The sequence below is a fragment of the Streptomyces sp. NPDC036815 genome, from assembly GCF_055609205.1.
In genome coordinates this window covers 286,825-343,938 of record NZ_JBVJPW010000006.1, presented here as the reverse complement: position 1 = coordinate 343,938, position 57,114 = coordinate 286,825, and the positions used below count along the sequence as shown (strand labels likewise).

Genomic DNA, 57,114 nt, shown 5'->3' with positions numbered 1-57,114 from the left:
TGGGACCTCCGGGGGGCGGCGGGGAAAGGGGGGGCGAACGGGTACGGGGAGGGCGTGGGCCTCAGCCCGGGCCGCGGGAGGCGCTGAAGCAGCGGTTGCGGGCCTGGACGAAGACCTCGGCGGCGGCGTCCGCGTCGCCGGGGGAGTGGGTGCGGTAGGTCCACGGGACCGTGGTGAAGAACGGGTCCAGGGCCTGGAACACCCGGGACGCGTCGTGGAACTGGTGCGCGCCCCACAGCGCGTGCGCGAGGTGGTTGAGGTCGAGCAGCGAGGTCGCGGCGGGCGTCGTGTGGTCGAACCACAGCTGCAGGGCGAGCAGCGCGGCGCGCGTGGCGTCCTCGGAGATCCAGTGCAGGTCGAGGGCCTGTTCCTGGCCGGACTCCCTGCGGTACCGCTCGACCCGCACGTACAGCGGCAGCAGGTGCAGCGCGGAGCCGGCGGGCGCCGACGCGGCGGCCCACTGCACGAAGTTGTACGCCTCGGTGAGCGGGCCCCGAGCGCGCCGCGCGTACACGAACTGCAGCATCCGGTGGTACGCCTCGCGGTTGCCCGGATCCCGCTTGTCGGCCTCGGCGAGCAACTGCCAGGGGCCCGGGAAGAGCATCGGCTCGGGAGGCGCCAGGCGGTGCTCGTCCCACCGCTGGCCCACGTCGAGCTGGGCCAGCGAGAGCAGGCAGATCCACGGCACGGGGTCCTCGGGCGACAGGGCGGACGCGTCGCCGCACGCGGAGACGGCCTCGCGCCACAGGTCGTTGGTCCGCCGGTGCCCCGAGCGGTGCGCACGCAGGGCGCGCTCCACCAGGACCCGGGTGTGCAGGACGGCGGCCGAGGCGCTGCGCGGCTCCTCGGCGCGCCAGGCGCGCACCACGTCGGAGCCGGCGACGGCGGCTCCCAGGATCTGCGTGCGCTGCGTCCACAGTCCCCAGTCGGGTGTCTCGGTCAGCAGGTTGCGCGTGGAGACCCAGCGACCGGTCCTGAGGTCCTGGAGCACCCCGCGCAGCGCTTCGTCGTGGCCTGCCGGGTGGTACACCGGGCGGCCTAACGCCATGGGCATGAGTCCTCAGTTGGGGGAAGAGGGCGGAGGGGGGTTGGTTGACCGACCGGTTTGTTAAGGGAGTTGACGGTGTGACACGGCGGACAGTGTAGGTCTGGTCCTTCCGGTTCCAAGCCCATTCGTAAGACTTTTGTGACCTTGATGTGTCAACGCGGCGCGCCGAATGGTCTTTTGCCGCGCACTCCCTGTCATTTCGGTCCCTCGACGCACTGCGGCCCGTCCCTCGCCTCCCTCGCGGCCCTTCCCTTGACGCCCTCCGGGCCGCTGTAGCACTCTTCCGCAGTGATCACCTATGGGCGGGCTCAGGGCGCGCGGACTTCCGCGCAGCGGCCCGTGCTCGCCGTGGACCAGGGCACGTCCGGTACGAAGGCCCTCGTCGTCTGCCCGGAACGCGGCGTGATCGGCTCGGGCGCGGCGCCGGTACGCCCCCGCTTCCTTCCCGGCGGCCTGGTGGAGGCCGACCCCGCCGAACTGCTCGCCTCCGTCGTCGAAGCGGGCCGCGCCGCCCTCGCCGACGCGGGCGAACCCGTGGCCGCCGTCGGCCTCGCCAACCAGGGCGAGACGGTCCTCGCCTGGGACCCGGACACCGGCGAGCCCCTCACCGACGCCCTGGTCTGGCAGGACCGCCGGGCGGAGTCGGTCTGCGCCGAACTGGCCGGCCACGCCGACGAGTTGCGTCAGCTCACCGGCCTGCCGCTCGACCCGTACTTCGCCGCCCCCAAGATGGCGTGGATACGCCGCCACCGCACCCGGCAGGGCGTGGTCACGACCAGCGACGCCTGGCTCGTCCACCGGCTCACCGGCGCGTACGTCACCGACGCCGCGACCGCCGGCCGCACCCAGCTGCTCGACCTCGACGCCGTCCAGTGGTCGCCGCGCGCCCTGGAGCTCTACGGGCTCGACGAGGAGCGCCTGCCCCGCGTCGTCGACGCGGCGGGACCGGTCGGCACGACCACCGCCTTCGGCCCCGAACTCCCCGTCACCGGCCTCCTCGTCGACCAGCAGGCGGCGCTGCTCGCCCAGGACGTCACCGCGCCGGGCAGCGCCAAGTGCACGTACGGAACAGGGGCGTTCCTCCTCGCGCAGACCGGCGACCGCCCGCGGCGCGGCCCTTCGGGGCTCGTCAGCTGCGTCGCCTGGCGGCTCGCCGGGCGGAGCAGCTACTGCCTCGACGGGCAGGTCTACACGGTCGCGTCCGCCGTCCGCTGGCTCACCGACCTCGGCGTGATCGCGGGCGCCGAGGAGATCGACCCGGTGGGCTCGGCCGTGGCGGACGCGGGCGGTGTCACCTTCGTGCCCGCGCTCGCCGGTCTCGCGGCGCCCTGGTGGCGCGGCGACGTGCGTGGCTCGCTGACCGGGCTCGGCCTCGACACCACGGCCGGGCACCTGGTGCGCGCCCTGTGCGAGGGCGTCTGCGCGCAGGTCGTCGCGCTCGCCGACGCGGTGGCCGCGGACCTGGGGGAGCCCTTGACGAGCCTGCGCGTCGACGGCGGCCTCACCCGCTCGGCCCTGCTCATGCAGACCCAGGCCGACCTGCTGCAACTTCCCGTCGAGGTATCGGCGTTGCCGGACGTCACCGCGCTCGGCGCGGCCGCCGTCGCCCGCATCGGCCTCGACCCCTCCCTCACGGTCGCCGACGCGGTACCGGAGTGGCGGCCCACCGCCGTCTACGAACCCCGGATCGACGCGGACGCGGCGGCCGAACGCCTCGACGGCTTCCGCTCGGCGGTCACGGCCCTGATGGAACGTACGCCCTGATGACGGTCACCAGGCGCGGCGCACCGCCGGACGTGACGTACGACGTGGCCGTCGTCGGCGCGGGAGTCGTCGGCTCGGCCATCGCCCGTGAACTGGCCCGCCACCCGGGTCTGCGGATCGCCCTGGTCGAGGCGGCGGACGACGTCGGCGAGGGTACGTCGAAGGCGAACACGGCGATCCTGCACACCGGATTCGACGCCGTACCCGGCTCGCTGGAGTCCCGCCTCGTCCGCGGGGGGCAGCGGCTGCTCGCCGCGTACGCCGCCGAGTGCGGCATCCCCGTCGAGCCGGTCGGCGCGCTGCTCGTCGCCTGGGACGTGCACCAACTGGAAGCGCTGCCACAGCTGTTGGAGAAGGCGGAGCGCAACGGTTACGACGCGGCGCGCATCGTCGGCCCCGCGGAGGTCCGCGCCCGCGAGCCGCACCTCGGCCCCGGCGTCCTCGGTGCGCTCGACGTCCCCGGCGAGAGCATCATCTGCCCGTGGACCACCACCCTCGCCTACGCCACCCAGGCCGTCCGGGCAGGGGTGGACCTGCTCCTCAACTGCCGTGTGGACAAGGTGGGGTCAGCGGCCGGGACGCACCTGCTGGGCACGTCCCGCGGCACCGTCCGCACCCGCCACCTCGTCAACGCCGCGGGCCTGCACGCCGACACCGTCGACCGGCTCCTCGGCCACGCCGACTTCACCGTCGCCCCTCGCCGTGGCCAGCTCCTCGTCTTCGACAAGCTCGCCCGCGACCTGGTGCGCCACATCCTGCTGCCCGTGCCCACGGCGCTCGGCAAGGGCGTCCTGGTGGCACCGACCGTGTACGGCAACGTCCTCCTGGGCCCCACCGCCGAGGAGTTGGACGACAGGACCGCCACCGGATCGACGGCCGAGGGCATCGCCGCGCTGCGCGAGAAGGGCGGCCGCATCCTCCCCGGACTGCTCGACGAAGAGGTCACCGCGGTCTACGCGGGGCTGCGCGCCGCCACCGAGCACGACGACTACCGCATCAGCGCCCACAAGGAGCAGCGCTACGTCACCGTCGGCGGCATCCGCTCCACCGGCCTCACCGCGTCCCTGGCCATCGCGGAGCACGTCACCGAACTGCTCGCCACCACGGGCCTGAACCTCCCCGCACCCCGTGACCTGCCGCCCGTCCGCATGCCCAACCTCGGCGAGGCCTTCCCGCGCCCCTACCGGCGGGCCGACCTCATCGCGGCCGACCCCGCGTACGGCGACGTGGTCTGCCACTGCGAGCGGGTGACGCGCGGCGAGATCCGCGACGCCCTCGCCGCGACGGTGCCGCCCGGCTCGCCGGACGGTCTGCGGCGCCGCACGCGGGCACGGGGCGGTCGCTGCCAGGGGTTCTACTGCGGGGCCCGCGTGTGGGAACTCTTCGATCGGGGCGCGGAGTTGGGGTCGTGATGAGGCGGGAGCGCATCGTCGACGTCCTGGTGGTCGGCGCGGGGCCCGCGGGCCTCGCCACCGCCACCGGGCTCGCCGCGGCGGGCGTCGGCGAGGTCGAGGTGGTGGACCGGGAGCGGCAGGCGGGCGGGGTCCCGCGGCACTGCGCGCACGGCGGCTTCGGGCTCCCCGGGACGACGGGGCCGCGGTTCGCGGAGCGCTGCGTGGCGGCGGCCGTGGGCACCGGAGCGGTCCTGCGCACCGGGGTCACGGTGACGGCGTGGGCGGCGCCGCTGACCCTGGACACCACGAGCCCGCGCGGTCTGGAGCGGATCACCGCCCGTGCGGTCGTCCTCGCCACCGGCGCCCGCGAGCGGCCGCGCGCCGCACGCCTCGTGCCGGGCACCCGCCCCGCGGGGGTGTTCACCACGGGCGAGCTCCAGCAGGCCGTCCACCTGCACCATCAGCACATCGGCACGCGGGCCCTCGTGGTCGGTGCGGAGCCGGTGAGCTTCACGGCCCTCGACATCCTGCGGCGGGCCGGGGTCACCGTCGCCGCGCTGGTCACCGAGCACCCGCGCCACCAGGCACCGCGGCTCCGCGGCCTGGAGGCCCGGCTGCGGCGCGGCGTGCCCGTGCTCACGGACGCCACGGTCGCCGAGCTCCTCGGCCGCGGGCGCCTGTCGGGGGTGCGGCTGCGGCACCGGGACGGCCGGACGGCGTACGTCGCCTGCGACACGGTCGTCTTCACCGGCGACTTCGTTCCCGATCACGAACTGGCCCGGCGCGGCGGCCTGTCGGTGGACCCGGGCACGCGGGGCCCGGCGGTCGACGGAGCCTTCCGCACCGACGCGCGCGGCGTCTTCGCCGTGGGCAACGTGCTGCACGCCGCCGAACCGGCCCGCTCGGTCGTGCGCGAGGGGGTCCTCGCGGCGGCGGCCGTGCGGGACTACCTCTCCGACGGTGACTGGCCCTCGGCCTCGGTGCCGGTCCGCGTCACGGCGCCGCTCGCCTGGATCGCCCCGAACCGGCTGACCCGGGACGTCCCGGAGCGCGGGTTCACGCTGCGGACGAGCGAGTTCGTGCCGCGCCCGACCCTGGTGATCACGCAGGACGGCAGGACGCTCCACCACGCACGCCTGCGCGGCCCAGCCGTGCCCAACCGCCCGTTCCGTGTCGCGGGGGGCTGGGTGGCGGGGATCGACGTCGGGGGCGGCGCGGTGCGCGTCTCCCTCGGGTAGGCCGGACCAAGAGCGGTCGTCCGCCCCGGACGGCCGCTCCCACCGGTGCCTCTTCCCATGGCCCCCGCCTCCCGCATAGACTCCAAAACTAGCAGCGCTAATTTACGTGCCGGGACCCCCGTCACACCCGGCACGACCCGCACCAACCGAAGCAGCGAGACCCCGCAGAACGATCCGGAGCCGTATCGTGCGCACCGTCCACTTCGCCGCCGCCCGCCGCACCCCCATCGGCAAACTCCGCGGCACCCTCTCCTCAGTCCGCCCCGACGACCTCGCGGCGGGCCTGGTGAGGGGACTCCTCGCCGACATCCCCCAGCTCGACCCCGCCCGCATCGACGACATCTACTGGGGCGCCGCCAACCAGGCGGGCGAGGACAACCGCAACGTGGCCCGCATGGCCGCGCTCCTCGCGGGGCTCCCCGAGTCCGTCCCCGGCGCGACCGTGAACCGGCTGTGCGCCTCCGGCCTCGAAGCCGTCACCACCGCCGCGCGCACCATCGCCGCGGGTGACGCCGACATCGTCCTCGCGGGCGGCTCCGAGTCGATGAGCCGCGCCCCCTTCGTGCTGCCCCGTCCCGACGAGGCGCTGCCGCACCGCATGGAGACCGCCGACACCCGCCTCGGCTGGCGCCTGACGAACCCGCGGATGAAGGAGCTGCACGGCGTCCTCGCGATGGGCGAGACCGCGGAGGAGGTGGCCGGGCGGTACGGCGTCTCGCGCGAGCGCCAGGACGCCTTCGCGCTCCGCAGCCACCAGCGCGCGGCCGCCGCCCGCAAGGACGGTCACTTCGACGACGAACTGCTCCCCGTCACCCGCCCCGACGGCATCGTCGTCGACACGGACGAGTGCGTGCGCGAGGACACCTCGTACGAGAAGCTCAGCGGCCTGCGCCCCGTCTTCCGCAAGGACGGCACCGTCACCGCGGGCAACGCCTCGCCGATGAACGACGGAGCGGCCGGGCTGCTTCTCGTCAGCGAGGAGGCGCTGAACGACCTCGGCCTGGAATCCCTCGGGCGGTACGCGGCCGGAGCCTCCGCTGGTGTCCACCCGGACGTCATGGGCATCGGGCCCGTCCCCGCCACGCGCAAGGTGCTCGACCGCGTCGGCTGGACCATCGACGACCTCCAGGAAGCGGAGTTCAACGAGGCGTTCGCCGCCCAGGCGCTCGCCTGCGTCGACGCCCTCGGCATCGACCCCGAGCTGGTCAACCCCACCGGCGGGGCCATCGCGCTCGGCCACCCCCTGGGCTGCTCGGGTGCCCGCATCCTCACCACCCTGCTGCACCGGATGCGCCGCACGGGCGCCACCCGCGGTCTCGCCACCATGTGCGTGGGTGTGGGACAGGGCAGCGCGCTCCTGGTCGAGCGCGACTGACGACGGGCGCGGACCGCGGTTCTCCGGGACCGGGGCGGCGGGTGCGTGCCGCCGCCCCGGAGCCGGAGAACCTCCTGCGCGTACCGTCCCTCCAGGAGTGGGGCGGGTGCCGCGCCGCCGTCGAGCATCAGTTTGAACCACCGCAAGCCCCACGGAAACGGAGCACTCTCCCTCATGGCCACGCTCTCCCTCGCCGCGATCCTCGCCGAGCCCGCCCGCCGCCACCCGGACCGCATCGCGCTCGTCGAAGGCGACGTGCGGCTCTCCTTCCGGGAGATGTGGCACCAGGCCCGCGCCCAGGGCGCCGCCCTCGCCGGACTCGGCGTACGGCCGGGGGACCGGGTGGCCCTGCTTGCCCCCAACACCACCGAGTTCCCGAAGGCCTACTACGCCGTCCTGGCCGCCGGCGGAGTCGTCGTCCCCGTCCACCTGCTGCTCTCCGCGGCCGAGGTCGAGCACGTCCTGCGGGACAGCGGCGCCACCCTGCTCCTCTGTCACCCCGCGCAGGCGCCGACGGGCGCGCAGGCCGCCGAGGCGACCGGCACCCGCATGCTCACCCTGGGCGCCGAGGGCGAGTTGGAGGCCCTCGCCCGCACCGCCGAGCCCCTCATCTCGTACGCCACACGCGACGCCGACGACCCGGCCGTCATCTTCTACACCAGCGGCACCACCGGCGTCCCCAAGGGCGCCGTGCTCAGCCACTTCAACCTGGTCATGAACGCGACGGTCAACGCCTTCGACGCCAACGACGTCCGCCCCGACGACGTCGTCCTCGGCGCGCTGCCGCTCTTCCACGCCTTCGGCCAGACCGTCTCCATGAACTCGACCTGGCGGGCCGGCGCCACACTCGTCCTGCTGCCGCGCTTCGACGCCGCGCGCGCCGTCGAGCTGATGAACGCGGAGGGCGTCAACACCTTCCACGGCGTCCCCACCATGTACGTGGGCCTCGTGGCCGCCGCCGAGGCCGCCGGGACGCTGCCCCGGCTGCGGATTTGCATCTCGGGCGGCGCCTCCCTGCCGGTCGCCGTGCTCGAACGGTTCGAGAAGGCCTTCGGCACCCCCGTCTACGAGGGGTACGGGCTCTCCGAGACCTCGCCCACCGCCTCCGTCAACCAGCCCGACTTCGGCACCCGGCCAGGCAGCATCGGTCACCCGGTGTGGGGCGTCGACGTGGAGATCGCCCGCGCCGACCTCGACGACCGCATCGAACTGCTGCCGACCGGCGAGCTCGGCGAGGTGGTCGTCCGCGGCCACAACGTCTTCTCCGGCTACCTGGGGCTCCCCGAGGCGACCGCCGAAGCCGTCGTCGACGGCTGGTTCCGCAGCGGCGACCTGGGCACCAAGGACGCCGACGGCTTCCTGACCATCGTCGACCGCAAGAAGGACGTCATCATCCGCGGCGGCTTCAACGTCTACCCGCGCGAAGTCGAAGAGGTCCTGATGCGCCACCCCGGCGTCGCCCAGGCAGCCGTGATCGGCCTGCCCGACCCCGTGCACGGCGAGGAGATCTGCGCGGTCGTCGTGGCGGCGGCCGACGCGACGCCCGAGGCGGCCGGGGAGATCATCGAGTGGTCCAAGGAGCACCTGGGCCGCCACAAGTACCCGCGCCTCGTCGAGTTCACCGCCGAGCTCCCGCTCGGCCCCAGCATGAAGGTCCTCAAGCGGGAACTGCGCGCCCACTACAGCGCGTAGGAATTCCCGCATGGGATGGGACCTCTCACCGGCGCAGTTCGCGGCGCTGGCCGCGGCGGCGATGGTGGTCGGCTTCTCCAAGACCGCCGTCAGCGGCGCGAACACCATCAGCCTCGCGGTGTTCGCCGCCGTGCTGCCCGCCCGCGCCTCGACCGGCGTCCTGCTGCCCGTCCTCATCGCGGGCGACGTCCTGGCCGTGCTCACCTACCGCAGAAACGCCCACTGGCCCACCCTGTGGCGGCTGTTCCCCGCCGTCGCCGGGGGAGTGGTCCTCGGCACGGTCTTCCTGATGGGGGCCGACGACGCCGTCGTGCGCACCTCCATCGGGGCGATCCTGCTGCTCATGGCGGGCGTCACGATCGCCCGCCGCAGATCGGCGGCGCCCACAGGGCCCGAGGACGACGGCCCGCCGGGGAGCCGACTCAAGGCCCCCTCCTACGGGGTCCTCGGCGGCTTCACCACCATGGTCGCCAACGCGGGCGGCCCGGTCCTGTCGATGTACCTGCTCTCCGCGGGTTTCCGGAAACTCGGCTTCCTCGGCACGTCCGCGTGGTTCTTCCTGATCGTCAACACGTCCAAGGTGCCGTTCAGCGTGGGACTCGGCCTGATCGACGCCCGCTCACTGCTCCTGGACGCGGCCCTCGCGCTCTTCGTGGTACCGGGCGCGGTCCTCGGCAAGTACACCGTGCACCGCATCGACCAACGGCTCTTCGAGCAGCTGGTGATCGGCGCGACCGTCCTGGGCGGCCTCCAACTGCTGCTGCGCTGACCGCGGTGCGACGCGCGCCGCCGACCGCGACCGGGTCAGCGGACGCCGGTCGACGTGCGTCGGTCACCGTACGTCGGTCAGCGTCGCGCCGACCGGGGCGCCCGCCGTCTCGGTCGCGAGCCCGTGCTCCAGGTCCTCCGCGAGCAGCCGCTTGGCGATCGCGTCGACGGCCCCGGTGAGCTCCTTGTCCGCGGGCCGGCCGAGGTCCTTCTCGATCTCCTCGCCCAGCCAGGCGGCCCACGCCCGGGAGATGACCTCCGCCTCGCGCTCCCCGGCGGCCGTGTGCGAGAAGTACGTGCCCGTACGGGTCAGATAGCCCTCGTCGACCATGCGGTCGAAGACGGGCACAAGGACCTCGGGCGGAATCCTGCGCCGGGCGGCGATCAGACCGAGGCTCGCGTGTCCGACCATCCGGGTGAGGAGCGAGACCTGCATGACCGCCCAGGCGCCCGCGATGTCGAGCCGGGTGTCGGAGTCCCGGATGATGCCGCGCGCGGTCGTCATGCCGACGTTGCCGATGATGTGGGCGACGCTGCGCTCCAGGAGGTGCCCGGAGTCGCCGCTCGTCGGCTGCGCGAAGCCCTCGCCCATGTCCGGGGCGCCCATGCGCGCGCTGTCGCGCAGCTCGACCTGCTTGAGGAAGAGCGCCACCAGGAACCCGATGAGCGCGACGGGGACGGTCCACAGGAAGACCGTGTGCAGCGTGTCCGCGTACGCCTCGATGATGGGCGCGGCGGCCGCCCCGGGCAGCTCGTGCAGGCCGCCGGGGCTCTGCGCCGCCTTCCCGACCACGGCCGGGTCCCCGCCTGCCCGCGCGGCGGCGGCGACCCCGTCCTTGAGGTTCGGGGCGAGGGTGTTGGCGTAGATGGTGCCGAACACGGCCGTGCCGAACGAGCTGCCCAGCGTACGGAAGAACGTCACGCCCGACGTCGCGGTGCCGAGGTCGGAGTACGGGACGGTGTTCTGCACGGCGATCGTCAGGACCTGCATGCACAGGCCGATGCCGGTGCCGAGCACGAACATGTACAGCGACTCCAGCCAGGTACTGGTGTCGCTGCCCATCAGCGATAGCAGATAGAGCCCGAGCGCCATCACCAGCGCGCCGACGATGGGGAAGATGCGGTACGTGCCGGTCTTGCTGACCACGTTGCCGCTGAAGACGGACGCGATGAGCAGCCCGATGACCATGGGCAGCGTCCGGACGCCCGAGATGGTCGCCGAGTCCCCGTCGACGTACTGCAGATACGTCGGCAGGAACGTCATCGCCCCGAGCATCGCGAAGCCCACGATGAAGCTGAGGATCGAGCAGACCGTGAAGACCGGGTTGCCGAAGAGCCGCATCGGCAGCATCGGCTCGGCGGCCCGCGTCTCGACGACGCAGAACAGCGCCAGCGCGACCAGACCGCCGACGAAGAGACCGATGATGGTCGGCGACCCCCACGCGTACTGGTTGCCGCCCCAACTCGTCGCCAGGATCAGCGCACTCGCGCCGATGGCGACGAGCGCGATGCCCAGGTAGTCGATGACGGGCCGCACGGCGGACTTCACGACGGGGATGGTGCGGGCGGCGGCGAGGACCACGACGATCGCGATGGGCACGTTGACGTAGAACGCCCAGCGCCAGCTCAGATGGTCCGTGAAGAGCCCGCCGAGCAGCGGCCCGATCACCGTGGACACCCCGAAGACGGCGCCGATCGCACCCTGGTACTTGCCCCGCTCGCGCAGCGGGATGACGTCGGCGATCAATGCCATGGACGTGACCATCAGGCCGCCCGCGCCGATGCCCTGCATCGCCCGCCAGGCGATGAGCAGCGTCATGTTCGTCGACAGGCCGCACAGGAAGGAGCCCGTGATGAAGATGACCGCCGAGAGCTGGAAGACGACCTTGCGCCCGAACAGGTCACCGAACTTCCCGACGAGGACCGTGGCCACGGTCTCCGCGAGCAGGTAGGACGTGACGACCCACGACATGTGCTCCGCCCCGCCCAGGTCCGACACGATCGTCGGCAGCGCGGTGCCGACGATCGTCTGGTCGAGGGCGGCGAGGAGCATGCCCAGCATGATCGTCACGAAGACGACGTTGCGCCGCCGCCGGTCGAGGACGGGCGGGGCCTGTGCCTCGGCGGAAGCGGACGCGGTCGGCTGATCGGTCGTGGTCACACGGCCACCCTCACACCGGCACCGGACGTGTGCATGCGGGGCGAGGCCGGTTCGGTGACGAGGGTGGGGGTGGGTTGGGGGTCCGGGGGCGGGTGCCCGGGCAGGTCGGCAGCTGAGGCGGTCACCGGAGAGAGCCGCCGCGCCCCCCGCCGTGCTGTTACCCCGCTGTGCCGCTACCCCGCCGACCCCCCACGCAGCCGCGGCGCGTGAGCCGCCGCGTCCACCGCGGTCCCCTCACGCTCCAGGAGCCCCGCCAACGTCTCCGCCCAGTCACCCAGTTCGGCGACGTCCATCCCGTACGGCCGCTCCTGCCCGGACTCCGCACTCCACGCGGCCACCGCCCCGGCCCCGCGGAGCAGCAGCCGCGCCCCGCCCGTGGTGTTGCCGCGGGCGGAGTGCGTGAGGCCGACGGCGAGCTGCGCCAGCCCCTTCCACAGGCCGCGCTCCGTCTCGGGCCCGGACTTCCAGGCGTCCTCGAAGACCTCGTGCGCGTGGAAGGGCCGCCCCGCGTCCAGCAGCGCCTGCGCCTCGGCGACGGACTCCTCGGGCGCGCGGACGACGCCCTCCGGCTGCCGGGGCACGCCGTCGGCGCCATAGGGCAGCGGCCTGCCGAGCCCGTCGCGGGGCCGCTGGTTACGGGCCCGCCCCTCCTCGTCCCGGTCGCGCTCACGGCCACGGTCGTACGGTCCAGGTGCAGTGCTCATACGCCGATTGTCGCGCGTGGCTGACGACGGTCACCGGAGAACGGAGCACCCTTCGCCGTGGGGTAGAGTTCTACCTGTGATCACGCGGGACACCGCGCCGGACACATCGGGACGTGGCGCAGCTTGGTAGCGCACTTGACTGGGGGTCAAGGGGTCGCAGGTTCAAATCCTGTCGTCCCGACTCGTAAGAGTCGCAGGTCAGGGCCGGTTTTGGAGGAATCCGAAACCGGCCCTTGATCATTTTTGGGGACCAGATGGGGACCGGCGTGCTTGACCGGGTTCAGCGGGTCATGACGATCGGGCTTGGCAGCGAGCGTGGTGCGCGCAGCGCGCTGAGGTGCCCGGCGATCTTGCGTAGGACGTGTACCTGGACTCCGGCGTCGGCGAACCAGGTCAGTCCGGTGTGCCGGAGGTCGTGGCGGCATAGGTGTTCGTAGCCGAGCTTGGTGACCACGGCGTCCCAGTGTGTGGCGTCGCGCAGGACGGCGGTGGAGATGCGTCCGCCGCGCGGGCCGGTGAACCGGCGGGCGTCGGGGTTGGGGCCGGCGGACAGGATGCGCTGGGCGATGAGGGGGCGGATCTCCTCGATTATGGGAACTTTGCGGGCCCGCTTGCCCTTGGTGCCCTTGTCGGTCAGCCCGCCGGGCGCGGGTGTGGTCTGACGCCGCACGGTCCAGATCCACTGGGTGGTGTTGATGTCCCCGACCCGGCAGCCTGAGACCTCGCCGATCCGTGCGGCAGTGCATGCGGCGAAGAGGACCACATCTCCCCAACCGCGGTACTGGTCGTGGGAGGCGGCAACGAGCGCGTCGGCCAGCGCAACGAGGGTCTCCCAGTCGGGCAGGGCCAGCGCCCGTGGGTCGAGGAGTTCGTCCTCCGCCTACTTGTAGAGCTTGTGCCAGCCGGTCACCCGGGCGGGGTTGACCTTGATGATGCCGTCCCGGACCGCCTGTTCCATGACACGGACCAGGACGGCGATCGTGTTCTTCACCGTGGAGCGGCTGTGCTCGTCGGCGATCCAGTTCTGCACGATGCGATCGACGATACCGTTGGTGATCATCCGCACCGGGACGTGACCCAGGGCGGGGACAACACGCATCCGCCACCCCGACGGTAGGGGTCGAGCGTTTTCAACTCCAGTCCGCGCATGGCGAGGTCCATGTTCGCTTCGCCGTATTCGGCGAGCTTCATGGTGGCCAGCGACGGGGTCAGGCCAGCCTGTGCGGCTTCGACGATGGCCCGGAGCCACTATTGCCTCGTCTTCGCTGTCCTTGCCCTCGGACAGCGACTGGCGGCGTTTGCTTGATCTCGGGCCCTGCGAAGTTGTCCAGGCTCCGCAGGGTGGCTTTGCTGACGGGTCCAACATTGGCCGGGGGAGCCGGGCAGGACGCCCTTCTGGCCGGGCCGACCTCAACGGCACACGGTTCAGATGCGATGTCAGAGGACACCGATCGACAACCGGTGGCAGGACTCGCTGATAAAGCCACGAGGTCGTTTAGCACGCATTGACCGCCGGGGCTTGTCACTTGTTCGACGTGATACTCAAGGACGGGTCACCGCTCCTCGAGGAGGGACTGGTCGACCCCGACGGCCTTCGCGAAAGACTGCGGCAGCTCGACTCGGGTCCGTACCGGGAAGATGGCGACGTCGAGCTCATCGAAGTCGTCGACCTCCACCTGGCCGCCGCCGCGTTCCTGTGGACCAGTTCTCACCCAACCCCTTTACAGGTCATCTCATTTGGCGAGTCTGCGGTGGCAGATCAGGGTGCAGGCACGCTGGTGAAAGTGAGGAAGTGGTCGGCTTGCGTTCGTAGCGTCGGCGGAGGCGGCGGCAGTCGACGAGCCAGGCCATGGTGCGTTCGATGGTCCAGCGGTGGCGGCCCAGCCGTTACGAGGACTCGACCCCCTTGCGGGCGATGCGGTGGGTGATGCAGCGCTCGCGTAAGCATCGCCGCAGGTGGGCGTAGTCGTGGCCCTTGTCGGCGTGGAGTCTGCCGGGCTGGCGCCTGGGTGTAGGCGAAGAGGAGGCCGGGCGGCTGCCCGCCCGAAACGTCACCCACCCTTCAGCACCTTGGTGGCAGCCGCATCCTCTCGCTGGCGCAGGGAGCGCCAGTCGACCGCCGACTGTGGGTGGGCGTCGAGCCAGCGCTGTTCCAGCGCGGCGAGCCTGGCGTAGGCGCGCTCCAGGTAGCCGGTGGCGTGCTTGCAGGCCACGTCGGCACGGGCTGCGGGTTGCTCGGTGAGGGGAGCGTCCGGGTGTAGCGCCTGTGCGAGCCGCTGGGGGTCTTTCGCGGTGGTAAATCCTGCCTGCCGCATGCAAGAACGCCAGCGTGCCGTCGCTCCGCGAAACGCGGAATCCCTTTTGAGCGCGCGTAGTGCGTCCCGCTCTCCCTGGTCGAGCCGCAGCTGCACAATGAGAGCGCGTCGCGGCCCACCCGCGCCCAGGAGTCGTCGCTCGGCGTCAGCCACGCAGCCTATGGCGGGCCGACTCACGCTGATCTCCTTGTTGCGGGCGGAGATCCTTTGTTGCGGATCCCCGTAGAGTGCTCGACCGAATGCCTTCCCACGGGGTCGTTCTGCGGGCAGCCTGCCAGGCCGGTCGGCGGAGTTTGGCGGACTGAGGGTCTCGATGCCGAACTGCGCCGGGCCTGAGCCGACGTCCACCGAGGCTGAGGGATCGACGGGAGGCGTCTCGTAGTGGAAGCCGTGCTTGGTCATGCAGCGGCTAACCAGGCGTTGTTGGGCCTCGTGCACACGGCGTGAGGTAGCGGTCGGCGCGTGCAGCAGAGAGTAGAGAGGGAGCCGGGAATGAAGTACCACAGGCGCAGGGCCGGACTGCTGTGCGGAATGTCGGACAGGCGGCGGCCTGCTGTCGTGCAGCGCCCAGACAATGGTACCGGTGAGGGCGAGGAGGGCGAGCGCCAGAGCGGTGACACCCACCCCGCGGCCCACTTTCAGCGGGGACATGGCAGATCATCTCTCGTGGTCCGAGGTCGGGGGGCGATGGTGCCGGGGGGCAGCGATGTGTAACACGCCGCCGCCCCCCGGCATCTGCGGGGCGTTCGCTCAGTAGCAGTCGTAGCTGGTTGTGCTTCGCACCCGGAGCGAGCTGGCCCTGTCCTGCAGACGCTCGTTGACGGTGTTGACCTCGTGGCCGGGGTTGACGCAGAGCAGGTACCCGCCCCAGTCGCTGCCGACCCCGTCGTAGTAATGACTCTCGTACCCGCTGTTGCTCGAGTTGCTGAAGGACCATGAGTTGTTGTGCACGGTCGCGCCACCACCCGGAAGGTTGGTGAGCTGGTTGAAGGTGTCGTTACTGAAGTCAGTGTCGCTGTTGAAGTACGAGTGGCGGGCCGAGGTGGTAAGGCCCTTGTAGAACACGCAGTGGTAGCCGGACGCGCAGTTGGTGTCGGCCGAGGCCGGGGATGTTCCGACCAGCAGTCCGGCTGAGGCTGCCATCGTGGTCAGAGCGGCGATTGCCGCCCATCGTTTGCCTGTACGCATGCGTCTCCTCGTTTCCAATCAGGGATCCCGTAAGGCTTAGGGGCTCTGTCGGGTGACAGACGCCGGTGCCGTTGCGCGACGCCGTCTCCGGTCTCTTCCTTGAGGCCCGCGAGTACTCACCTGCTTTCGACGGCGCCGTGCTTGCCGTGCCCTCGGTCTGGCCGGTGTGCCTGGCCGGGCACTTCCCGAGCAGTCGTGCGTCCCGGGAGTGGAGCGCCTGGGGCGGTCCGGCATTGATTTCACTCACCGCGGCGTTTTTCATCACCCAGGTCAGCGCAGGTAAACAATCCAGTCCCGGAGAGATGAGGGCCGCCGGGCATGGCCGACCGGCAACTTGTCCGCCCTCCTACCGAGCCCGTAGCGTGACGTTGCAGTGATCATCCGGAGCTCGGGGGAATTCAGGGTGGGGCGCAGGGAGAAGCCGGTCGATCCGGCGGCGGGGCCCGTGGCGCGGTTCGCGGTCGAGTTGCGCAAACTGCGCGACGAGGCCGGCGGCGTTGCCTATCGGTCGCTGGCCGAGCGCACCGGTTACTCGATCACCGCACTGTCTCAGGCTGCTGCGGGGGACAAGCTCCCCTCTCTGGCACTGACGCTCGCCTACGTCAGAGCCTGCGGAGGTGACGAACAGGGCTGGGAGCGGCGCTGGCATGAGGCTGCTCGTGAGGAGAGCGAGACGGCGGCCGCCGGCGAGGACCCCACTGAGGCGCCCTACCGGGGCCTGGCCCGCTTCGAGCCCGGCGACGCGCATCTGTTCTTCGGCCGGGACCACTTGACCGACCATCTGACGCAGTTGGCCCAACAGCACGCCGTCACCGTGGTCTTCGGCCCGTCCGGCAGCGGCAAGTCCTCCCTCCTGCGGGCCGGGCTCATCCCCCGTATGCGCCACATCAAGGACACCGGGTTACGCCCGGCGGCGATCCGCATCCTCACCCCCGGCGCCCACCCCCTGCGCACCCACGCCAACGCCCTGACTCCTGCAGCGGCAAAGGGGGACACGTGGCTGGTCGTTGACCAGTTCGAGGAGGCATTCACCCTCTGCCACGACCCCACCGAACGAGACGAGTTCATTACCCGTCTGCTGGCCGCCCGCCGCCCTGGGAGCCGGGTGCGTGTGCTGCTGGGCGTACGCGCCGACTTCTACACCCGCTGCCTCGAACACCCCGAACTCGCCGTGACCATCGGAGAGTCGAGCCTGCCCGTCGGTCCGATGACCCGGGGCGAGCTGCGCGAGGCCATCGTCAAACCCGCCGCCGCGGCTGGACTGACCGTGGAACGCACACTGGCCGCACACCTCATCGACCAGGCCGCCACCGAACCCGGCAGCCTCCCGCTGCTCTCCCACGCTCTGCTGGAAACCTGGCGCCACCGACGCGGCCGCACCCTCACCCACGAGGCCTACGAGACCGCCGGAGGCCTGCACGGAGCCATCGTCCGCACAGCCGAGGACGTCCACACCCGACTCTCCGAGGCTCAAGCCGGCACAGCCCGAAGCATCCTGCTGCGCCTTATCACTCCGGGCGAGGGCACACCGGACACCCGCCGCCCCATCAACGTGAGGGAACTGGAGGACAGCCCGTGCGCCGATACGAACACCGTGCTCGACCTGCTGGCCCGCGCCCGCTTGATCGTCCTTCAGGACGCCACCGTCGATCTCGCCCACGAGGCGCTGATCACCGCCTGGCCCCGGCTGGGCGCCTGGATCGAAGAGGACCGCGAACGCCTGCGCACCCACCGGCGCCTGACGGAGGCCGCCACAGCGTGGGCCGAACTCGACCGGGATCCAGGAGCACTGTTTCGGGGCACCCGCCTGGCGAGCACCGAAGAACACTTCCCGCACGCCCATGACCATCCCGAGCTCACCGAACTGGAACGCGCCTTTCTCGGCGCCAGCGCCACCGCACGCGACCAAGAGCAGCAAGCAGCTGTCCGCACCACCCGCCGCCTGCGCCGGTTCTCCATCGCCGTGTCCGTGCTGCTCGCCCTGGCCCTGACCGGCGGCCTGCTTGCCTGGCAGCAAAGCCACGCCAGCGGCCAGCAGCGTGCACGAGCGGTGGCCGCGCAGCAAACCGCCATCTCCCGCCAACTCGCCGCACAATCCTCCGCGCTGCTGGCCAACGACCCTGACCTGGCCGCGCTGCTGGCCGTTCGCGCCTACCGCACCGCCCCGACTGACGAGGCAACCACCAGCCTGTACGCCGCCGCAGACCTTGCCCGCCAGTACCAGTTGCCCGCCCGCGCTACACCCGCGAGCATGGCGGCGTTCAGTCCGGACGGGCGTACTTTGGCCACTGTTGACAAGAAGGCGGTGCGGCTGTGGGACGCGGTAACGGGCAAACCCCGCCGCACACTTGCCAATTCCGCCTCCACCCATGCACTCGTGTTCAGTCCGGACGGGCGAACCATGGCCACCGCTGACGAAAGAGCAGTGGTGCGGCTGTGGGACACCGCGACGGGCGAGGTGCGCCGCACTCTTCCCCGACACGGTGGCTCCGTGTACGCGATGGTCTTCAGCCCGAGTGAGCACACCCTCGCCGTTGGCGGCCGGGGAGGACAGGTGCGGCTGTGGGACACGACTGCAGGCACCCTTCGCCGCACTTTCAGCGACCGCACAAAGACTCTGCTCGCGGTGGCGTTCAGCCCCAATGGGCGCACTCTGACCACTGTCGGCTCCAACGATGACGACGGTGTATACATCGGCGATGAAGCGGTGGTCCGGCGGTGGAACATGGCTGGCGAGAAGACGGACAGCGTCACCTTGGCCCGTTTTGAGGGCTATACCGCTGTGGAGTTCAGTAAGGACGGGCGCACGCTGGTCCTTGTCGGTGGCGACGAGGTGAAGCTTTGGGACAGCGCGACTGGCACAACTCGTAGCGTCTTCACCGGCCGCGACGAGAATGCGGTAGAGGTGGTCCTCAGCTCCGACGGGAACACATTGGCCACCGTCGACCAGAAGGAAGTGCGGCTGTGGGATGTAGCCAGCGGGGCCCCTCTGCGCACCTTGGGCATCCCCGACACGCTTACGGCAGCGTTCAGCCCGGGCGGGACTACCCTGACGGCTGTCGCGGACACAGGGGCCGTGCGGACGTGGGACATCGCGGCGGGTGAACCTCGCCGTATTCTTGCAGGCCACACAGGGGAAGTGTCTGCGGTGGCCTTCAGCCCCGACGGAAACACTCTGGCTACCGTGGACGACGATGCGGTACGGCTGTGGGACGCAGTCCGCGGCCAACTCCGGCGCACCCTGCGCACTCCCGGCGATCACACGCTTGGAGATGCGGTGGCGTTCAGCCCGGACGGAGACACACTGGCCGTCAGCGAGGGCGACACTGTGCGTTTGTGGGATGCCACGAGCGGCATGGCCCGGCGCGCCCTTACCGGCCACACTGGAGTTGTGGACGCGGTGGTGTTCAGCCCCAAGGGGAACATTCTGGCTACCGTGGACAGGAACGTGGCGCGGTTGTGGGACGTGACCAACGGGACGCTCCGGCGCACGTTGCGCTTTCCCAACGATGGCATGGTCACGATGATGTTCAACCCAGGCGCGGATACTCTGACGGCCGCCGCCGACACAGGGACCCTGCGGGCGTGGGACACCACCACAGGTAAAGCCCGTCGCACCAGCTACATCGGACCCGTGGCCGGAATGGCGCTCAGCCCGGACAGCCACACCCTGGCTACCAGAGGCAGCGCCAACAACGACACCAAGACAGTTCGGCTCTGGGAAGCCCCCAGTGGAAAGCTCCGACGCACCCTGACTGACCTCATGAACCCTGTTCAAGCAATGGCACTCAGCAGCGACGGACGCACCCTGGCCACCGGTGATGACGCAGGAATACTGCGACTGTGGGACACCGCGACGGGCAAGACCCGGCGTACCCTGACCAACCGCACCGGACCCCTGAACGCGGTGGCACTCAGCCCGGACGGCCATACCCAGGCCACCGGCGGTCGCGGGGCGGCACAACTGTGGGAAGGCGAACTGCCTACCCCTGCCCAGGCCATCCGCAAAATCTGCCGGACCGTACACAGGAGCTTCACCCCGCAGGAACGCTCGCTGCATCCAGACCTACCGGCCCGCCCTCTGTGTCTGCCATGACCTCCGAACTCACCGCGCTGTCGTCAGCTCTACCTGGCCCCGGCCGAACCTGACGTGCCGCAAGAACGCGTCCGCCTCCGGTACGACGGCCAGGTCCTCGTCCAGCACGGTCCAGTAGCGGATGCCGGATGGGAGTTGAACAGGGAAGGCCCGCAAGGGTCTCCTCCATCTCTATGTGCAACGTATCGCAACGATCACGACAGCCCCAGAGATGTTAGAGAAAACCCCAGGTCACACGGCTAATGCAGCGTCATGCCACAGACTTGGAAGCCCGGGAGAACGACGACCGGAGCACGGCCTCGCGCGGGTCGGCGGTGACGCGGTCGTGGACGATGTCGGCGTACGACTGCGGGCCGAAGCCGCGGACCACCAACATGACCTGGCGCAACGGCACGGCACTCTCATAGCTGTGCACGATCTGACGGGCCCGGCCCACCACGGCCGGCCGCCGGATCCGCTCCCGGGCCATACCGGTACTTGTACCCTTCTACGCCTCCCGGATGGGAGTGTGTGCCGCCACGTGCGTGCGGTCATCGCAGGCCGTCCTGGCCGGGCAGCGGGAGCAGCATGGCGTGGAACAGCGGTGCGTCGGGGATGTGGGGGCGGAGGTCTCCGAGGGTCTGCCATCCCCAGCTCTCGTATAGCGCGTGGACCTCGGGGTGGGTCTGGTCGACCAGGAGCGTGGCCCGTTCCTCGGTGCGCGTGTCGAGCAGTGTGTCGTGCAGGCGGCGGGCGGTGCCGGTCTTGCGCCAGGGTTCGCGGACCATCAGCTCGGAGAGCGCGTAGGTACGGGTGCCGGTCTCGGCGACGACGTCGTCGGGCACCTCGGTGAGCAGTCCGCGCCACCATCGGGCGTCCTTGGGCAGGGGTGCTCCGTAGGCGTAGCCGACTGCCTGGCCGTCGCTGGTGTAGCCGATGACGCAGCTCCAGCCGGGCCGCTGCGACCAGCCGTCGAGGCCTTGGGCGAAGCGGTCGACGGAGGCGAACGGATCGTCCTCGGCGGCCTTCGCGTAGACCTCGGCGTACACCTGCAAGAGCAGCGGGCGCAGTTCGGCGGCGTCACGGTGGTCGTAGTGCCGTATGTCGATCTCGGTCACGGGTGTCCTAGATGATCGATTCCAAGGGGTCGGTGCCGATGTGCTGTCCCGCCCGTCAGCAGTCGAAGACGGACCAGCAGATCTCGTTTCGCAACCGTTGATCGTCCAGGACGAGCTCGCGGATTGCTTCCGGGAGCTGTTCGTGCTGCCACTGGCGCTCGAGTCTGCCGGCGCTCTGCGTCTCCAGTCCGGGGGCCGCCGCGCGCACGGCCTTGATCGCATAGGCCGCAGCACCAAGCTCGTGTGCGGCGACATGCGCCACTACCGCCGCCTGTCCGGCGGCGAATGCGGCGTGCCGCGCGGCCCCGGTCAGCTCTCGTGCCGCAGCCATGGCATGGCCACCGGCCGCTCGGGACTGAGACATCCTGATCTCACCGCGCGCCCATGCCCTAATCTGCTCGAGCGCCTCGCGGGGCCGCCGGTCCGAGGGCTGCACCGACTCAAAGAGGTGCAGAACGTGCTCTGCGCACGCGGCAGCCCACAAGGCCAGGAGTTGATGATCGGAGTCCGTGAGCGTCCCCCCGCGGCGGATGGTGATGAATCGGGGGTCTCGATCTTTGGGGAGGATCATGATGTTCCCGGGATTGGCTGCGCGTGCAGGGCGGGCGCCCAACGTCGGTGTGTGAAGACAGAGTTGGACACCCTCGCAACCGCACTCTATGTGCAGACCGACGATCTGCTGAAGGCATCCCCCCATCTCGCGCCCTGGCGTCCGGCCATCGGAATCCCCCCCAGCTGACCGATGCCGAGCTGGTTACGCTGGCGAGGATGCAGGCCCTGCTCGGCTTCACCTCCGAGGCGAAGTGGCTCCGCCGCGCCCGCGTCCAGTCGCGTATCTCCTCGACGCGGGCTCGCAGTTCAGCGAGCGGGTGGGAGGTGTCCAGGACGTCCATGCGGCCGCCGTCGCCGAGTGCGAACACCGTGCCCGGTTCGATCGTGAGCGGCTTGGGCCTGCCAGACACCCGGTCGACCTCGGGACGCGCGCTGGCGAGCCCGATGATCGGTGCGTCGGTCGTCGAAGAGGCGCGGGCAGAGTCGGTGTCGGTCTCGGCAAGCTCATCGAGGGCCTGCATGACCTTGGCCAGGGTGGATTGGCCGAAGTGCTCGCCGTTCGCGATGGTGTTGCTGATGTGGACGAGCGGGATGAAGTCCAGCCGCAGATCGAGTCGGTCAAGGCCCACCCCGTCCGCGCGGGTGCGGAACTGTGCCTTGTCCAGGGGCAGGGCATCGAGTTTCTGGCCGTGACGAAGATCAGAGATCACCCACTCCGCGTCGGTCAGATAGCAGGTCGTCGCGGACGGCCGGTCAGGCGCCCACGGATAGGCGCGCTGGAGGCGGCCGAGGGCGTCGTAGCTGTCTCCGATGTGAGGGACGGGGGCGGCAGCCCGGACCTCCGACGAGCTGATGCCGCCTGACCCTTCGGCCGCGGGTCGGATGGGGCCGAGTTCGTAGGTGATCCGCCTGAGCCGGGCTGTGCAGGTAGTTCCTGTGGTCCTCACTCCTGGGATCAAGGGGTCGCAGGTTCAAATCCTGTCGTCCCGACTGGAGACAGTCGCAGATCGAAGGGCCCGTATCAGAGAGATCTGATACGGCCCTTCGGCCGTCTTCGGGGCCGGCCGGGGCGTCCTCGGCACGGTCCGCGCCCGCGAGCGGTCCGCCTCCTGCCGGTGCCCGGTGCCCGGTGTCAGGCGGCGGTCGGCGCCATGAGCCGAGCGGGCACGATCAGCTCGGCCGCCGTCGCTGCCGCTACGTCCTGGACCGTCACACCGGGGGCGAGCTCCGCCAGCTCGAAGCCCTGGGGCGTGACGTCGAGGACGGCGATGTCGGTGATGACGCGCTGGACCACACCGCGGCCGGTGAGCGGCAGGGTGCACTCCTCGACCAGCTTGGGGCTGCCGTCCTTGGCCGTGTGCTCCATGAGGACCACGACCCGCCGTGCTCCGTGCACCAGGTCCATCGCGCCGCCCATGCCCTTGACCATCTTGCCCGGGATCATCCAGTTGGCGAGGTCGCCGGTGGCGGAGACCTGCATGGCGCCGAGGACGGCGGCGTCGATGTGACCGCCGCGGATCATGCCGAAGGACAGCGCGGAGTCGAAGAACGAGGCGCCCGGCAGCGTGGTCACTGTTTCCTTGCCCGCGTTGATCAGGTCGCCGTCGATCTCGTCCTCGGTCGGGTACGGCCCGACGCCGAGGATGCCGTTCTCCGACTGGAGGACCACTTCCACCCCGGGTGGCAGGTGGCTGGGAATGAGGGTGGGCAGGCCGATGCCGAGATTGACGTACGAGCCATCGGTCAGTTCACGGGCGGCGCGGGCGGCCATCTGCTCACGGGTGAGCGCCATGTCAGGCACCGGCTTCCTGCTGGGTACGGGCGGTACGGACGGTACGGCGTTCGATGCGCCGATGGCCTGCGGGATCATCGGGGTGGACGCGCACCACCCGCTGGACGAACACGCCGGGCAGGTGGACCTCGTCCGGGTCCAGTTCGCCGGGCTCGACCAAGTGCTCGACCTCGGCGATCGTGACCTTGCCGGCCATCGCCACCAGCGGGTTGAAGTTGCGGGCGGAGGAGCGGAAGACCAGGTTGCCGTGGCGGTCACCGAGGGTGGCGCGCACCAGTGCGTAGTCGGTGGTGATGCTCTCTTCCAACAGGTACTCGACGCCGCCGAAGACACGGCTCTCCTTCGGAGGGGACGCCACGGTGACGGCGCCGTCCGGCCCGTGGCGCCAGGGCAGCCCGCCCTGGGCGATCTGGGTACCGGCGCCGGCCGGGGTGTAGAAGGCGGGGATGCCCGCGCCACCGGCCCGCAACCGCTCGGCGAGGGTCCCCTGGGGCAGCAGCTCCACCTCCAGCTCCCCGTTGAGGTACTGCCGGGCGAATTCCTTGTTCTCTCCCACGTACGAGCTGGTCATCCGGTCGATGCGGCCCGCCCGCAGGAGCAGACCGAGACCCCAGTCGTCCACGCCGCAGTTGTTGGAGACGATCCGCAGTCCGGAGGCGCCCTCGCGCAGCACCGCGTCGATCAACGCGCTCGGTATGCCGCACAGACCGAATCCCCCGACGGCGAGTGATGCCCCATCAGGGATGCCCCTCACCGCTCGGGCGACGTCCGCGACCGTCTTGTCCAGCCCCATGCGACCTCTCTCCGTCATTGCTGCTGCTCGACCGATTCGGCGCTGAGCCTAGGAGCCGCGAACCGCCTCCCACCATGGTTCTGGCTCACCCATCGAGAGGCCCTCATATGGCGGTCGTACGCAGCCACCCCGGGAGCCGCTCAAGCGTGACGGCCGCACGGTCGCCGGTGCTGCCTGTACGTGGAGCACATGAACAGTGCGTGTGCATGTGTGAGAAGACCATGCCGGGTCGAGGTGCGGGCGCCGGTCCAGCGAGCGGCCCCGGCGGGTGGCGGCCCCCGTCGCGGCATGGCGGTGAGCACCTTCCCGCGGGCCGTCATCGTGGCGGCCCTTGCCATACCCGTCCCATGACCCGGCCGCCTAGCCTCCGTCCGTCGCTCGTACGCAATCGGAGGTACTCCATGGCCCCGCCCCGCACCACGAGCGCGCGACCACGTCCGCGCGCCGCGCTCGCTGCCGTGTTCCTGGCCTCGCTGTCCTTCACGCCGACGTCGACGGCGACGGCCACCGGCGCAGGCCCGGCACGGGACCAGCACTGCGTCGGCATGGCGCGGCTCACCGTCCCCGGTGCCACCCGTCAGCAGACGGACTGCCTGGGGGAGTTGACCACCGCGGGAACGGTGGGATCGGGGCACACCGACCCGGCCGACTGGTCGGGACTGACGCCGAAGGGCCTCGCGACCCCGAGCGGCGTGCCGGGCATCCAGCTCGACGGCTACTTCCCCGACACCTCCACCACCAACACCAACCACGGCTGGCACCACGACGCGCAGTTCGTCATCCGCCTTCCCGACCACTGGAACGGTGCTCTGGTCGTGGCGGGCACCCCCGGCAACCGTGAGCAGTACGCCAACGACCGGGCCATCGCCGACTGGGTCCTGTCCCGCGGCTACGCCTACGCCGCCACTGACAAGGGCAATACCGGCACCGCCTTCCACCGCGACGGCGACCGACCGGGCGAGGCCATCGCCGAGTGGAACACGCGCCTGACCCAGCTCACCCGCGCGGCCCGCTCCGTGGTCGCCCAGCGCTACCACCGCCCGCCGGACCGGACCCTGGCCACCGGCATGTCCAACGCGGGCTACCTGGTGCGCTGGCAGCTGGAGAACCATCCCGAGCTGTACGACGGCGGGGTGGACTGGGAGGGCACGCTCTGGCGCGCCGACGGTCCGAACCTGTTCACGTTCCTGCCGCCCGCACTGCGCCACTACCCCGCGTACGAGGCCGGCGGCCCGGGTGCCGAGGCGGCCCGGCGGGCGATGCACGCCGCCGGGTACCCGGCCGGGTCGGAGTTCCTGTGGCCGTACCACCACGAGGTGTACTGGGACCTCACCCAGCGGATCCACCGCGAGGAGATCGACCCGGGCTTCGACGGCCCGACGGAAGCGGGCACCCCGTACTGTGCTCCCGGAAGCCCGGCCTGCGACGCGGACTACGACTACGCCGCACGTCCGGCCGAAGTGCGCCGCGCCGTTCAGCGGATCGCCCTGACCGGCCGCATCGGCAAACCCCTGATCACCGTCCACGGCACCCTGGACGTACTGCTTCCCATCAGCCAGGACTCCGACGTCTACGCCCGCATGGTGCGCCGGGCCGGCCGCGGCGGGCTGCACCGCTACTACCGCATCGAGGACGGCACCCATACCGACTCCCTGGTGGACACCTTCCCCGGTCGGTTGCGGCCGCTCGTCCCCTGTCACCGCTCGGCGTTCACCGCCCTTGAGGGGTGGCTGGACCACTCCCACCTGCCGCCGGCCGGACGCACGGTACCCCGCCCGTCCGCGGCCGACCCGGCCGCACTGCTGACCAGCTGTCCCCTCGGCCGCACCGACCGGTAGGGAAAGCCCTCGCTTCAGGTGGGGCATAGAAGAATCCGCCACCCCTGGGTGGGTCATTGTGGTGTTCGTTGCCATAGGAGAGCCGCCGAGGTGTCTCTACTGTTTCCCGCCATGACCAGGGAATTTGCATCCTCGCACCCGTCGGGGCCGACCGCCTCGACCAGGTCGGCCGCGGTCGGCGTGGACCTGTCCGGCCGTGCCGCACTGGTGACCGGCGGCGGCAGCGGTATCGGCATGGCCTGCGCCGCCGCCCTCGCCGTCGCCGGCGCGGAGGTCCATGTGGTCGACGTCGACGCCGAGAAGGCCAAGACGGTCGCCGAGGCCATCGGGGGAGTGGCCCACACCGCTGATCTGGCCGACCCGCACGTGATCGACACGCTTCCCGCGCGCATCGACGTCCTCATCAACAACGCCGGGCTGCAGCACGTCGCCCCGCTCCACGAGTTCCCGCCGGAGCGCTTCGCGCTCATCCAGCAGGTGATGGTCACCGCCCCGTTCTTGCTGATCCGTCGCGGGCTGCCGCACATGTACGCCGCCGGATGGGGCCGCGTGATCAACATTTCCAGTGTCCACGGACTGCGCGCCAGCGCGTTCAAAAGCGCCTACGTCACGGCCAAGCACGCCCTGGAGGGCCTGAGCAAGGTCACCGCGGTCGAGGGCGCCCCGCACGGGGTGACCAGCAACTGTGTGAACCCCGGCTATGTCCGCACCCCGTTGGTCGAGGGCCAGATCCAGGACCAGGCGGCGGCCCACGGCATCAGCGCCGGCGACGTCCTCTCCGATGTCCTGCTCTCCCGCGCCCCGGTCAAACGGCTCCTGGAGGCCGAAGAGGTGGCCGCCGCCGCCCTGTGGCTGTGCGGGCCGCACACGAGCTACATCACCGGAGCCTCGCTGCCCCTCGACGGCGGCTGGGGAGCGAGCTGATTCCGCTCGCTCTCCGCTTCCCCGTCCCCGCCCCTCCTCCCGCCCCTTTCCCGTACACGAGGTGACACATGTCCGACGCCCCGGCCACCGGCCCCACCGCGCCAGGCCGCTCTCCCGGCATCGCCCGGATCGTCAGCGCGAGCCTGATCGGCACCACCATCGAGTGGTACGACTTCTTCCTCTACGGCTCCGCCGCCGCGCTGGTGTTCAACACCCTCTTCTTCCCCACCGCCGACCCGCTCGTCGGCACCATGATCGCCTTCATCACGTACGCGATCGGGTTCGCCGCCAGGCCGCTCGGCGGCGTGGTCTTCGGGCACTTCGGCGACAAGATCGGCCGCAAGAAGCTGCTCGTGATCAGCCTGCTCATGATGGGCGGAGCCACCTTCGCCATGGGCCTGCTGCCCACGTACGACACCATCGGCGTCGGCGCCCCGATCCTGCTCACCGTGCTGCGCCTGATCCAGGGCTTCGCCCTGGGCGGTGAGTGGGGCGGCGCGGTCCTCCTCGTCTCCGAGCACGGCGGCGACAAGAGCCGCGGTTTCTGGGCCTCGTGGCCGCAGGCCGGGGCCCCGGGCGGCAACCTCCTGGCAACCGGCGTCCTCGCCCTGCTCGCCGCCGTCCAGTCGGAGGAGGCCTTCAACGCGTGGGGCTGGCGCCTTCCCTTCCTGCTCTCCGGTGTCCTGGTCCTGATCGGCCTGTGGATCCGCACATCCGTCTCGGAGTCCCCCGTCTTCCTCGCCGCCCAGGCGAAGGCCCAGGCCGACGCCGCCCGCGGCATCAAGGAGAAGCCCCCGGTGGTGGAGGTGTTCCGCCGCAGCCGGCGCGAGGTCCTGACCGCGATCGGGACCCGGTTCGGCGAGAACATCTCGTACTACGTCCTCACCGCCTTCCTGCTCGTCTACGTCACCAACCACCTGGACCTGCCCAAGGGCACCGCGCTCAACGCCGTCCTGATCGGCTCGGCCGTCCACTTCGTCACCATCCCCCTGTGGGGCGCGCTCTCCGACCGGATCGGCCGCAGGCCGGTCACCCTCATCGGCTCGGTCGGCATGGCCCTGTGGGCCTTCGCCTTCTTCGCGCTGCTCGACTCCAAGTCGTTCACCGTGATCACTTTCGCGGTGACCGTCGGCCTGCTGCTGCACGGCGCCATGTACGGCCCCCAAGCCGCCTTCATCTCCGAGATGTTCGACACCAAGGTCCGCTACTCCGGCGCCTCCATGGGCTCCCAGCTCGCCTCCATCGTGGCCGGCGCACTGGCCCCGATCATCGCGGTCGAACTCCTCAAGGAGTACGACTCCGCCACGCCCGTCGCCCTCTACCTCTGCCTGGCCGCGGTCGTCACCACCATCACCGTCGCCCTCGCCAGGGAAACACGCGGCCGGGACCTCACCGTCGTCACGACATCCGACGCCACGGACGCGACACCACGGCCGGCGCCCGAACCCGCAGGCGCGGACAGGGTCTGACACGTATCCGGCGCCGCCCGGACAGGAGGAGTGCCCTCATGACCACCGTGCACGACCGCACGTACCGCGCAGCGGCTCACAGTGCGATGGCGGCCCTCAGACAACTGCTGACCCTGCTGGCCTCCGGAGCTCCCGCCGACCGGTTCACCCGTCCCTCGGGCGACGCCATCCCGCAGCTCCCGCCCGAGGAGCGCTCCCTCCTGGACGACGCCACCAAGATCGCGCTGGACATCCGCCGTGCCCTCGACCAGCACCGCAGACGCGAGGCCGAGCTGTCCGCACTCTTCGACACCGCCGGCGACCTCGCGGCCCTGCGCGACCTGGACGCGGTCCTGCGCGCCATCGTCCACCGGGCCAGAACCCTCCTCGGCACCGACGCCGCGTACCTCTCCCTCAACGACCCCGTCGCCAAAGACACCTACATGCGTGTCACCGACGGCTCGGTATCGGCCCGCTTCCAGCAACTGCGCCTGGGCATGGGCGAGGGGCTCGGCGGACTGGTCGCCCAGACCGCCCGCCCCTACACCAGCGCCGACTACCGGACCGACCCCCGCTTCAAGCACACCCGGGTCATCGACGAAGCGGTCCTGGAAGAAGGGCTGCGCGGCATCCTCGGGGTGCCGTTGCGCGTCGGAAAGCGCGTCATCGGCGTGCTCTTCGCCGCCGACCGCATCCCCCGTGACTTCCCGCCGGAGGCCATCGCGCTGCTCGCCTCGCTCGCCGACCACGCCGCCGTCGCCATCGACAGCGCACGCATGCTGGAGGAAACCCGCTCCGCCCTGGTCGACCTGAACACGGCGAACGAGACAGCCCGAGCCCACAGCACCGCGTTGCGCCGTGCCGCCGACGCCCACGACCGGCTCACCGACCTGGTCCTGCGCGGCGCGACCGTCGACGACCTGGTCCGCGAGATCGCCGCGCTGCTCGGAGGCGGCCTCGCCCTCCACGACCCCGACGGCACCGAGATGGCCCGCGCCGGCACCGAACCCCTCACCCCTTCGTCCCAGGGCATCACGGCCTCCCGCACCGGCGGCCGCGCCGTCCCGGTGGACGGCACCTGGGTATGCGCCGTCCTGGCCGGATCGGAACTCCTCGGCAGCGTCGTCCTGACCGGACGCGCGGACCTGGCCGACCCCGACCGGCGGCTGTTCGAACGCGCCGCCCTGGTCGCCGCCCTCCTCCTGCTGCTGCGACGCACCGTCGCGGAGGCCGAGGACCGTGTCCGCGGAGAGCTCCTCGACGACCTGCTCACCCGCCACCGGCCCGGCGGACGCCACGACAGCGGAAGCCTGACCCTGCGCGCCCGCAGACTCGGCGTCAACCTCTCCCAGCCCCACGCCGTCCTCACTCTGGACACCGACAACGAACCGCGCTCGCACCTGTTCGCGGAAGCCGTACGCGGTGCCCGCTCGCTGGGTGGGCTCGCGGGAATCCACCACGGCCACATCGTCCTGCTCGTACCGTCATCCGACGCCGGGACACTCGCCGCCGAACTGGCCGGAGACCTGGGGAAGGCGGCCGGTGCCCCCGTCACCGTGGGTTCCGCGGGGCCTGCCACCGGTCCCGAACAGCTGCCGGGCACGTACGCGGAAGCCGCCCGCTGTCTGACCGCTCTGCACGCCCTGGGCCGCACCGGAGACGGCAGCGACATCGCGGGGCTGGGTTTCCTGGGCGTCCTGCTCGGCGATCGATCGGACCTCGACGGCTTCGTCCAGCGCTACCTCGGCCCCGTCCTCGCGTACGACCGACAGCGGGGTACCGAGCTGGCCAGGACGCTCGACGCCTACTACACACATGGCGCGATCCTGTCCAAGGCGAAGGACGCCCTGCACGTGCACGTCAACACCGTCGTGCAGCGACTGGACCGGGTCGCCCAACTCCTCGGGCCCGACTGGAACACCCCCACCAGAGCCCTGGAACTCCAACTGGCCCTGAGACTGCACCGCCTGGGCGGCCACGAGGCCCGGCCCGCAAGCCCGGCGCCGCCCACCGACACCGCGCCCTGAGTACGCCGGCGCCACAAGGCAGGGCCAGTGAGACGTCGTCCCGGGGCGAAGTCCACCCATGGGGCCGGGCACCACCGGCGTGATCGACATTGTGGTGGCCCCAGCCAAGGCGCAGACGGCGGGCAGGCCCCTAGCCTCCACACAACCCGTGAGGGCCGTCATCACAGAGCCGAACGTGGAGAGGTCTCCCCCCATGCCACAACGCCCCCGTCCCCTGCCCGCGGCAGGCCGCCCACCAGCCGAAACGCTTGCCGCCGCACTGGCCGTCCTGCTGCTCGCCGTACTGTCCGTCGTGTGGCTCCCGAGCCCGGCCCGCGCGGCGGCCACCCCGCAGGAAGTGACGGGCTTCGGATCCAACCCGGGCAACCTGCGCATGTTCCGTTACGTGCCCCCGGGGCTGCCCGAAGGGCGTCCCGTCGTGGTCGCCCTGCACGGCTGCACGCAGAACGCCTCGACCTACGGGGCCTACACCGGCTGGCTGGAGCTGGCCGACACGTACCGGTTCTCCGTGGTCCTGCCACAGCAGCAAGCGTCGAACAACGCGAACTCCTGCTTCAACTGGTTCGAACCCGGTGACGTCCGGCGCGGCTCCGGAGAAGCACTGTCGATCAAACAGATGGTCGACCGCACGAAGCAGGACATCGGCTCGACGAGCGCCTATGTGAGCGGCCTCTCCGGGGGCGGGGCGATGGCCTCCGTCATGCTGGCGGCCTACCCCGACGTGTTCTCCGGCGGGGGAGTGATCGCCGGGCTGCCCTACGACTGCGCCAACTCGGTTGCCTCGGCCTACAGTTGCATGAGTCCTGGCGTCAGCAAGTCCCCCAAGGAGTGGGGGGACAAGGTCAGGGCCGCCTTCCCGTCGTACTCCGGGCCGCGTCCGAAGGTCTCGATCTGGCAGGGCACCTCGGACACGACCGTGAAGCCGATGAACGCCACCGAAATCATGGAGCAGTTCACCAACGCGAACGGCACCGATCAGACACCGGACACCACCGACACGGTCGGCAGCTACCCCCACCGGGTCTACGGCGGCACCGTGGAGACCTACGACATCACCGGCATGGGGCACGGGCAGCCCGTCGACCCGGGGACCGGTACGGCTCGGTGCGGCACCACCGGTGCCTACATCCTGGACGTGAACATCTGCTCCGCGTACCACCTCGTTCGCTTCTGGGACATCGACGACCGCACCTCGCCCACACCGGCCCCGAGTGACACGAGTACGCCGACGCCGGTGCCGACCAGCACCCACCCGCCGTACTCCGACACCGCCGACGGCACAGCGACCGACCACTACGTGGCGCGGCGCATCACCGTGAACGAATACAACAAGCTCGGCGCGGCCCGCGGCTACAACGCCTCCTTCACCCTCTACGCGTGCGAGGCGGGGTGGACCGACAAGCCCGACTGCTCCCCCATCTGACCTGCGGTGACAGGCGCGGTCGGCTGAGCCGACGAGGGCACCCAAGTCGCCTAGCTCTTACGGGACTCCACAAGTCCGGTAACCGGATTCGCTACGACGCCGAGCAAGGTCGCGGCTCCCGCGGGGAGCCACGGATCAGTGGCGTGCAGCCCGGGAGTGAATTCGAGGACGAAGAGGGCGGCGAGGAAGGTCGTCAGGCACGAGGTGATCGCCTCCACCACCTGCCCGGTCCGTTGCGAGGGCTGGTTGAGCCGCAGCAGAAGACGCACCGGGGTGGTGAACAGGCCGGCGAGCAGCCCGCAAGGGAGGCAGAGCAAGGCCGCCCAGAACAGTGCGCTCAGGCTGTCGAACTCGATCATGTCGCTGAACGCGGCCGTGATGATCAGGACCACGAGCAGGAGGACGAGCATGACGACAGCTGCGACACCGAGCCCGAGGCTGGTGATTCCGGCTGCGGCCAGGATCTTTCCCTTGGCGCCGAGGGAACTCCACGTCGGCTCTTCGGCATTTCGCTGGTGCTGCTTGCTCATCGCTCACTTCCTTGCTGCCACGTCCGCGACTCGACGCGGCCAACCAGATATTGCGAGCAGCTACGGCTTGTCCTGTACGCCGTCCTTGAGGCGACAGTCACGCAGTTCCTCTCCCTGGCCCGCAGCCTTATAGCGTGATCGTGAGCCGGGCTTGAACAGTCCGCTGACCAGGTGCGACGCGGGCGCCGTCCGTGAGGGATCACTGCCGAGCACGTCACAGGAGCATACGAAAGGACTGCCTCGATGTCGCAAGAGACTCCGAAGGCGAGCGAACTGCTGGAGAAGCATGAGGTCGATCTGCTGCGTCGCGCACTGTTGGAATGGGGCGGGCCAGCACACTGCAGCGATCAGCTCGCCGTCGGCATGGGGTTCACCGACGCGCAGGATCTGCTCGACCAGGCCCTCGGACTGCGGAACGCACTCGGCGAGGACGCCCCGCTCACACCGGCGGACTGGGCCCGGACACTCCTGGCCACAGAGATCGTCTTCGTGAGTGACCTCGCGGGGACGGGCGTCGAATGGCCGACGACCACCGGGCGTGATGACGAGGCGACGATTACCTTGCTGCGGGTGATCCAGAGGAAGCTGGCCAGGACCGTCAGCCCGTACTACGGAAAGCGTCCGAGCGTGTAGCTCGGGAGGCGGCGGGACCGCCACCACTCAACCGTCGAGCGCACCCACGCATGCATCCGGCTTCGCTCCTCGCTCAGTGGGCCGGGTTCGTGCGGAGGTGGGCGGTGCCCGAGCGTACCGCCCAGCCGAAGACCGCGAAGGCGACGGCGCCCACCACGATCGAGTCGTACGGCGCGGGCAGACGTCCGGAACCGCCGAACGTGCCGAGCCACGACAGCACGGCAAGAGCCGCCAGATGGAACACGATCCAGGCGCCCCGGCGCAGTTCCTCGGACGGGGGGCCGCCTGCCGTCCTGCGGCGTTGCAGCAGGAAGAGCGGGACACCGGCGAGGACCAGGGGGAGGGCGAGCCGCAGGTCGTCCCAGCCCGACCAGTAGATGAACTCGGTCGCCACGGCGAAGCTCAGCGGTGCGATCCAGCGCACCCCCGGCATGTGGCCGTCCGCCAACGGCACGCCACGTTCGCGGTCGTGCGCCCGGAAGGATGCCACGGCCACCGCCGAGGCGGCGTAGATGATCAGGTACATGTCTCCCATCACGCTCACGATGTCCTGCCAGCCGCCGAACGGGAGCATGAACACGATGATGACCGCGAGGTTGAGGACCAGAGCGCGGCGTGCGATGCCGGAGCGGGGGTCGATGCGCATGAAGAAGCGGGGCAGCAGGCCGTTCTTCGAGAGGGCGTAGGTGTGGCGGGCGTCGATCGCGACGCCCACGTAGGCGGAGCCGCCCGGGGAGACCACCGCGTCGGCGTAGAGCAGCGTGGCGAGCCAGTGCAGGTTGAGGACGAGAGCGAGCTGGCCGAACGGGGACTCGAAGTTGACCCCCTGCCAGCCGTGCGCGAGCAGGGAGTCGGGCACCGTGTAGAGGAAGGCGAGTTGGAGCCCGAGGTAGACGAGCACCGCGAGGCCGATTCCGGCGAGGACGGCGGCGGGTACGGTACGGCGCGGATTGCGGGCTTCTCCGGAGAAGTCCAGCGGGGCCTGGAACCCGTTCACGGAGTAGACGATGCCGCCGCCGGCGAGTGCGGTGAGGCAGGCCGCGTACCCGTACGGGGCGAACCCTCCGTGGTCCGTGAGGCGGCCCGAGTGGGTGCCGGAGAGGAACAGGGCCACCACCGTGAGCACCGGGACGACGACCTTGAACACCGACACCAGGTTGTTGACGCGGGCGAACATCCGCACCGCGAACCAGTTCAGCGCGGTGAGCAGCACGCTCAGTGCGGCGGCGACGCCCAGCCCCGAGGCGGTGAGGCTGTCGCCGTGGTAGAGCCCGGGCACGTAGTGGGCGGCGTACTGCATGATCGCGCTGATCTCGGCCGCGGTGCCGCCCACGGAGAGCATAACGGACCAGCCGACGACCGTGCCGACGAGCCGGCCGTTCGCGTACAGGGGCCAGCGGACGGTGCCGCCGCCTTCCGGCCTGGTGGCGCCGAGTTCGACCATGACCAGGGCCACAAGGGCGCAGAGCAGGCCGGCCGCGACCCAGGACAGCAGCGCGGCGGGCCCCGCGGTCTGGGCGGCGTACATGGCGGCGAACAGCCAGCCCGAGCCGAGGATGTTGGAGAAGCCGATCGCGGTCAGACCCCAGAACCCGAGGTCCTTGCGCAGTCGGCTCTCCTCGGCGCGGACGTCCGGGGCACCGGCAGTCTCCGCCGGCTGTTGCTGCGCCACGTGGCAAACCTCCTCGACGATCACGGACCCACGGGGGCCAGCGTGCCATGCGGCACGTCGCGTGTGTCGAAGCGCGGCCCGCCCCGCGCCGTCGGGGCGGGCCGCGTACGTGAGTTGCCGTCGCGCGGGACCGGCGTCAGCCGCGCCGGGGCGGGACGGTCAGTCGAAGTGGCGCACGAAGACGTCCGACTTGCCGTTGGTGTCGCCGGGGACGATGTCGTCGGCGGCGGAGTGGAAGACGACGGAGCGTCCATCGGAGCTGACCGCGTCGGTGCCGGCCGAGGCGGGCTGGGTCGAGACCGTCTCGTCGGTGCCCGTCTGCAGGTCGCGCAGGGTGAGTGACGGGCCGGTCGTGTCGTGTGGGGTGTGGAGCAGGTAGCGGCCGGTGGGGTCGATGGCAACGCCCCGTACGTTCGGGACCAGTTGGGACGTGCCCGAGCTGACGTCGTGGACGTAGGTGTCGGTGCCCGAGAGGTAGACGACCTTGCTGCCGTCGTCACTGAGCTGGACGAGTGTCGCAGCCGTGGACGGGCCCTCGACCGGGCCGGAGGTGGTCGCGCCGCTCCGGTTCCACACGAAGACGTCGCCCGCCTGGCTGTCCTGGTAGGCGACACGGCTGCCGTCGCCGCTGATGGACGGCCGGGACGACTGAAGGTGACCGAGGGTGGCGACGGTCTGCGTGGCGCCCGTGTTCCAGTCCTGGAATTCGACGCGCTGGCCGGACGCGGGCTGCCGCATGTTGCGGATGGCGTAGGCGATGTAGCGGCCGTCCGCGTTGAGGGACGGCTGGTTGCAGCTGTAGGCCGAGCAGTTCAGGGAGACCGTGTATCCCGTGCTCACCTGGTACTGGCGAATCCGCGAGTCGTTGAACCACTGCACCCGGTAGGCGACGTACTTTCCGTCGCCGCTGATCACCGGGGCCTGGAGTGGAGTCAGGGGTCCCATTCGCTTGGTCTGGCTCGTCTGCTGGTCGCGCACGTACACCTTGTCGCCTGTTTCAGGGGCGTCGGCCGTGAGGTTCTTCGCCGATGACGAGAAGACGAGGTGGAGGCCGTCGGGTGTGATCGAGGCGCCGGCGGAGTTGCCGTCGGCCTGGGCGCCGTCGGGCGCGACACTGATCCGCTCGACACTGGTCTCGCGGGCGTCCGTGAGGCTCCCCGCCGCGCTCGGGGCGGTGGTCTCGGCCGAGGCGGTCGCCGGCAGCACCGCCGTGACCGCGCAGACCACGACCGCCGCACTCAGGGCGGCCCGCACACGTCTGGTGGTGCTCCGGTTCACGTTTTCCATCATTTCCCCCCAGGGCAGAACGCGGTCTCGCCTCCGGTTCCCCGCCGGAGGGCCACAAGCATGCAACCGTGATCGAGAGGTGGGGTCAATGCGTCACATGGCGTATTGAGGGGCGCAATTTCGGTCATGTGCGTATGTCGAGAGGGGTGCAGGGCGGCAGGGCGCGGGAGTCGGGAGTCGACGCGTGCGAGTAATTGTCGCAGCGCTGTTATATTAGCGCTGTGACATCACATCCGGGCTCCAATGACCCCACCGTGCTCGCCGATCCCACAGATCCCACCGCGCTTCCCGACCCCTGGCACTCCCTGCACGAGCTCCTGGCGGCCATGGACGCCGAGATCGAGCAGGTCTACGTCGAGCGGGGCATCGAGGGGGTGCGGCCTCGGTTCGCCTATCCGCTGATCCGGCTCGCGCACACCGGGCCCCTGACCATCCGCGAGCTCGCGCAGTCCCTGGACCGCTCGCACTCCGCGATCAGCCAGACCGTCGCGGCCATGCGCAAAGAGGGCCTGGTCACCTCCGAACCGGGGCCCGATGCCCGTACCCGGCGGATCGACCTGACGGAGCGCGGCCGGGCGCTCGTGCCGTTTTTGGAGGCGGAGTGGCGCGCCACCCACCAGACCGTGGCCGAGCTGGACGGCGAGATCCCGTACGCGATGACCGCCGTCGTCGAGGAGGTGCGGCGGGCGCTGGAAAGGCGGTCGATGCGGCAGCGGATCCTGCGGAACATCGTCGAGCCGCCGCGATGACGGGGCGGGGACGGGGACGCGCCCGGTTCCTCGATACCCGCCCGCTGCGCGGCAGCCGGTCGTTCCGCGATCTGTGGATCGGCACATCGGTCGCCCAACTCGGCGGGCAGGTGGCCAACGTGGCGGTGCTCGCCCAGGTCTGGGAGCTGACCGGCAGCCCGGTCGGCACCGGCGCCATCGGGCTCGCCACCGGCCTGCCGATGGTGCTGTTCGGGCTGCTCGGCGGCGCGTTGGCCGATGCCGTGGACCGCCGTGCGGTGGTGCGGGCCACCACCGCGGGCCACCTCCTCGCCGCGGCGGGGCTGTGCGCCCAGGCCGTGGTGGGCAACCGGAGCGTGCCGCTGCTGCTCGTCCTCGTCGCCGCCGGGGTGAGCTGCGGCGCCCTCGGCGCTCCCGCCCGGCGCACCTTCCCGGTCCGGCTCCTGCCGGGCGACCAGGTCGCGGCCGGTCTCGCGCTGACCAATGCCTCCTTCCAGGCGGCGATGCTGGCCGGTCCCGCGCTGGCCGGGCTGATCATCGCCCAGTGGGGATTCCCCGCCGCGTACGCGCCCCAGGCCGTGGCCATGGCGGTCTCGACGCTCGCGGTGATCCGCCTGCCCGCCATGCGGCCCGAAGCGGCGGCGGGCGGCAGGCGTCGGCCCGAGCGTGGCGGCTGGCGGGTCGTCCTGCGGCGGCCGACGCTGTGGGGCTCGATGGCCACCGACCTGTCCGCCACGCTGCTCGCCATGCCCGTCGCGCTCTTCCCGCTGGTCAACGAGGTCCGCTTCGGGGGCGACCCCCAGACGCTCGGCCTGTTCCTCTCGGCCGTCGCGATCGGAGGGATCACGGCCGGTCTGCTCTCCGGAACGGTGACGCGGTGGCGCCGCAGCGGTCTGGTGCAGCTGTACGCGGCCGGTGCCTGGGGGGTGTCACTGGCCTGTTTCGGTCTGGCGGGGCCGTTGTGGCTGGCGCTCGGCTGCCTGGCCGTGGCGGGCGCGGCCGACACCGTGTCCGTGGTCACCCGCAGCGCCCTCGTCCAACTGGAGACCCCGGACGCGTACCGGGGGAGGGTCTCCTCGGTGGAACACGTCATAGGAGTCGCGGGTCCCGAGCTCGGCAATTTCCGGGGTGGCCTGGTGGCCACGGCCACCTCCGCCTCCTTCTCCCTCGTCCTCGGCGGGGTCTCCGCCGTCGTCGCGATCGCCGCCGTGTCCGTGGCCAACGCGCCGCTCCGTGCCTACCGCACGCCCTCCGCCGCCACGAAGCCGACCGTCCCCGGAGTCGCCGACGCGGCCGCGACCGCCGGTTAGGTCCGCACTGGTCGGATCTCCTGAAGTGGTCACGCCACCGTGTCCGGCAGCGCCGCGCGGCTCACCTTGCCCATCGAGCTCTTCGGCAGCGCGGCGACGAAGTCGACTGCGGTGGGAACCTGGTGGGGCAGGAGCCGGGCGCGGCAGTGGGACGTCAGCTCCGTCGCGGGCAGCGGGGGACGGGCGACGACCGTGGCCCGCACGCGCTCGCCGGTGCCGCCGGTCGCCTCGTCGGCCCAGACCGCCGCCTCGACGACGGACGGGTGGGCCAGCAGGACCTGCTCCACCTCCAGGGGGTTCACCTTCTTGCCGCCCACGTTGATGAAGGAGTCCTTGCGCCCGACGAGGTGCAGCCGCCCCTGGGCGTCGAGGCGGGCCACGTCGCCGGTGCCGTACCAGCCGTCGCGGAGGGCCCGCCGGGTGGCCTCCGGGTGCCCGAGGTAGTGCGTGAACATCGCGGGCGTCCGTACGAGCAGCGTCCCCTCGTCGCCCTGGGGCACCTCGTACCCCCGCTCGTCGACGACGCGGATTGCTACGCCGGGCAGGGGCCGCCCCACGCCGAGGTCCGGGCCGGCGCCGTCCTCGGGGCGGCGCGCGGCGATGACTCCGGCCTCCGTGCAGCCGTACACCTGCTGGATGTCGAGGCCGAGCCGTTCCTTGGCGCGCCGCGCCACGGCGGGTGGCAGGGCGGCTCCGGAGGAGAGGCACAGCCGCAGGGCGCGCGGCGGTGACGATCCGGCGCCCGCCGCCCGCGTCGTCAGGTCGTAGGCCATGGGGGCGGCGACCAGCACCGTGCAGTCGTGCCGGTCCAGGGACCGCAGGAGCCGCGCGGGCGCGAAGCGGCCGAGGAGGACCAGCTGCGCCCCGGCCCGCAGGGCGGTGACGAGCCCGGCGACCAGGCCGAAGGAGTGCAGCAGCGGGACGGCGGCGAGGATGCGGTCGTCCTCGGTGATGCGGTAGGCGCGCGCGTAGATCGCGCCGCCGTTGGCGAGGTTCTGCTGCGTGTGGACGGCCGCCTTGGGCTCTCCCGTCGAGCCGGAGGTGAATTGGTAGAGGAAGGGGGTGTCGGGGGTGGCGGTCGTCGGAGGACCGTCGTCGGAGTTTTTCGGAGGGGCGGAACCCTCCGGCGCAACGGATTCCTCCGGCGGGATGCCGGGATTCTCCATGGGGACGAGGGTGCAGCCGTCGAGTGGTCCTTGGTCCTCGGCCTTGTTCAGCGCGGAGAGCCTCGCCCCGTCTCCCGTGACGCACAGAGGTCCCAACTTAGCGGCCAACGCCGCTAGTTGAGGACGCGTCGTGTTCGGTTCCAAAAGAGTCACGCGCATACCGAGGCGTGCGGCGGCGAGGAAGGCGACGACGAAGGCCGGGGTGTTCTCCATGAGCAGTCCGGTCGTGCCGGGGCCGGTGAGGCCGAGCGCACGGAAGCGGTGCGTGGCGGCGCGTACCTTCTCGTGCATCTCGCCGTAGGTGAGAGCGTCGTCCTCGCAGCGGACGGCGACAGCATGGGGGCGGGTTCGGGCGGCGCTGTCGAGCAGCTCCCCGAGCGTGGTGGGGGCCAGGTTCGCCGTGGTGTCAGACGCGGTGGCCATCGGTCATGCTCTCCTCTCCGTCCGGCATGGGCGCCGCGGACCGGGCGTCCGGGGCGTCGGCGGGGTCGTCGTAGGGCTGCTGATGGCGGAAGTAGCGGTCGTAGAGGTGGCGGTAGGCACCGCCCCGCGCCAGCAGGGTCGTGTGGTCGCCCTGCTCGACGATCCGGCCGTCGTCGACGACGACGATCGTGTCCGCCTTGCGGACGGTGGGCAGACGGTGGGCGACGACGATGGTCGTGCGGTCCGCGGAGAGTGCCTCCAGGCCCTCCTGGATCTGAGCCTCCGTCAGGGGGTCGATGCTGGCGGTCGCTTCGTCGAGAATCAGTACGGGGGCGTTCTGGAGGAAGACGCGGGCGAGGGCGACGATCTGCCGTTGCCCCGTGGAGAGATTGCGCCCGCCGTCGTCGGTGGGGGTGTCAAGGCCCTGCGGGAGCTGGAGGAGCCAGTCGCCGCCCGCCACCGCGCGCGCCGCGGCCTCGATCTCCTCCCGCCCGGCGCCGGGCCGGCCGCGAGCGATGTTGTCCGCCACCGTCCCCGAGAAGAGGAACGGGGTCTGCGTCACCACGCCGAGGCTGCGCCGGTACTGATCGAGGTCCAGAGTGCGTACGTCGAGGCCGTCGACCTCGATGCTGCCCCGCTGGAACTCGTACGCGCGCATGATCAGCCGTACCACGCTGGACTTGCCCGCCCCGGTGTGGCCCACGAGCGCCACGGTGTGGCCCGCGGGAACGGTGAGGCTCACTCCGCTGAGCACGGGATGCCCGGCGTCGTAGCTGAAGTGGACGTCGCGCAGCGTGATCTCGCCGCGCAGGCGCGGCACCGGGACCCGGTCGCGCTGGCGCACGGCCGACTCGCGGTCGACGAGCGCGAAGACCCGCTCTCCCGCGGCCAGTCCCTGCTGGAGCTGGCTCCAGAAGGAGGCGATGCTGGTGAGGGGCGACCAGAACAGGGCCAGGGCCTCCAGGAAGAGCACCCACTCGCCCGCCGAAACGGAGCCCGCGTCGACGCCGTGGCCGCCCACCAGGACCACGGCGACCGTGCCGAGGCCCGTCAGGGAGATCAGCAGCGGGAAGATGCCGCTGAACAGGCGGTTCAACCGCACACTGGCCCTGAACCACTGGTCGTTGACCTCGTGGAGCCCGGCCTGGGCGGACTCCTGGTGGCTGTGGTTGCGGGCTACGGCGATGCCCCGCAGCGTCTCCTGGACGTATCCGTTGACCTCGGCCAGCGCCTGCTGCTGCCGTAGCGAGGCGCTGCGCGCGGCGCGCCGGAAGGCGAGGCTGACGGCGACGATGACCGCGGCGACGAGAGCCGTCACCAGGGCCAGCGGCACATTGATCACGAAGAGGGCGGTCAACAGCAGCCCGATCATGAGTACTTGGCCGAGCAGGCTGAGCAGCAGGCTGATCAAGGTCGCGAACGCCTGGGTGTCGTTGGTGACGCGGCTGACCACCACACCGGTGGCGTGGGCGTCGTGGAACGCCATGTCCTGGCGCATGACCGCGGCGAACGCCCGCTCCCGCAGCGCGAGCACCACGTCACCGGCCAGCGTTCCGCTCACCCGCTCCTGGAGAAGGGTGAGCAGCCAGGCGGCGACGCCCGCGACGAGGATGGCCGTGACGAGGAGCGCCAGCCGACCGTCGCCGTCGTCCTCCAGGGCCGAGTCCACGGTCCTGGCCAGCAACAGGGGTACGGCGCTGCCCGCCGTCGCGGCGACGATCACGGCGACGACCACGAAGGCCACCGCCGTGCCCCTGCCACGGAAGAATGGGACGATGCGGCGGGCCAGTTCGCGGTCGCCGTACCGGCGGTCGTACTCGTCCGGCTCGATGCCCTCCAGCAGCTGGGCCATCAGTGGCTCTCCTCCTCGGCGCCCGCGGCATCCGGTCCTGCGGGTGCCGGCTCGCTCAGGTAGGGCGCGAAGATCCGTCGGTAGAGGGGACAGCCCCGCAGGAGCTGTTCGTGGCTGCCCTGGTCGGCGATCCGGCCGGCGTCCAGGACGATGATGTGGTCGGCCGCTCGGATGCGGGACAGCCTGGGGGTGACCAGGAACGTGGTGCGCCCGTACGAGGCCTGTCGCATCGCCCGCTGCACCTCGTACTCGGTGGCGCTGTCGACGGCGCTGGTGGCGTCGTCCACCGCGAGGATGCGCGGGTCGGCGACCAACGCGCGGGCGATGGCGAGGCGTTGGCGCTGCCCGCCGGAGAGGGTGACGCCGCGTTCGCCGATCACGGTGTCGTAGCCGTTCCCGGTGGCCGTGATGAAGTCGTGCGCCTGGGCGATCCGGGCCGCGGCCTCCACCTGGGCGCGGTCGGTGCCGTGGTCCGACCCGAGGCCGAGGTTCTCCGCGATGGTGCGCGAGAAGAGCACCACGTCCTGCTCGACGACCGCGATGCGCGAGCGCAGCGACCCGGTGTCCCAGTCGGTGGTGGCGACGCCGTCGATCAGGACGCGTCCCCGGTCCGGCGCGTAGGTGCGGTTGAGGAGGTGCAGCAGGGTGGACTTTCCGCTGCCCGTGGCGCCGACGACGGCCACGGTGGTGCCGGCGGCGACACGGAAGGAGACGTCGTGAAGCACCGGCCTGTCGGGGTCGTAGCCGAACGTGACGCCCTCCATGGCGACTTCGCCGCTGATGGGCGCGGTGTGCGGGCCGCCCCGCTCGTCCGCGCCCTCGGGGTCGTCGAGGACCTCCTTGATGCGCTGGGCCCCCGACATGCCGAGGTAGATGAGGCCGAGGCTGAAGGACGCCAGCTGGGTGGGGGCTCGCAGGGTTCCCATCAGCCCCAGGACGGCGACGAGTTCACCGATGCTCAGGGAATCCGCGCGCAGCAGGACCACGGCGTGCACCAGGGCGCCCACGGTGGCGAGGGTCAGCAGCAGCGGGGCGAGGGCGAGCGCCTGGGTGCGGATCTGGCGTACGGAGGCGTCCCGGTACTCCCTGGCCAGCGCGGCGAACCGGGCGCGTTCCTGGTCGGCTCCGCCCGTCGAACCCACCACCTCGATTCCGGCGATGCTCTCCGACGCCTGCGCCGTCATGTCGCCGAAGCGCTCGCGTGCGACGTCGGACACGGGTTCAAGACGCCGTCCGTGTTCGGCGAGAGCCACCGCGAACAGGACGACGAAGGCGACGGGGGAGAGCAGTAACCGGGGATCCACCAGGGCGATGAAGACGATCGGCATCAGGATGTTCAGCGCGAGGTCGACGGCCAGGTCGAAGCCGGGCGACACCATCAGGTTCAGCGACTCCGCGTCGCCGGTGGCCCGGGCGGAGAGGTCGCCGACCCGCCGCCGGTTGAAGTAGCCCTGGCCCTTGCGGAGCAGGCTCGCGAAGACCTGGGAGCGCGCGTTGCGTTCGAGCCCGCTGGCGAAGGACTCCAGGCAGTAGGTGGACATGATGCCGCCGAGCGCCCGGACGACCACGAGCGCGAGGAGTCCGGCCACGGTGGCGTGGAAGGCACCGAAGTCCGGCGACCCGCCCTCCTGGTCGAGGACCGCGTCGAAGGCCAGCCCGGTCACCAGGGGGATCGCCGCGTTCAGCGACTGCCAGGCGAGGCTGCCCACGAGGAACAGCGCGATGTACGGCCTGAAGGGCCGCATCTGCGCGAGCAGCCAGCGGGGCACGCTGTCCGGTGCGGCAGCGCCGGGCTCGGGCCGGGGCGGGGCCGTCGGGCCGGCCGGATCCTCCCTCTCCGGGATGGTCTCGGCGGTCATCGGCTCTCCTTCTCCGTGTCGGGGGCCGTAGCGTCCGCCGACCCGGAGAGGCCCGGAAAAGACAATCGACGCATGGTTTTCGGCCACAATTCATCGAATTTCTGGGTGTGCGGCGCACAGGGCTTTCCTGTCCGGCGCGAATTCAGCCGGGCAGGTGGCGGAGTACCGCTGGAGGCGGTTGCCGCAGGTGCGTTCGCGGGCAGGCCGCGGGCGCGGGCCGGGCAAAGGAATCACGCGCCGGCCGGGGTGCGGTCACCGCGGATCACCGGGCGCGCAGCTGGGCGGTGCGACCGAGGAGGCCGCGGGCGAGCGGAGGCGACCGAGGGTCGTCCCTGATCAGCATGGTCTTGAGGGGGTCGGAGGCGGGGTCTGCGGCATCGTGGATTCCTGGCACGCAAACAAGCCGATGGCGTGCCGTGGCATGGAAGCTACTTGTTTTCACGCGAAAACGAAAGCCTGCCCCGGGTCGCACAAATTGCCGTTTGTTGAAAATTAAACTCCGGACTTTGGGGTGCCTGCCCGAACGGGCGTTGCCCAGTTGAATGGTTGATCTCGCCGGAATCGTCTGGGTACTGTGACGAGCGTCCAGTGCTTTAACGGGCGTTCCAGTGAGCCGCTATTGCATGCATGTCGTGGCAGTTGGCCACAGCCTGTTCGCAGACGGCGCGGGGCGGCGTCATCTCTCCGCGCCCAACACGCCCAGGCGCGTGGCGACAGTGAAGAGGAGTACGAGTGAACCAGACGCTGTGCCACCCCCCGTTCCAAGGAGAGCAGCTCGTGGTGACCACCCTGGTACGCAACGGCTTTCTGCAGCTCGGGCTGCGGGCCGTCCTGTCGACCACACCCCTGGTGAGGGAGGCCAGATACTGCGGCGACTGGAGTGAGGTGGAGGATTCCTTAGGCGCCGACAAGGTGGATGTCCTGTTCCTGCACGAGAAGGACTACAGCCCGACTCGAGGCGTACTCGCCGACGTTCCGCACCGGCGCCCGAAGGTGCTGCTGCTTCTCAGTGGCACCGCCGTGTCGGAGGAAATTCTCGCGGGCCCCTCGGTTCCCGATGGATTTCTGGTCGAGAGCGAGTTGACGGCCACCGCGGTCGAGGACGCGCTGCAGCGAATGGTGGCGGGGGAAGTGCCCATGCCCACCTCCGTCACGCGCGCGCTGCTGCACCGGGTCCGTGAACCGGAACAGCAGCGCCGGCCACGCGACGTCTCGCTCACGGGCCGCGAGAACGACGTACTGCCGCTGCTCGCCCAGGGGTTGAGCAACAAACAGATAGCCCGGCGCCTCGGCATCTCCAGCCATGGAGTCAAGCGCATCGTCGCCAGCCTCCTGCTCAAACTCGGCGCGCCCAACCGGACGGCCGCGGTGGTCACCGCCATGCAGAACGGCCTCATCCCCGACTGACTCATGCACGACTGACTCATGCCCGGCTGAGTCATCCCGGCCCGACCGGCCCCTCTCTCGTGCGGGTCGTGCGGGCCGCGACGCCACCGCCCGTCCGGTGGCCCCGGGCCGATGGTCGTCGTGCCCGAGCTCTGTGGGAAGCGTCCGGTGGGCGCCCGTTCGGGGTGACCGAACGGGCAGCCCCCAAAGCGCGGGTGACGGTTCCACGAGCCGCCACTACGGTGAATTCGGTCCGGCCGGACAGCGCACCGCGCAGCCCCACCTCCTCTGCCCATGCCTCACAGTGCTGGAAAGGAGCGAGCCGTGGCGGAATTCGTCCGGCACCGCATCCCCTTCGCAGGACGGCGGGCCGTCACGGCGCCGGCCACCTGCGCACAGCGTCACGTCTGGAACCTGATGCAAGGTCAGTTACCGGACGCCGCCTTTTACGACGTGTGTTACTGGACGGCTCTGCCCGGCCACGGCACCGCGCGCGACCTTTTCGACGTCTTCGCCGAATTGTTCAGGCGCCACGAGTCGCTGCGCACCGGCTTCCGCCGGGGTGCGGACGGCGTCCTGCTCCAACAAGTGGTGGAATCGGGCGAGTTCGAGGCCGAGGTATGGAGCCTCCACCGTGACGAGGACCCGGACGGCGTGCTGCAGGCCTGGCGGAGCCGGATGCGGCACACTCCCTTCGAGTCCGCGCGGGCCCCGCTGGTCCGTTTCCTGGTCACCGTCGTCGACGGCGCACCCGTGCTGGCCGCGTTCTGCGTGTCCCACCTCGTGGCGGACCTGACCTCCCTGCGCCTGCTGGCCGACGAGGTGCCCCGACTGCTCGACGCTCGTGTGGCCGACCGTCCGCTGCCGCCCGCCGTACCGTCACGACAGCCTGTCGAGCAGGCCCAGTTGGAGCATTCGCCGCGCGGCCGGGCCCTCCTCGCGCGAGCGCGCGCCTACTGGGAGCGGCAACTCGCCAGCGCGCCCGCCACTTTGTTCCCGCCACGCGGGCGAGACGACGGAGACGGCGGAGTTGACGGGGCTGACGGAGTCAATGGATCCGATGGAATCAATGGATCCGATGAGGTCGTCGGCCAGGCGGCACCTGGCCGCTACAGCGCCGCCATGGACTCCCGGGCGGTGGGTCTCGCGGTGCCGGTCCTCGCGCGGCGCTGGCGGGTGAGTACCTCCGCGGTCCTGCTCACCGTCGTGGCAACGCTCCTCGGCCGCCGCGCCGGGCTGCCCACGTGCGCCCTGCGCCTGCTCAGCGCCAACCGGTCGGACCCGGACCTGCGCGGCACCGTCGCCAATCTGCACACGGAGGTGATCGTAACGATCCGCCTCGAAGGCGACCGGATCGAAGACGTCGCCCGCCGTACCTTCGCCGCGTGCACCACCGCGTACGCGAACGCTCTCCACGACCCCGACGAGGTGGCGGACCTGATCGCCTCCGCCCACGGCCCCGGTGCGCCCGTCGACCTCTCGTACTGCTTCAACGACGTCCGGGAGGCGCATGCCCCGCCGGACGCGACCGAGGGGCGGGCCGAGGAGCCCGACGCCTCGCTCCTGCGGGCCGCGATGGGTGAAACAGTCGTCTCGGCAAGCGAGTTCGAGGAGGGCGAGGCCTTCTTCCTCGTGATCGACGACGAGGATCCGGGCTGGATCCGCCTGGTGCTCAACGCCGAACACCGGGCGCTCACGCCGTCCGAGGTCCATGGGTTCCTGTACGACGTGGAGCGCTCGCTCGTGGAGTACGCCGAGGGCGTCGGTGCGGCCGGGGCCGTCGGGTCGCAGGCCACGGTGGTCTAGTACCTCCGGAGAGGCCACGTCGGACGCCAGGGAGGCGCGCCCCTCTTCGTGAGGGGTGCGCCTCCCCGTGCGCGAGGGGTGTGCGCTCCCTGTTCGCGCGTCGGCGGGGCCGAGCGGGGCCCGCGCAGGAGACCGGCCGAAGAGGCCGTACGTTCGATGTTCCCTTGGGGTCGCCGCACCCGCCATGCGCATCCGGCCGGGCGTTTGGTGTAGCCGATCGACTCTAGCCCAAAGTGGGGGTGTTCGATCACCGTGGCCGCGGTGAGACTGGTTTCCGGGCCTCGCGGCCCACGGTAGGCGCAGCGGCCGGCAGCCGGACGCCGGACATCTGAGAGCGCTCCCGGCGCCCCACCCCTGTCCGCCCCTCTCACCCGTGCCTGCCCCTCTCACCTCGCTCCTTTCAGCAGTCGGCAACCACCCCTACGCGACCCCCTCGTGACGGGAAGACATGTCCGCATTTGTTGATCAACTTGCCCCCAGCACCGCCGAGTCGGCCCGGTGAGCGCCCCCGTCGTCGGGCCGACGACCACGGCCCCCGGCGGCCCCGGAGCCGCCCGGTACGGACCGAGGCCGGTCGAGAACCCCGCGCTCGGCGAGGTATTCGCCCAGGCCCCCGGATGCACGCCCGAACAGCTCGACCGGGTCCTCGACGGCGCGGCCCGAGCCTTCCCCGGCTGGGCGGCGGCACCCCTGGAGGCCCGCCGCGAGCGGCTGCTCGCCTGCCACCGGGCCCTGCTGGCCACAGCGGAACCGATGGCCGAACTGCTCACCCGCGAGCAGGGCAAGCCCCTGCGGCACGCCAGGGCCGAAGTCCGCCTGGCCGCAGACTGGTTCGCCCACACCGCACGGCTGGAGATCGCGCCGGAGCGCCTGGTCGACGAGCCCGCCGCCCGCGTCGGTCTGGAACGGGTGCCGTACGGGGTGGTCGCCGCGATCGCGCCCTCCAACTACCCGGTCCTGCTGGCGGTCTGCAAGATCGCCCCCGCCCTCCTGGCGGGCAACACCGTGGTCCACAAGCCCTCCCCGGACACACCGTTGTCGAGTCTGCTGATGGGCCGGGCCCTGGCCGAGGCCCTGCCGGACGGCACCTTCGCGGTGGTGGACGGCGGCGCCGAGCTGGGTGCCCGGCTCACCGCCCACCCCGCCGTCCGACTGGTGTCGTTCACTGGCTCGGTCGACGCGGGCCGGGCCATCGCCCGGCAGGCCGCGGCCGACCTCAAGCGGATCGTGCTGGAACTCGGCGGGAACGACCCCGCCGTCGTACTGCCCGGCACGGACGTGGCGTCCGTGGCACGGGACCTGTTCGCCGCGGCCATGACCAACAGCGGGCAGTTCTGCGCGGCGGTCAAGCGCGTCTACGTCCCCCGGGCCCAGCAGAGTCAACTCGCCGATGCCCTGGCCGGGATGGCGCGGTCGGCCGTCGTGGGGGACGGGCTCGACCCGGCCACCGAGTACGGGCCGCTCGTCAGCCGAGCCCAGCTGGAGCGGGTCGCGGGCATGGTGGGCGAGGCCGTGGCAGGTGGGGCCCGCGTCCTGGCCGGTGGCCGGGTCCTCGACCGGGCGGGCCACTTCTATCCGCCGACCGTCGTCACCGGCCTCGCGCCCGGCAGCCGCCTCGAAGAGGAGGAGCAGTTCGGTCCGGTGATCCCCGTCATCCCGTACGACGACGACCCGGAACAGGTCATCGCACGGACCAACGCCTCGTCGTACGGCCTCGGTTGCTCCCTGTGGGGCGACGAGGACCGGGCGCGGAGCCTGGCCGGACGGCCCGCGTGCGGAACCGTGTGGATCAACACCCATGGCGCCCTGCGGCACGACGTGCCGTTCGGCGGCCACCGGCACTCGGGGATCGGTGTCGAGTACGGCGCCTGGGGCCTGCGGGAGTACACGCAGCTCAAGGTGCATCACATCGCGCTTCGCCAAGCAGATCGGGAGATGTCATGACTGACAGCACGGTGGCCGGCGTCGACGGGACGGAGGGCATCGACCTGACGGGCGTCAGCGTCTTCGTCGGCGGCCCCATCCAGCACGCGATCCGGGACGACGGATTCCATCAACCGCTGCGGCACGCGATCCGGGACGTCATCGGCGCCGTCTCGGCCGTGCGCGGCACGGTGTTCTCCGCCCATGTCGTCGAGAAGTTCGGCGTGGACACACCGCTGTACTCGCCCGACGAGGTCAGCGTGCGGGACTTCGACTGGATGCGCCGCTGTGACGTGTTCGTACCGGTGCTTCCCGTGGACGCGGCCGGTGAGCTGATGCGCACCGACGGCACCCACGTCGAGCTCGGCTGGGCGTCCGCGCTCGGCAAGCCCATCGTCGTCGTCACCCCGATGCCGATGGCGGCCAACGCCAGCCACCTGCTGCGCGGGCTGCCCTCCGTCGCCGACGTCACCGTCTTCGACCTGGCCGAGGCGGCCGCGCACCCCGTCGAACTGCTGCGGCTGCTGGAGAAGCTGGGCCAGGAAGTCGTGATGTCGAAGTGAGGCGCACCAGGGACGGGGGACGTGCCCCCGAGGGCGCCGATGCCGTACGGGCAGGACCAGGACCAGCGCCGAGGTCAGCTTCAGGAACCGGAACCGGTGTCAGGTCCGCGTCCGCGCCCGCACCTGCTCCCACCACCGTGGAGATGCTCGGCCTGCGCTTGAAGTCCCCCGTCGTCGTGGGCTCCGGTCTCCTCACCGACCAGGAGCGCAACATCCGTCGACTCCTCGAGGACGGCGCCGGGGCCGTGGTCACCAAGACCATCCACCCCCACCCCGGCCCCTCGGGCGACGAACGCCTGCTCCGCCTGCCCACCGGCATGCTCAACAGCACCACGTACTCCCGCCGGTCCGTGGACGACTGGTGCGCGATGCTGCGCCGGTTCGCCGCCGACGGGCTGCCGGTGATCGCCTCCGTGCACGCGGACTCCCCGGCCGGGCTCGCCGACCTGGCGGAGCGCGTGACCGTCGCGGGCAGCGCCGCCATGGAGCTCGGCATCTCGTGCCTGAACGAGGAGGACGGCGGCGCGGCGGACACTCCGGAGCGCGTCGCCGCGTACACCGAGGCGGTGCGGCGCCGGACCCCGGTGCCGTTCAGCGTGAAGCTGGCGATCGGGGAACGGGTGCGCGAGCGCGTCGACGCCGCCATGGCATCCGGCGCGGACGCGGTCACCCTGAGCGACACGATCGCGGGTCTGGCCGTCGACGCCGACACCGGTGAGGTGCGTCTGGGGGGCGCCTTCGGCTATTCGGGGCCCGGCATCAAACCGCTCGTGCTCGCCGAGATCTTCGGTCTGCGGCGCGACGGCCTGACCGTGCCGGTCATGGCGAGCGGCGGGGTCAAGGACGCCGCCGACGTGGCGGAGTACCTGAGCGTGGGCGCCGAGGCCGTTCAGGTCTACACCGCTCTGCACCGGAACATGCACGCGACCCTGCGCGGAATCCGCCAGGACTTCGACGACTGGCTGGCCTCGCACGGCGGCACGGTGGCGGACCTGGTGGGACGGAGCATCAAGAGGCCATGAGGTGAAGGCGATGCGACAACGCGCCACGAACGTACCCCGTTACGGAGACCTGACCAGTCCGCAGGTGCCCGGTGCCACGGCCGGGGCCACCCTGGTGTGGCCGGTGGGAGGACTGGAGCAGCACGGCCCCCACCTCCCGCTCTCCGTCGACATGGACATCCCGGAGGCGCTGGCCCGGCAGGTCGTCGCGGAGGCAGGCGGTCTGCTGCTGCCCGGCCAGCCGGTCTCGGCCAGATCGCTGCCGCAGAGCGGCGGCGGACTCCACTTCCCCGGCACCGTGCACATCGGCGGCAGCACGTTCATCGACTACCTCACGGACTGCCTGCGCGGCTTCTCGCGCCTCGGCACCGGGCGGCTCGTCGTGGTCAACGGGCACTACGAGAACGAGGGGTTGCTCTTCGAGGCGATCGACGGCTGCACCGAGGGCGACCTGTTCGCCGGCACCGAGGTGGTCGCGTTCAGCTGGTGGAGCCTGGTCACCGATGACTGGCTCGGCGCACACCTCCCGCGGTTCCCGGGATGGCACGCGGAGCACGCGGGCCTGACCGAGACGAGCCTGATGATGTACCTGCGCCCCGACGCCGTCCGCCCGGAGCGGCCGAGCCACGCGGCGCCGCCGCCCGCGGGGGTGTACCGGCACCCCGTCGACGCGGCCGGGATCTCGAACCGGGGCGTGCTGTCCTCCGCCGTCGGCGCCTCCGCGGAACTGGGGGAGCGGTTGTTCTGGCACCTGGTCGACGGCGTCGTCGCACTCCTCGGCAAGCCGCCCGGCGACACCTGTCCGTGAAATCGGTCCACCGGCCTTCTCACCTTCCCCCGCCACCCTCCAGGGAGTTATGCCAATGCCATCGATCAGGCCGTACGAGGACTACGACGTGTGCGTCGTCGGGCTGGGCTACGTCGGCGTCACCCTCACCGCCGCCCTGCTGACCACGGGCAGGAGCGTGCTCGGCTACGAGACCAACCCCAAGGCGGCTGACGAACTCGCCCGTGGCGTACTGCAGTTGGCCGAGCCCGGCGTCGAGGAACAGATCGAGAGGGCGGCCGGGAGCGGCGCCCTCGCCGTCACCACGGACGTCGGCGGCCGGAAGCTGCCGCCCGTCGTGATCATCTGTGTCGGCACGCCGATCGAGCCCGGTGGCACCACACCGGACCTGAGCCATCTGCGGGCCGCCACCGAGGCGATCGCGGCGGGCATCGACGAGACCACTCTGGTCATCGTGCGCAGCACGGTGCCGGTGGGTACCTCGCGGAGCCTGGTGCTGCCCATCCTGCGCGGCACGGTCGACGAACCGCTGCTCGCCTACTGCCCGGAGCGCACCATCCAGGGCCAGGCCCTCGCGGAGCTGCTGTCCCTGCCGCAGATCGTCGGCGGCCTGACCGACGAGGCCGGGAAACGGGCGGGCGCGTTCTTCGAGACGCTCTCCGACCAGGCGGTGCCCGTCTCCTCGCTGGAGGCCGCCGAGCTGGTCAAGCTGGTCTGCAACTGCCACACCGACCTGATCTACGGCTTCGGCAACGAGATCGCGCTCATCACCGAGAAGCTCGGCCTGGACGCACGCGAGGTCATCGACTCCGCCAACCTCGACTACCCCCGGCCCAAGCTGCACAAGCCCGGCTTCGTCGGCGGCAGTTGCCTCACCAAGGACCCGTACCTGCTCGCACACTCGGTCGCGGCGCACGACCACACACCCCACATGATCACCGCGGCGCGCACGCTCAACGAGTCCATGCCGCGGAGGGTCGGCGAACGCGTCCTGGCCGAACTGCGGGAGCGGGGAAAGGACCCGGCCGACGCCAGGGTCCTGATCTCGGGCTTCGCCTACAAGGGCCGCCCCGAGACCGACGACCTGCGCGGAGCCCCGTACGAGCGGCTGCTGCCGTTCCTGAAGAGCCGCGTCAGGGAAGTCGTCGGCCACGACTTCGTGGTGCCGTCGGACCGGATCGAGGCGCTGGGCGTCCGGGCGGTCGGCCTGACGGAGGGTTTCACCGGCGTGCACGCGGCCGTCCTCCTCAACGACCACGCGCGCTACGGCGACGTCGACGCCGCCGACCTGGTGGCGCGCATGGCCGACCCGGCACTGGTCTACGACACCTGGCGGGTCCTCCCGCCCTCGACGAAGGCGATGAGGCTCGGCCGTGCGTAAGAAGATCCTGATCACCGGAGGAGCGGGCTTCATCGGCCTGCATCTGGCCCGCCGCGCGGCGGCCACCTGCGACGTCACCCTGCTCGACGACTTCAGCAGGGGCCGGTCCGACGCGGAGCTCGCCGCACTGCTCGGCCCGGTCGAGCTCGTCGAGCACGACCTGACCACGCCCGTCCCCGACGGACTGCTCGCGGACGACTTCGCCGAGGTCTACCACCTGGCCGCCGTCGTCGGCGTCGCCGAGTCCAACGACAATCCCCGGCGGGTGCTGCGAACCAACCTGCTCACCACCGTCCACCTCCTCGACTGGTTCTCCGGGCTGACCGGCGCCACCCTCTGCTTCGCCTCGTCCAGCGAGGCCTACGCGGGCAGCGTGGCGGCGGGCATCGCGTCCGTCCCCACCGGCGAGGACGTGCCGCTGATGGTCCCCGACCTGACGGTGCCCCGCTCCTCGTACGGCTTCAGCAAGATCAGCGGAGAGCTGCTGTGCCGTACCTACGCGCGCACCCACGGCTTCGCGCTGCGCATGGTGCGCTTCCACAACGTCTACGGCCCCCGGATGGGGTACGACCACGTGATCCCGCAGTTCATCGAGCGGCTGCTCAGCGGCGCGGACCCCTTCGAGATCCACGGCGCCGACCAGACCCGCGCGTTCTGCTACGTCGACGACGCCGTCGACGCGATCACCGCGCTGACCGCCCTGCCGACCAAGGAGCCCCTCCTGGTCAACGTCGGCAACGACCAGGAGGAGATCCTCATCAGGGACCTCGCCGACGGCGTCTTCGACGCGCTGGGCCGGCACCCGGCCGTCGACGTCCGCCCCGCGCCCCCGCTCTCACCGGCCCGGCGCCTGCCCGACATCTCCCGGCTGCGCGAACTGACCGGGCACCGCCCCGCCGTGCCCCTGAGCGAGGGACTGCGCCGCACCTGCGAGTGGTACGCGCGACACCCCCGGGACACAGCGGCCCGCGGGAGCGGAGCGTGAGCGGCGTGCGCGTACGGTACGTCCACCGCGGCTACTTCCCGGCGCGCGCCGGAGCCGAACTGATGACGCAGTACCTCGCCGCGTCGATGAGCCGGCTCGGCTGGGAGGCCGGCATCTACTCGAACCCGGTCGACGAGGACACCGCCGCGTTCATGCGGGGCGCGGGCGTGAGCATCCAGCCCCTCCCGGCCACGCCCGACGACACCGACCGGGCGGACGTGGTCCACGCCCTCGACGCCTTCCACCCGCAGGACATCGCGGCCGGTCTCGACCTCGCCCGCGCCTGGGGCGTGCCGTTCGCCGTCACCCCGGCGTCCGCCCCCGACGTCTGGCCGGACCGCGAGACCGTACTCCACGGATGCCGGCAAGCGGACGCCGTCTTCGCCCTGTCGGTGGCGGAACGGGACATGCTCCGTGACGCCGGTGTCGACGCGTCCCGGCTGCACGTCATCGGCCAGGGACCGCACCTGCCCGGTACCCCCGACCCCGGCCGGTTCCGCCGCGACCACGGCATCGAAGGCCCCGTGGTGCTCTTCCTCGGGCGCAAGATGCGGTCCAAGGGCTACGTCACGCTCCTGGAGGCGGCCGAGCACGTCTGGGCGGAACACCCGGACACGTCCTTCGTGTTCATCGGACCCCGCTGGGACGACGACTGCGCCGAGCGGTTCGCCGAGCACGCCGACCCCCGCGTCATCGAGCTCGGCATGGTCGACGAGGACGTCAAGCACAGCGCCCTCGCCGCCTGCGAGCTGCTGTGCGTGCCCTCCACCGTCGACCTGTTCCCCCTCGTCTACGTGGAGGCGTGGGCCTGCCGCAAACCCGTCGTCGCGTCCACGTTCCTCGGCAGCGGCGAGATCGTCGCCGACGGCCGTGACGGCCTGCTGGTGCGCCCCACCGCCAAGCCCGTCGCCGACGCGGTCAACCGGCTCCTCGCCGATCCGGCCGAACGCCACGCGATGGGAGAGCACGGCCACGACAAGGTGCGCCGTGAGCTCGGCTGGGACGCGGTCGCCGACCGGGTCCACACCGTCTACCGCACGCTGATCGCCGCCCGGAAGCAAACGGAGAAGGCCCGATGAGAGCAGTGGTACTGGCCGGAGGTGAGGGCCGTCGGCTGTGGCCCACCACCCTGAGCATCCCCAAACCCCTCGTCCCCATCGACGGCATACCGATCCTGCACATCATCCTGACGCAGCTCAGGAGCGCGGGCTTCACCCATGTGTCGCTCTCCCTCGGCTACCGGGCCCACATGATCAAGGCGAGCCTCGCCGGGGACCGCTGGGCCGACCTGGAACTGGACTTCTTCCAGGAGGAGGAGCCGCTGGGCACCGCCGGTCCGCTGGCGCTGCTGCCGCCGTTCGAGGACTCCACCCTCGTGATGAACGCGGACCTGCTCACCGACATCGACTTCGCCGACCTGGTCAGGCGCCACAAGAAGTCGGAGGCGGCCGCCACGGTCGCCCTCAGCCGCCAGGAGATCGACATCGCGCACGGAGTCGTGGAACTCGACGAGGAGCGGCGGGTGACCGACTTCCGCGAGAAGCCGCGCCTGAGCTACCTGGTCAGCGGGGGCATCTACGTGCTCGAACCGTCCTTGCTGCGGCTGCTGCCGCCCCGCGGCCGGCACGACATGCCCACCCTGCTCGACCGCGCGCGGGCCGAGGGCGAGTGCGTCGAGGGCCATGTCATCGAGGGGGACTGGCACGACATCGGCACGCCCGAGCAACTGGACATCGCCACCGAGGCGTTCCGCGCGGACCGGGCCCGCTACCTGGGCCGTCGTGGCGCGGCCGAGCTGTGCGCGGGCACCGGCGCCGCCCAGGAGGTGGTCGGCGGATGACGGCCTTCGACATCACGCTGTACCGGCCCGGGATCGGGCAGGCCGAGATCGACGCGGTGACCGAGGTCCTGCGGTCCGGGTGGCTGTCGGCCGGGCCCGTCACCGAGGACTTCGAGGGCAAGTACGCCGCCGCCCTCGGCGTCGAGTCCGCGGTCGCCGTGAGCAGCGGCACCGCCGCCCTGCACCTGGCCTTCCTGGCCCTGGGCCTGGGGCCGGGCGACGAGGTCGTGCTGCCCTCGCTGAACTTCGTCTCCGCCGCCGCGACCGTCGCCCTGTCCGGCGCCACCCCGGTCTTCGCCGACGTCAGGGGCCCGCACGACCTGTGCATCGACCCCGACGACGCCGCGCGCAGGATCACCCCGCGCACGCGGGCGATCGTCGCCATGCACTACGGCGGCCACGCCGCCGACCTGACGAGCCTCGGCCGGCTGGCCCGCACCCATGGGCTCGCCCTGATCGAGGACTGCGCCCACGCCCCCGTCACCGACTCGGTCCACGGAGTGCTCGGCACGGTGGGCGACATCGGCTGCTTCAGCTTCTTCGCCACCAAGAACCTGGCCATGGGCGAGGGCGGCATGGTGGTCGCCCGCGACCCCGCCACGGGAGAACGCATCCGGCGGCTGCGCTCCCACGCCCTGACCGTCAGTGCCCAGCAGCGCCACCGCGGCGGCCCCTCCCTGTACGACGTCGACGCCCTGGGCCTCAACTACCGCCCCACGGAAATCGGTTGCGCCATCGGGCGCGTCCAGCTGGACGCCCTGCCCGCCGCACAGGCCCGCCGGCAGGACGCGGTCCGCAGGTACCGCGAGCAGCTGGCCTCGCTGCCCGGGCTCACCGTGCCGTACGCCGACCGGCCCGTCGAGGAGAGCGCCCACCACTTGTTCGCGGTGGTGCTGCCCGGGGGCACCGACCGTGCGGCGCTGCAGGACCGGCTGCGCGCCGCGCGGATCCAGAGCGGCGTGCACTATCCGCCCACGCACCGGTTCACCGCCTACCGGGAACGTCACCGGGGCGAACCGTGCCGCCTGCCGGTCACCGAGGACGTGATGGAGCGTCAGCTCTCGCTGCCGCTCCACCCCGGCATCGGCGCGGCGGAGGTCCACCGGGTCGTCGACGCGCTGGGCGACGCATGGCAGGAGGCGGCGTGAACGGCGGCCGCGTCACGCTCACCGACGGCGTCCTGCGCCGCGCAGGGCACCCCTTCGTCGCCGTCGGCGTCAACTACCACCCCTCGCCGACCGGGTGCGACTACTGGCGGGAGTGGGACGGCGCCAGGATCGACGACGACTTCCGCCGGATGGCCGCCGCGGGCCTGAACACCGTACGGATCTTCGTCTTCTGGGGCGACTTCGAACCCAAGGAGGGCGCCTACGACCCCGTACTGACTGACAGACTGCGGCAGTTGGCCGAAACCGCGGGGCGGCACGGCCTGTACTGCCTTCCCTCGCTCCTGACGATCTGGATGAACGGCCAGCGGTTCGACCCGCCGTGGCGCGAAGGCCGGGACCTGTGGCGGGACGCCGACCTGCGGGAGCGGCAGCGGGACTTCGTCCACCACATCGCCACCGAGCTGCGGGACGCGCCGAACGTCCTCGCCTACGACCTGGGCGACGAGGTGATCCACGTCGATCCCGCGTCGTCCGCCGCCCTCGGCGCCGATGAGGTCCGCGCGTGGTGGGGGACGCTCGCGGGGGCGGTCCGCGCCGCCGACCCGGACGCGCTGGTCCTCCAGGCCAACGAGGCGTCCGCGGTGCTGGGCGGCCATGCGTTCCGCCCGGAGCACGCGCGGCCCCTCGACATGGTGGGACTGCACGGATTCCCGGTGTGGACGCCGTTCCACATCGAGTCCGTCGCGGCCCGCAAGGCCACCGCCTTCCTGCCCTACCTCGTACGCCGTGGCAGCGCCCACCGGCCGGTGTTCGTCGATGAGATGGGCAGTTACGGCTGCGACGAGACCACGGCCGCGCGGTACCTGCGGGCAGCGGCCCACTCCGCCTTCGCGGCAGGCGCCGTCGGCACCGCCGTCTGGTGCTGGCAGGACTTCACCACCGAACGCAAGCCCTACGCGCTGCGGCCCAACGAGCGGCACGTCGGGCTGCTCGCCGCCGACGGCCGCGAAAAGCCCGCCCTCGCGGAGTACCGGACGTTCGCCCGGCGCGTGACCGGCGAGCTCGCCGGATTCCGACCGCTGCCCGCCCCCGTGGGCGTCTTCGTCCCCGAGGCGGAACCGCGGAACGAGGCCGGCTACCTGACGCCTTCGGGCAGCGACGCGCCCGCCGCCTTCTACGCCCACCTGCTCCTCCAACAGGCGCACCTGCACTATGAGTTCACGCACCGCGACGCGG

At 71.2% G+C, this 57,114-nt stretch carries 49 protein-coding genes, 1 tRNA gene and 2 pseudogenes (1 of these 52 only partly in view); 30 read left to right on the top strand and 22 right to left on the bottom strand.

Annotated elements, in window-relative coordinates:
- Positions 1 to 61: 61 nt before the first annotated feature.
- Positions 62 to 1,054 carry a hypothetical protein gene (locus tag ACZ69I_RS16240; RefSeq protein WP_470832771.1) on the bottom strand — a complete coding sequence of 331 codons (993 nt, stop codon included), beginning with the start codon at positions 1,052 to 1,054 and terminating at the stop codon, positions 62 to 64.
- A 282-nt stretch (positions 1,055 to 1,336) separates the two neighbouring features.
- Between ACZ69I_RS16240 and ACZ69I_RS16235 the strand changes: the two genes are divergently transcribed.
- From ACZ69I_RS16235 to ACZ69I_RS16210, 6 genes are all read left to right on the top strand, one after another.
- Complete coding sequence (locus tag ACZ69I_RS16235) at positions 1,337 to 2,812, top strand: FGGY family carbohydrate kinase (RefSeq protein WP_470832770.1); 1,476 nt, start codon at positions 1,337 to 1,339, stop codon at positions 2,810 to 2,812.
- Positions 2,812 to 4,224, top strand: a complete 1,413-nt coding sequence (locus tag ACZ69I_RS16230; RefSeq protein WP_470832769.1) for an FAD-dependent oxidoreductase — start codon at positions 2,812 to 2,814, stop codon at positions 4,222 to 4,224. Before ACZ69I_RS16235 ends, ACZ69I_RS16230 begins: the two co-directional genes overlap by 1 nt.
- Positions 4,224 to 5,444: an NAD(P)/FAD-dependent oxidoreductase gene (locus ACZ69I_RS16225; protein ID WP_470832767.1), complete on the top strand. Its 1,221-nt coding sequence runs from the start codon at positions 4,224 to 4,226 to the stop codon at positions 5,442 to 5,444. Before ACZ69I_RS16230 ends, ACZ69I_RS16225 begins: the two co-directional genes overlap by 1 nt.
- A 187-nt stretch (positions 5,445 to 5,631) precedes the next feature.
- Positions 5,632 to 6,819: a thiolase family protein gene (locus ACZ69I_RS16220; protein ID WP_470832765.1), complete on the top strand. Its 1,188-nt coding sequence runs from the start codon at positions 5,632 to 5,634 to the stop codon at positions 6,817 to 6,819.
- Positions 6,820 to 6,993: 174 nt separating this feature from the next.
- Positions 6,994 to 8,511: a long-chain-fatty-acid--CoA ligase gene (locus tag ACZ69I_RS16215; protein WP_470832763.1), complete on the top strand. Its 1,518-nt coding sequence runs from the start codon at positions 6,994 to 6,996 to the stop codon at positions 8,509 to 8,511.
- A 10-nt stretch (positions 8,512 to 8,521) separates the two neighbouring features.
- Positions 8,522 to 9,280, top strand: a complete 759-nt coding sequence (locus ACZ69I_RS16210; protein ID WP_470832762.1) for a sulfite exporter TauE/SafE family protein — start codon at positions 8,522 to 8,524, stop codon at positions 9,278 to 9,280.
- A 63-nt stretch (positions 9,281 to 9,343) separates the two neighbouring features.
- On the opposite strand, the gene ACZ69I_RS16205 is transcribed toward ACZ69I_RS16210, so the two are convergent.
- Both ACZ69I_RS16205 and ACZ69I_RS16200 read right to left on the bottom strand, forming a co-directional pair.
- Positions 9,344 to 11,440 carry an MDR family MFS transporter gene (locus ACZ69I_RS16205; RefSeq protein ID WP_470832760.1) on the bottom strand — a complete coding sequence of 699 codons (2,097 nt, stop codon included), beginning with the start codon at positions 11,438 to 11,440 and terminating at the stop codon, positions 9,344 to 9,346.
- A 173-nt stretch (positions 11,441 to 11,613) separates the two neighbouring features.
- Positions 11,614 to 12,144, bottom strand: a complete 531-nt coding sequence (locus ACZ69I_RS16200) for a DUF309 domain-containing protein (protein WP_470832759.1) — start codon at positions 12,142 to 12,144, stop codon at positions 11,614 to 11,616.
- A 107-nt stretch (positions 12,145 to 12,251) separates the two neighbouring features.
- Here ACZ69I_RS16200 and ACZ69I_RS16195 point away from each other — a divergent pair.
- A tRNA-Pro gene (locus tag ACZ69I_RS16195) sits at positions 12,252 to 12,325 on the top strand.
- Positions 12,326 to 12,424: 99 nt separating this feature from the next.
- Here ACZ69I_RS16195 and ACZ69I_RS16190 read toward each other — a convergent pair.
- The 6 genes and pseudogenes from ACZ69I_RS16190 to ACZ69I_RS16165 all read right to left on the bottom strand — a co-directional run bounded on the left by ACZ69I_RS16190 (position 12,425) and on the right by ACZ69I_RS16165 (position 15,647).
- Positions 12,425 to 12,907, bottom strand: coding sequence for a tyrosine-type recombinase/integrase (locus tag ACZ69I_RS16190; RefSeq protein ID WP_470832758.1), 483 nt, complete (start codon positions 12,905 to 12,907; stop codon positions 12,425 to 12,427).
- Positions 12,908 to 13,024: 117 nt separating this feature from the next.
- The gene (locus tag ACZ69I_RS16185; RefSeq protein WP_470832757.1) at positions 13,025 to 13,243 is read right to left on the bottom strand and encodes a hypothetical protein; all 219 of its coding nucleotides are present in this window, start codon (positions 13,241 to 13,243) and stop codon (positions 13,025 to 13,027) included.
- Between the two features lie 454 nt (positions 13,244 to 13,697).
- Positions 13,698 to 13,856 carry a hypothetical protein gene (locus ACZ69I_RS16180; protein ID WP_470832755.1) on the bottom strand — a complete coding sequence of 53 codons (159 nt, stop codon included), beginning with the start codon at positions 13,854 to 13,856 and terminating at the stop codon, positions 13,698 to 13,700.
- A gap of 21 nt (positions 13,857 to 13,877) precedes the next feature.
- Positions 13,878 to 14,154 (bottom strand): annotated as a pseudogene (locus ACZ69I_RS16175) (transposase); the annotation flags it as partial.
- A gap of 41 nt (positions 14,155 to 14,195) precedes the next feature.
- Positions 14,196 to 14,357, bottom strand: coding sequence for a hypothetical protein (locus ACZ69I_RS16170; RefSeq protein WP_470832754.1), 162 nt, complete (start codon positions 14,355 to 14,357; stop codon positions 14,196 to 14,198).
- Positions 14,358 to 15,209: 852 nt separating this feature from the next.
- Positions 15,210 to 15,647, bottom strand: a complete 438-nt coding sequence (locus tag ACZ69I_RS16165) for a hypothetical protein (RefSeq protein WP_470832752.1) — start codon at positions 15,645 to 15,647, stop codon at positions 15,210 to 15,212.
- A gap of 373 nt (positions 15,648 to 16,020) precedes the next feature.
- Between ACZ69I_RS16165 and ACZ69I_RS16160 the strand changes: the two genes are divergently transcribed.
- A complete protein-coding gene (locus ACZ69I_RS16160; protein WP_470832751.1) occupies positions 16,021 to 19,743 on the top strand; it encodes an nSTAND1 domain-containing NTPase in 3,723 nt (1,240 codons plus the stop codon).
- Between the two features lie 9 nt (positions 19,744 to 19,752).
- Here ACZ69I_RS16160 and ACZ69I_RS16155 read toward each other — a convergent pair whose 3' ends face one another.
- From ACZ69I_RS16155 to ACZ69I_RS16140, 4 genes are all read right to left on the bottom strand, one after another.
- Positions 19,753 to 19,899, bottom strand: coding sequence for a hypothetical protein (locus ACZ69I_RS16155; protein ID WP_470832749.1), 147 nt, complete (start codon positions 19,897 to 19,899; stop codon positions 19,753 to 19,755).
- Positions 19,900 to 19,993: 94 nt separating this feature from the next.
- Positions 19,994 to 20,212, bottom strand: coding sequence for a hypothetical protein (locus ACZ69I_RS16150; RefSeq protein WP_470832748.1), 219 nt, complete (start codon positions 20,210 to 20,212; stop codon positions 19,994 to 19,996).
- 61 nt (positions 20,213 to 20,273) lie between these two features.
- Entirely contained in the window at positions 20,274 to 20,840 is a 567-nt protein-coding gene (locus ACZ69I_RS16145) for a GNAT family N-acetyltransferase (protein WP_470832746.1), read from the bottom strand.
- Between the two features lie 55 nt (positions 20,841 to 20,895).
- The gene (locus ACZ69I_RS16140) at positions 20,896 to 21,411 is read right to left on the bottom strand and encodes a putative immunity protein (RefSeq protein ID WP_470832744.1); all 516 of its coding nucleotides are present in this window, start codon (positions 21,409 to 21,411) and stop codon (positions 20,896 to 20,898) included.
- Positions 21,412 to 21,462: 51 nt separating this feature from the next.
- On the opposite strand from ACZ69I_RS16140, the pseudogene ACZ69I_RS16135 reads away from it, so the two are divergent.
- A pseudogene (locus tag ACZ69I_RS16135) lies at positions 21,463 to 21,662 on the top strand (IS982 family transposase); the annotation flags it as partial.
- On the top strand, positions 21,644 to 22,255 hold the full coding sequence (locus tag ACZ69I_RS16130; RefSeq protein ID WP_470832826.1) for a hypothetical protein: 612 nt from the start codon (positions 21,644 to 21,646) through the stop codon (positions 22,253 to 22,255). The pseudogene ACZ69I_RS16135 and the gene ACZ69I_RS16130, both read left to right, overlap by 19 nt.
- 269 nt (positions 22,256 to 22,524) lie before the next feature.
- Here ACZ69I_RS16130 and ACZ69I_RS16125 read toward each other — a convergent pair whose 3' ends face one another.
- Together ACZ69I_RS16125 and ACZ69I_RS16120 are read right to left on the bottom strand one after the other, a co-directional pair.
- Positions 22,525 to 23,184, bottom strand: a complete 660-nt coding sequence (locus ACZ69I_RS16125) for a CoA transferase subunit B (RefSeq protein WP_470832743.1) — start codon at positions 23,182 to 23,184, stop codon at positions 22,525 to 22,527.
- Between the two features lies 1 nt (position 23,185).
- Positions 23,186 to 23,977 (bottom strand): CoA transferase subunit A, encoded by a 792-nt coding sequence (locus tag ACZ69I_RS16120; RefSeq protein WP_470832742.1) that lies wholly within the window; start codon positions 23,975 to 23,977, stop codon positions 23,186 to 23,188.
- A gap of 401 nt (positions 23,978 to 24,378) precedes the next feature.
- On the opposite strand from ACZ69I_RS16120, the gene ACZ69I_RS16115 reads away from it, so the two are divergent.
- The 5 genes from ACZ69I_RS16115 (at position 24,379) to ACZ69I_RS16095 (ending at position 31,637) form a co-directional block, all read left to right on the top strand.
- Positions 24,379 to 25,815 carry a 3-hydroxybutyrate oligomer hydrolase family protein gene (locus tag ACZ69I_RS16115; RefSeq protein WP_470832740.1) on the top strand — a complete coding sequence of 479 codons (1,437 nt, stop codon included), beginning with the start codon at positions 24,379 to 24,381 and terminating at the stop codon, positions 25,813 to 25,815.
- A 111-nt stretch (positions 25,816 to 25,926) separates the two neighbouring features.
- A complete protein-coding gene (locus tag ACZ69I_RS16110) occupies positions 25,927 to 26,739 on the top strand; it encodes a 3-hydroxybutyrate dehydrogenase (protein WP_470832739.1) in 813 nt (270 codons plus the stop codon).
- Positions 26,740 to 26,807: 68 nt separating this feature from the next.
- Positions 26,808 to 28,208, top strand: coding sequence for an MFS transporter (locus ACZ69I_RS16105; protein ID WP_470832737.1), 1,401 nt, complete (start codon positions 26,808 to 26,810; stop codon positions 28,206 to 28,208).
- A 38-nt stretch (positions 28,209 to 28,246) separates the two neighbouring features.
- Positions 28,247 to 30,214: a helix-turn-helix domain-containing protein gene (locus tag ACZ69I_RS16100; protein ID WP_470832735.1), complete on the top strand. Its 1,968-nt coding sequence runs from the start codon at positions 28,247 to 28,249 to the stop codon at positions 30,212 to 30,214.
- Positions 30,215 to 30,407: 193 nt separating this feature from the next.
- Positions 30,408 to 31,637, top strand: coding sequence for an extracellular catalytic domain type 1 short-chain-length polyhydroxyalkanoate depolymerase (locus ACZ69I_RS16095; RefSeq protein WP_470832733.1), 1,230 nt, complete (start codon positions 30,408 to 30,410; stop codon positions 31,635 to 31,637).
- Between the two features lie 50 nt (positions 31,638 to 31,687).
- Here the strand turns inward: ACZ69I_RS16095 and ACZ69I_RS16090 are convergent, their stop codons facing one another.
- On the bottom strand, positions 31,688 to 32,167 hold the full coding sequence (locus tag ACZ69I_RS16090; protein WP_470832732.1) for a hypothetical protein: 480 nt from the start codon (positions 32,165 to 32,167) through the stop codon (positions 31,688 to 31,690).
- Positions 32,168 to 32,410: 243 nt separating this feature from the next.
- Here ACZ69I_RS16090 and ACZ69I_RS16085 point away from each other — a divergent pair, with 243 nt between their 5' ends.
- Entirely contained in the window at positions 32,411 to 32,800 is a 390-nt protein-coding gene (locus ACZ69I_RS16085; RefSeq protein ID WP_470832730.1) for a hypothetical protein, read from the top strand.
- Between the two features lie 73 nt (positions 32,801 to 32,873).
- Here the strand turns inward: ACZ69I_RS16085 and ACZ69I_RS16080 are convergent, their stop codons facing one another.
- Entirely contained in the window at positions 32,874 to 34,472 is a 1,599-nt protein-coding gene (locus ACZ69I_RS16080; RefSeq protein ID WP_467674997.1) for an APC family permease, read from the bottom strand.
- A gap of 159 nt (positions 34,473 to 34,631) precedes the next feature.
- On the bottom strand, positions 34,632 to 35,759 hold the full coding sequence (locus ACZ69I_RS16075; protein WP_470832823.1) for a WD40 repeat domain-containing protein: 1,128 nt from the start codon (positions 35,757 to 35,759) through the stop codon (positions 34,632 to 34,634).
- A 221-nt stretch (positions 35,760 to 35,980) separates the two neighbouring features.
- On the opposite strand from ACZ69I_RS16075, the gene ACZ69I_RS16070 reads away from it, so the two are divergent.
- Positions 35,981 to 36,508: a MarR family winged helix-turn-helix transcriptional regulator gene (locus tag ACZ69I_RS16070; protein ID WP_470832728.1), complete on the top strand. Its 528-nt coding sequence runs from the start codon at positions 35,981 to 35,983 to the stop codon at positions 36,506 to 36,508.
- Positions 36,505 to 37,797: an MFS transporter gene (locus ACZ69I_RS16065; protein ID WP_470832726.1), complete on the top strand. Its 1,293-nt coding sequence runs from the start codon at positions 36,505 to 36,507 to the stop codon at positions 37,795 to 37,797. Before ACZ69I_RS16070 ends, ACZ69I_RS16065 begins: the two co-directional genes overlap by 4 nt.
- A 29-nt stretch (positions 37,798 to 37,826) precedes the next feature.
- Here ACZ69I_RS16065 and ACZ69I_RS16060 read toward each other — a convergent pair whose 3' ends face one another.
- The 4 genes from ACZ69I_RS16060 to ACZ69I_RS16045 form a co-directional block, all read right to left on the bottom strand.
- Entirely contained in the window at positions 37,827 to 39,386 is a 1,560-nt protein-coding gene (locus ACZ69I_RS16060) for a class I adenylate-forming enzyme family protein (RefSeq protein WP_470832724.1), read from the bottom strand.
- The gene (locus ACZ69I_RS16055; RefSeq protein WP_470832723.1) at positions 39,370 to 41,238 is read right to left on the bottom strand and encodes an ABC transporter ATP-binding protein; all 1,869 of its coding nucleotides are present in this window, start codon (positions 41,236 to 41,238) and stop codon (positions 39,370 to 39,372) included. Before ACZ69I_RS16055 ends, ACZ69I_RS16060 begins: the two co-directional genes overlap by 17 nt.
- Positions 41,238 to 43,097 (bottom strand): ABC transporter ATP-binding protein, encoded by a 1,860-nt coding sequence (locus ACZ69I_RS16050; RefSeq protein WP_467675008.1) that lies wholly within the window; start codon positions 43,095 to 43,097, stop codon positions 41,238 to 41,240. Before ACZ69I_RS16050 ends, ACZ69I_RS16055 begins: the two co-directional genes overlap by 1 nt.
- A gap of 262 nt (positions 43,098 to 43,359) precedes the next feature.
- Positions 43,360 to 43,491, bottom strand: coding sequence for a hypothetical protein (locus tag ACZ69I_RS16045; RefSeq protein WP_470832721.1), 132 nt, complete (start codon positions 43,489 to 43,491; stop codon positions 43,360 to 43,362).
- A gap of 338 nt (positions 43,492 to 43,829) precedes the next feature.
- On the opposite strand from ACZ69I_RS16045, the gene ACZ69I_RS16040 reads away from it, so the two are divergent.
- The 12 genes from ACZ69I_RS16040 to ACZ69I_RS15985 all read left to right on the top strand — a co-directional run.
- Complete coding sequence (locus ACZ69I_RS16040) at positions 43,830 to 44,504, top strand: response regulator transcription factor (protein WP_470832720.1); 675 nt, start codon at positions 43,830 to 43,832, stop codon at positions 44,502 to 44,504.
- A 303-nt stretch (positions 44,505 to 44,807) separates the two neighbouring features.
- Entirely contained in the window at positions 44,808 to 46,289 is a 1,482-nt protein-coding gene (locus ACZ69I_RS16035) for a condensation domain-containing protein (protein ID WP_470832719.1), read from the top strand.
- Between the two features lie 498 nt (positions 46,290 to 46,787).
- Positions 46,788 to 48,233 carry an aldehyde dehydrogenase family protein gene (locus ACZ69I_RS16030; protein ID WP_470832718.1) on the top strand — a complete coding sequence of 482 codons (1,446 nt, stop codon included), beginning with the start codon at positions 46,788 to 46,790 and terminating at the stop codon, positions 48,231 to 48,233.
- Positions 48,230 to 48,775 (top strand): nucleoside 2-deoxyribosyltransferase, encoded by a 546-nt coding sequence (locus ACZ69I_RS16025; protein WP_470832716.1) that lies wholly within the window; start codon positions 48,230 to 48,232, stop codon positions 48,773 to 48,775. The genes ACZ69I_RS16030 and ACZ69I_RS16025 overlap by 4 nt, the downstream gene beginning before the upstream one ends.
- Positions 48,776 to 48,918: 143 nt before the next feature.
- Positions 48,919 to 49,797 (top strand): beta/alpha barrel domain-containing protein, encoded by an 879-nt coding sequence (locus ACZ69I_RS16020; protein WP_467675018.1) that lies wholly within the window; start codon positions 48,919 to 48,921, stop codon positions 49,795 to 49,797.
- 10 nt (positions 49,798 to 49,807) lie between these two features.
- Positions 49,808 to 50,584 (top strand): creatininase family protein, encoded by a 777-nt coding sequence (locus tag ACZ69I_RS16015; protein ID WP_467675021.1) that lies wholly within the window; start codon positions 49,808 to 49,810, stop codon positions 50,582 to 50,584.
- A 55-nt stretch (positions 50,585 to 50,639) separates the two neighbouring features.
- Positions 50,640 to 51,944, top strand: coding sequence for a nucleotide sugar dehydrogenase (locus ACZ69I_RS16010; RefSeq protein WP_470832715.1), 1,305 nt, complete (start codon positions 50,640 to 50,642; stop codon positions 51,942 to 51,944).
- Complete coding sequence (locus ACZ69I_RS16005; RefSeq protein ID WP_470832714.1) at positions 51,937 to 52,929, top strand: NAD-dependent epimerase/dehydratase family protein; 993 nt, start codon at positions 51,937 to 51,939, stop codon at positions 52,927 to 52,929. Before ACZ69I_RS16010 ends, ACZ69I_RS16005 begins: the two co-directional genes overlap by 8 nt.
- Positions 52,926 to 54,008 (top strand): glycosyltransferase family 4 protein, encoded by a 1,083-nt coding sequence (locus ACZ69I_RS16000; protein ID WP_467675027.1) that lies wholly within the window; start codon positions 52,926 to 52,928, stop codon positions 54,006 to 54,008. The genes ACZ69I_RS16005 and ACZ69I_RS16000 overlap by 4 nt, the downstream gene beginning before the upstream one ends.
- Complete coding sequence (locus tag ACZ69I_RS15995) at positions 54,005 to 54,769, top strand: sugar phosphate nucleotidyltransferase (RefSeq protein WP_470832712.1); 765 nt, start codon at positions 54,005 to 54,007, stop codon at positions 54,767 to 54,769. The genes ACZ69I_RS16000 and ACZ69I_RS15995 overlap by 4 nt, the downstream gene beginning before the upstream one ends.
- On the top strand, positions 54,766 to 55,917 hold the full coding sequence (locus ACZ69I_RS15990) for a DegT/DnrJ/EryC1/StrS family aminotransferase (RefSeq protein ID WP_470832711.1): 1,152 nt from the start codon (positions 54,766 to 54,768) through the stop codon (positions 55,915 to 55,917). Before ACZ69I_RS15995 ends, ACZ69I_RS15990 begins: the two co-directional genes overlap by 4 nt.
- Positions 55,914 to 57,114 carry the 5' portion of a beta-galactosidase trimerization domain-containing protein gene (locus tag ACZ69I_RS15985; RefSeq protein WP_470832710.1) on the top strand. Its footprint extends 707 nt past the window's final position, so 1,201 of the gene's 1,908 nt are visible here — the first part of the coding sequence; the start codon lies at positions 55,914 to 55,916; the stop codon falls past the right edge of the window. The genes ACZ69I_RS15990 and ACZ69I_RS15985 overlap by 4 nt, the downstream gene beginning before the upstream one ends.

Coding starts and splice junctions, on each gene's coding strand:
- ACZ69I_RS16165 (WP_470832752.1), bottom strand. CDS start 15,647: ATGCGTACAGGCAAACGATGGGCGGCAATCGCCGCTCTGACCACGATG.
- ACZ69I_RS16065 (WP_470832726.1), top strand. CDS start 36,505: ATGACGGGGCGGGGACGGGGACGCGCCCGGTTCCTCGATACCCGCCCG.
- ACZ69I_RS16020 (WP_467675018.1), top strand. CDS start 48,919: ATGCTCGGCCTGCGCTTGAAGTCCCCCGTCGTCGTGGGCTCCGGTCTC.
- ACZ69I_RS16240 (WP_470832771.1), bottom strand. CDS start 1,054: ATGCCCATGGCGTTAGGCCGCCCGGTGTACCACCCGGCAGGCCACGAC.
- ACZ69I_RS16090 (WP_470832732.1), bottom strand. CDS start 32,167: ATGAGCAAGCAGCACCAGCGAAATGCCGAAGAGCCGACGTGGAGTTCC.
- ACZ69I_RS16100 (WP_470832735.1), top strand. CDS start 28,247: ATGACCACCGTGCACGACCGCACGTACCGCGCAGCGGCTCACAGTGCG.
- ACZ69I_RS16230 (WP_470832769.1), top strand. CDS start 2,812: ATGACGGTCACCAGGCGCGGCGCACCGCCGGACGTGACGTACGACGTG.
- ACZ69I_RS16085 (WP_470832730.1), top strand. CDS start 32,411: ATGTCGCAAGAGACTCCGAAGGCGAGCGAACTGCTGGAGAAGCATGAG.
- ACZ69I_RS16010 (WP_470832715.1), top strand. CDS start 50,640: ATGCCATCGATCAGGCCGTACGAGGACTACGACGTGTGCGTCGTCGGG.
- ACZ69I_RS16060 (WP_470832724.1), bottom strand. CDS start 39,386: ATGGCCACCGCGTCTGACACCACGGCGAACCTGGCCCCCACCACGCTC.
- ACZ69I_RS16215 (WP_470832763.1), top strand. CDS start 6,994: ATGGCCACGCTCTCCCTCGCCGCGATCCTCGCCGAGCCCGCCCGCCGC.
- ACZ69I_RS16075 (WP_470832823.1), bottom strand. CDS start 35,759: ATGGAAAACGTGAACCGGAGCACCACCAGACGTGTGCGGGCCGCCCTG.
- ACZ69I_RS15995 (WP_470832712.1), top strand. CDS start 54,005: ATGAGAGCAGTGGTACTGGCCGGAGGTGAGGGCCGTCGGCTGTGGCCC.
- ACZ69I_RS16150 (WP_470832748.1), bottom strand. CDS start 20,212: ATGGCCCGGGAGCGGATCCGGCGGCCGGCCGTGGTGGGCCGGGCCCGT.
- ACZ69I_RS16055 (WP_470832723.1), bottom strand. CDS start 41,238: ATGGCCCAGCTGCTGGAGGGCATCGAGCCGGACGAGTACGACCGCCGG.
- ACZ69I_RS16120 (WP_470832742.1), bottom strand. CDS start 23,977: ATGGGGCTGGACAAGACGGTCGCGGACGTCGCCCGAGCGGTGAGGGGC.
- ACZ69I_RS16105 (WP_470832737.1), top strand. CDS start 26,808: ATGTCCGACGCCCCGGCCACCGGCCCCACCGCGCCAGGCCGCTCTCCC.
- ACZ69I_RS16110 (WP_470832739.1), top strand. CDS start 25,927: ATGACCAGGGAATTTGCATCCTCGCACCCGTCGGGGCCGACCGCCTCG.
- ACZ69I_RS16050 (WP_467675008.1), bottom strand. CDS start 43,097: ATGACCGCCGAGACCATCCCGGAGAGGGAGGATCCGGCCGGCCCGACG.
- ACZ69I_RS16210 (WP_470832762.1), top strand. CDS start 8,522: ATGGGATGGGACCTCTCACCGGCGCAGTTCGCGGCGCTGGCCGCGGCG.
- ACZ69I_RS16025 (WP_470832716.1), top strand. CDS start 48,230: ATGACTGACAGCACGGTGGCCGGCGTCGACGGGACGGAGGGCATCGAC.
- ACZ69I_RS16200 (WP_470832759.1), bottom strand. CDS start 12,144: ATGAGCACTGCACCTGGACCGTACGACCGTGGCCGTGAGCGCGACCGG.
- ACZ69I_RS16140 (WP_470832744.1), bottom strand. CDS start 21,411: ATGATCCTCCCCAAAGATCGAGACCCCCGATTCATCACCATCCGCCGC.
- ACZ69I_RS15990 (WP_470832711.1), top strand. CDS start 54,766: ATGACGGCCTTCGACATCACGCTGTACCGGCCCGGGATCGGGCAGGCC.
- ACZ69I_RS16225 (WP_470832767.1), top strand. CDS start 4,224: ATGAGGCGGGAGCGCATCGTCGACGTCCTGGTGGTCGGCGCGGGGCCC.
- ACZ69I_RS16125 (WP_470832743.1), bottom strand. CDS start 23,184: ATGGCGCTCACCCGTGAGCAGATGGCCGCCCGCGCCGCCCGTGAACTG.
- ACZ69I_RS16185 (WP_470832757.1), bottom strand. CDS start 13,243: ATGCGTGTTGTCCCCGCCCTGGGTCACGTCCCGGTGCGGATGATCACC.
- ACZ69I_RS16115 (WP_470832740.1), top strand. CDS start 24,379: ATGGCCCCGCCCCGCACCACGAGCGCGCGACCACGTCCGCGCGCCGCG.
- ACZ69I_RS16015 (WP_467675021.1), top strand. CDS start 49,808: ATGCGACAACGCGCCACGAACGTACCCCGTTACGGAGACCTGACCAGT.
- ACZ69I_RS16095 (WP_470832733.1), top strand. CDS start 30,408: ATGCCACAACGCCCCCGTCCCCTGCCCGCGGCAGGCCGCCCACCAGCC.